This is a genomic window from Bradyrhizobium ferriligni, assembly GCF_056837965.1.
In genome coordinates this window covers 1-55,712 of sequence record NZ_JBXEJO010000048.1, presented here as the reverse complement: position 1 = coordinate 55,712, position 55,712 = coordinate 1, and the positions used below count along the sequence as shown (strand labels likewise).

The following is a 55,712-nucleotide window of genomic DNA, read 5'->3' as shown; positions in this document are numbered from 1 at the left end:
AAGGGCGGCGGGCTCACGCGCGTCGGCGATCACGGCTTCTTCATGAACAACAGCCACGTCGGCCACGACTGCATGGTCGGCAATGGCGTGATCTTCGCGACGTCGGCGACACTCGGCGGCCACTGCGAGATCGGCGACTTCGTCTATATCGGCGGCCTGTCGGCCGTGCACCAGTTCACCCGCGTCGGCTCGCAGGTGATGATCGGTGGCGTCTGCGGCGTACGCGGCGACATCATCCCGTTCGGCCTCGCCAACGGTCAGTACGCGGTGCTCGAAGGACTCAACATCATCGGCATGCGGCGCCGCCAGTTCACCAAGGCGCGACTGGCGACGGTGCGCGCGTTCTATCAAAAGCTGTTCCACGGCCCCGGCATCTTCGCCGAGCGGCTGGCCTCGGTGCAGCCGCTCGCCGGCGAGGATCCCGCGATTGCGGAAATCCTGGCCTTCATCGAGGGCGGCAAGCTGCGGCCGCTCTGCCTTCCCGCCGATACCGATTGAGCAGGGGATGGCCGCCAGCATGACGTCCGCGGCTCCCTCGCTTTCCTCGCCGGTCGGCGTCATCGCCGGCGGCGGCGCCATGCCGTTCGCGGTCGCCGAGTCCCTGGTTGCGCGCGGCATCACACCGGTGCTGTTCGCGCTGCGCGGCGCCTGCGATCCGGCGCGCGCGCAGCGATTTCGTCACCGCTGGATCTCGGTCGGCCAGCTCGGGCGGGCGACCCGGCTGTTCCGCGACGAAGGCTGCCGCGATCTGATCTTCATCGGCACCCTGGTGCGCCCCGCGCTGTCGGAGATCCGGCTCGACTGGGGCACGCTGCGCCTGCTCGGCCACGTCGTGCGCGCATTTCGCGGCGGCGACGATCATTTGCTGTCGAGCGTTGGCCGCATTCTCGAGCAGCAGGGATTCCGCATGGTCGGGATCAAGGATGTCGCGCCCGATCTGCTGATGCCGGAGGGTGCCGTGACGCGCGCGGCGCCCGACAGCACGGCGCTCGCCGATATCGCGCGCGGACGCGGCGTGCTCGACGCGCTCGGCCCGTTCGACATCGGTCAGGCGGCCGTGGTGATCGACGGTCATGTGGTGGCGGTCGAGGATATCGAGGGCACCGACGGGCTGCTCGCGCGCGTCGCGCGGCTGCGCGCCGAGGGCCGCATTCGCGCCAAGGCCGGCCGCGGCGTGCTGGTGAAGGCGCCGAAGAGCAGGCAGGATCTGCGCTTCGATCTGCCGACCATCGGCCCGCGGACGGTAGAGGGCGCGGCAGCAGCCGGTATCGCCGGCATCGCCGTGATCGCCGGCAATACGCTGGCCGCCGAGCCGCAGGCTTTGGTCGAGGCCGCCGACGCCAGGGGCCTGTTTGTCATCGGACTGGCGGGCTGATGCAGGTGCGCGGTCCCAGCAGCGCTCGCAAGATCTTCCTCATCGCGACCGAGGAATCCGGCGACCGCCTCGGCGCGGCGCTGATGCAGGTGCTGCGCCAGCGCCTCGGCGATGCCGCGCAGTTTTCCGGCGTCGGTGGCCAGGCGATGGCTGCTCAGGGCATCGCCCCGCTGTTTCCGATCGAGGAACTCTCGATCATCGGCTTTGCCGCCGTCGTGAAGCAATTGCCGAAAATCCTGCGATTGATCCGGCGCACAGCCGATGCCGTGCTCGCCGACGCGCCTGACATGCTCGTCATCATCGACAGCCCCGATTTCACCCACCGCGTCGCCCGTCGTGTCCGCGCCCGCAACCCGAACATTCCGATCGTCGATTACGTGTCGCCGTCGGTCTGGGCCTGGCGGCCGGGCAGGGCGCGCGCGATGCGACGCTATGTCGATCATGTGCTCGCGCTGCTGCCGTTCGAGCCGGAGGAATATCGCAAGCTGCAGGGACCGCCATGCAGCTATGTCGGCCATCCCCTGACCGAGCAGCTCGTCTCGCTGCGGCCGAACGAGGACGAGCAGAAGCGGCGCGATGCGCAGCCACCGGTGCTGCTGGTGTTGCCCGGAAGCCGGCGCAGCGAGATCAGGCATCATCTGGCGCTGTTCGGCACGGCGCTCGGCCAGCTCAGCAAGCAAATGCCGTTCGAGCTCGTGCTCCCCACCATGCCGCATCTCGAGGCGATGGTGCGCGAAGGCGTCGCGTCGTGGCCGGTGGTGCCGCGGCTCGCGATCGGCGAGACCGAGAAGCGCGCCGCGTTCCGCGTCGCCCGCGCTGCGCTCGCGAAGTCGGGCACGGTGACACTGGAGCTCGCGCTGTCGGGCATTCCCATGGTGACGGCCTATCGCGTCGGCGCCGCCGAGGCGTTCATCCTGCGCCGCGCGATCCGAGTGTCCTCGGTGATCCTCGCCAATCTCGTGATCGGCAGCGATATCATTCCCGAGTTCCTGCAGGAGGACTGCACACCGGACAAGCTCGCGGCGGCGCTGGGCGACGTGCTTGCGGATTCGCCCGATCGTCTGCGGCAGCTCGTGGGGTTCGCGACGATGGACGGGAAGATGTCGACCGGCGACCAGCCGCCGAGCGTCCGCGCCGCCGACATCGTGCTGGCGGAGATGGGCCGCCGTTCGGCCTAGCCAATCGATCGTGTCCGAGTTCAGTGGCGACATACCGCCGCAACGATCCAGCTTGCGCCGAATATTTAGATCGTACTAATATTAGCAATAGCTAATATTGATACGGAGCTCGCCATGAAGATCGACCCTGTCGCCTATGTCGGAGCCGTCATTCGCGAAGTCGCCTTCCGGGAACGCGACGGCAAGCCGGCGCGGGCGGTGATCGCGACCCGCAGCTACGACACCGACATCGCCGATCTCTGGGATGTGCTGACCAACCCCGAACGCATTCCACGCTGGTTCCTGCCGATCTCGGGCGACCTGAGGCTTGGCGGGCGCTATCAGTTCCAGGGCCATGCGGGCGGCGAGATCACGACGTGTGAGCCGCCGCGCCGGCTTGCCGTGACGTGGGAGTCCATGGGCACCGTCAGCTGGGTTACCGTCACGCTGGCCGAGAATGGCCCTGACGCCACGCGCCTGGAATTGGAACACCTCTCGGTGATCGAGGGCGACTTCTGGGACCGCTACGGAGCCGGTGCGGTCGGCGTCGGCTGGGATCTCGCGCTGCTCGGGCTCGCGCTCTATCTGGCCATGCCGCCCGGCGAGGAATTCGACCGCGCCGCCGCGTCGGCGTGGCCAGCCACCGACGACGGCAAGGAATTCATCCGCCGCTCCAGCGAGGACTGGTGCCGGGCCTCGATCGCGGCGGGCACCGAGGAGGCTGCGGCGCGCAGATCAGCCGCAAATACCACGGCGGCCTATTGCGGCGAGCCGGAGCCGGGGAGCGGAGGCTAGAGCATGATCCGGAAAAGTGTGAAGCGGTTTTTCCTCGCGACAAACGCGAAGCGTTTGCGCGGAGATCATGCTCAAACAAAGAGCTAAAGCGGGATGACGATGCAATCTCATCGCGCTCTAGCGACCTTGCACGCCTTCGACATCCTCGGCGATCCCGTCCGCCGGCGCATCCTGGAACTATTGGCGACCGGGGAGCACAGTTCGGGTGACGTCGTTGCGGTCGTGCAGCGCGAGTTCGGCATCACCCAGTCGGCGGTCTCGCAGCAATTGCGGATCTTGCGCGACGCCGGTTTCGCGTCGGTGCGCGCCGACCGCACGCGCCGCATCTACGCGGTCGAGCCGGCGCGGCTGCGCGAGGTCGACGACTGGCTCGACCGGTTCCGGGCGTTCTGGCTGCCGCGCCTTGACGCGATCGCGACCGAAGTCGCGCGGGGCAAACGAAAACGGCGCCATCAGGAATGATGGCGCCGTTCCGGATTCCCTTCAGTGATGCAGCTTACTTGCGCTTGTCGATCTGCACATAGTCGCGGCGCGCGACGCCGGTGTAGAGCTGGCGCGGACGGCCGATCTTCTGCTGCGGATCCTCGATCATCTCGCTCCACTGGCTGATCCAGCCGACGGTGCGGGCGACCGCGAACAGCACGGTGAACATCGAGACCGGGAAGCCCATCGCCTTCAGCGTGATGCCCGAATAGAAGTCGACGTTCGGGTAGAGCTTGCGATCGATGAAGTAGGGATCGCTGAGCGCGATCTTCTCGAGCTCCATCGCGACCTTGAGCATCGGATCGTCGCCGTGGCCGGTCTCCTTCAGCACCGCGTGACACATCTTCTGCATGATCTTGGCGCGCGGATCGTAGTTCTTGTAGACGCGGTGGCCGAAGCCCATCAGGCGAACTTCGCTGTTCTTGTCCTTCACCTTGGCGATGAAGTCCGGAATGTTTTCGACCTTGCCGATGCCGTAGAGCATGTTGAGCGCGGCCTCGTTGGCGCCGCCATGCGCCGGGCCCCACAGGCAGGCGATACCGGCCGCGATGCAGGCGAACGGATTGGCGCCCGAGGAGCCGGCAATGCGCACCGTCGAGGTCGAGGCGTTCTGCTCGTGGTCGGCGTGCAGGATGAAGATCTTGTCGAGCGCGTCGGCGAGCACCGGATTGATCTTGTAGTCCTCGCAGGGCACCGCGAAGCACATGTTGAGGAAGTTCTCGGCAAACGAGAGCGAGTTCTTCGGATACACGAAGGGCTGGCCGACGGTGTACTTGTAGGCCATCGCCGCCAGCGTCGGCACCTTCGCGATCATGCGCATCGAGGCGATCATGCGCTGACGCGGATCGTTGATGTCGGTGGAGTCGTGATAGAACGCGGCCAGCGCGCCGACGGCGGCGACCATGATCGCCATCGGATGAGCGTCGCGTCGGAAGCCCTGGAAGAACCGCGCCATCTGCTCATGCACCATCGTGTGATGGATCACGCGATGGTCGAAGTCCTTCTTCTGCGCCGGGGTCGGAAGATCCCCGTACAGCAGCAGGTAGCAGGTCTCGAGGAAGTCGCCGTGCTCGGCGAGCTGCTCGATCGGATAGCCGCGGTATTCGAGCACGCCGGCGTCGCCGTCGATGTAGGTGATCTTCGACTGGCAGCTGCCGGTCGAGGTGAAGCCGGGGTCGTAGGTGAACACCCCTGCCTGGCCGTAGAGCTTGGCGATGTCGATGACATCAGGCCCAACCGTGCCGCTCAGGATCGGGAAATCGTAGTTCTTGTTGCCGATGGTGAGTGTGGCTGTCTTGCTGGATTTTGCGTCCATCGTGATATCCCCGATGAATTCGTTGCGAAAACCGACCTTGCCCAGTCGCTAAATTGCGGCCCATGGCGGGGCGGAACGGCTTGTGGAGAAAGCGTCCGGGATTGGGTAGCTCATTGCCATGTGCGCTGCAAGATGGACCCTGGAGGGGGTCCATGCAGGATCACGCCGCCTGGTCGGCGAGGCGGGCAAGGCACTCCTGGCGTCCCAGCACGGCCAGCACGTCGAATATGCCCGGCGACGTTGTACGTCCGGTCAGCGCCACCCGCAGCGGCTGGGCGACGGCGCCGAGTTTCAGGTTGTTCTGCTCGGCGAAATTCCGCATCGCGGTCTCGGTGGTTTCCGCCGTCCAGTCGTTGACGGCTTCCAGCGCGGTGCGCAGGCGGCCGATCAACGCGCGCGTTTCCGGCGTCAGCAGCGCCGCCGCTTTCGGATCGAGCGCGAGCGGACGATCGGCGAAGATGAAGTAGGCGCCCGCGATCAGCTCGATCAGCGTCTTGGCGCGCTCCTTAAGGCTCGGCATCGCCCGCAGCAATTGCGCGCGGGTGGTGTCGTTGAGCTTGGCCTTCAGCGCGGCGCCCTCGGGAGCATAATCCAGCACGCTCTCGAACTGGGTCACGAGGGATTGATCGTCGCTCTGCCGGATATAGTGACCGTTGAGGTTCTCCAGCTTGGCGAAATCGAACCGCGCCGCAGAACGGCCGATGCCCGAGAGGTCGAACGCGTCGATCATCTCCTGGGTCGAGAAGATCTCCTGGTCGCCATGGCTCCAGCCGAGCCGGACGAGGTAGTTGCGCAAGGCGGCCGGCAGGTAGCCGAGCGCGCGGTAGGCATCGACGCCGAGCGCGCCATGGCGCTTCGACAGTTTCGAGCCGTCGGGACCGTGGATCAGCGGAATGTGGGACATGCTCGGCAGTTCCCACTCCAGCGCGTCGTAGATCTGCTTCTGACGCGCGGCGTTGATCAGGTGGTCGTCGCCACGGATGATGTGAGTGACGCCCATGTCGTGGTCGTCGACCACGACCGCGAGCATGTAGGTCGGAGTGCCGTCGCCGCGGAGCAGGACGAGGTCGTCGAGGTTCTCGTTCTGCCAGACCACGCGGCCCTGCACCTGGTCCTCGATCACGGTTTCGCCGGTCTGCGGCGCCTTGAGCCGGATGGTCGGCTTGATGCCACCGGGCGCGGAGGCCGGATCGCGGTCACGCCACAGGCCGTCATAGAGGCGGGTGCGGCCCTCGGCGCGCGCCTTCTCGCGCATCGCGGTGAGCTCTTCCGGCGAGGCATAGCAGTAATAGGCGCGCCCGGCGGCGAGCAGGCTTTCGGCGACCTCGCGATGGCGGGCGGCGCGGCTGAACTGGTAGATGACCTCGCCGTCCCAATCGAGCTCGAGCCATTTCAGGCCGTCCAGGATGGCGTCGATCGCCTCCTTGGTCGAGCGTTCACGGTCGGTGTCCTCGATCCGGAGCAGCATCTTGCCGCCGAGCTTCCTGGCATAGAGCCAGTTGAACAGCGCGGTACGGGCACCTCCGATATGGAGGAAGCCGGTCGGTGAGGGGGCGAAGCGGGTAACGACGGGTTTGGTCATGATCGAGCGAGACGTATGCGGGAACGGCCGTGGTGTATAACAGGAACCGGACATAACTAAAGCCCCGGTTGACCTTTTGCCCGCCAAACCAGACTTGAAACCGGGGCTTGAAACCAGGCTTGGCCGAACGGCGCGAATTTGGCAGAAGGTTGAGCTGACTCCTCCAGGGAACCCTTTGATGACGACTGACACGACGGCAGAGGCAGGGCGCGACTTCATCCGCGACATCGTCCAGGCCGATCTCTCCTCCCACAAGCACAACCGGATCGTGACCCGTTTCCCGCCGGAGCCGAACGGCTACCTGCATATCGGCCACGCCAAGTCGATCGCCCTGAATTTCGGCATCGCGCAGGAGTTCGGCGGCCAGTGCAATTTGCGCTTCGACGACACCAATCCGACCAAGGAGGAGCAGGAGTACATCGACTCCATCCAGGCCGACGTCCATTGGCTCGGCTACGACTGGGGAGCCAACCTGTTCTTTGCGTCGGACTATTTCGAGCGCCTGTACGATTGGGCCGAGGGCCTGATCAAGGCCGGCTATGCCTATGTCGACGATCAGTCGCAGGAGGAGATCCGCACGTCCCGTGGCACGCTGACCGAGCCCGGCAAGAACTCGCCGTTCCGCGACCGCTCGGTCGAGGAGAACCTCGACCTGTTCCGCCGCATGAAGGCCGGAGAGTTCTCGAACGGCGCCCGCGTGCTGCGCGCCAAGATCGACATGGCCGCCGGCAACATCAACCTGCGCGACCCCGTGCTCTACCGCATCCTGCACGCCCACCATCCGCGCACCGGCGACAAATGGTCGATCTATCCGAGCTACGACTACGCGCACGGCCAGTCGGACGCGATCGAGGGCATCACCCATTCGATCTGTACGCTGGAGTTCGAGGATCACCGCCCGCTCTATGAGTGGCTGCTCGACAAGCTGCCGGTGCCCTCGAAGCCGCGCCAGTACGAAATGGCACGGCTGAACCTGACCTATACGCTGCTGTCCAAGCGCGTGCTGACCCAGCTCGTCCGCGACGGCCACGTCTCGGGCTGGGACGATCCGCGCATGCCGACCATTGCCGGCTTGAAGCGGCGCGGCGTGCCGCCGGCGGCGGTGCGCGAATTCATCAAGCGCATCGGCGTCGCCAAGGCCAACAGTGTGGTCGATGTCGGCATGCTCGAATTCTGCATCCGCGAGGAGCTGAACCGCACGGCGCTGCGCCGGATGGCGGTGCTGCGGCCGCTCAAGGTGGTGATCGAGAATTATCCGGAAGGGCAGGTCGAGGAGATCGAGGCGATCAACCATCCCGACAATCCGGAAGCCGGCACCCGCAAGATCGCGTTCGGCCGCGAGCTCTATATCGAGCGCGACGACTTCATGGAGAATCCGCCGAAGAAGTTCTACCGCCTCTCGCCCGGCAATGAGGTGCGGCTGCGCTATGCCTACTTCATCAAGTGCACGGGCGTGGTGAAGAACGACGCCGGCGAGATCGTCGAACTCCGCGCCACCTACGATCCCTTAACCAAGGGCGGCAACGCGCCCGACGGCCGCAAGGTCAAGGCGACGATGCACTGGTTGCCGGCGGCGCAGTCGAAGCCGGCGGAGATTCGCATCTACAACCAGCTGTTCGCCAATCCGAGCCCGAACGCGGCCGATTTCGCCGCCGACCTCAATCCGCAGTCGCTCGAAGTCCTGAAGGATGCGCGCGTCGAGCCGGCGATCGCCGCGAGCAATTCGTCCGACCCGATGCAGTTCGAGCGGCAGGGCTATTTCGTGCGCGATGCGGATTCGACGCCGGACCGGCTGGTGTTCAACCGCACCATCGGCCTGCGCGACACCTTCGCCAAGGAAGTCGGCGGCAAGGGCTAGCGCAGTTCCGCGCGGACAAGCAGACGGGGGGATCGATGCCTGATGAATCCGACGAGATCGCCTCCGCCATCATCGCCAGATGGTCGGCGGGTTTCAGCAGGCTCGATGCGAATGCGTTAAGCGCGCTCTATTCGAAGAGCGCGTTCTTCTTCGGCTCGAACCCGACGCTGTATCGTGGCCGCGACGGCGTCAAAGCCTATTTTGACGGTCTGCCGCGCTGGCGCGCGCCGCGCGTTCAGTTCAGCGATGTCAGGGCAGAACGGGTCAATGCCGAACTCGTCAACATGGCGGGCATCGCGTCATTCTTCCTTGACGGCGATGCGCCCTCGCTCGCCGTCAAGATCACCTGGGTGATCGCGCGCGAGGACGGCGACTGGAAGATCGTCTGCCACCACGTCTCGTCGCAGACGCCATTGATCTAGATGTCGTAGTACAAATGGAACTCGTAGGGATGAGGTCGCAATCTGATGGGATCGACCTCCTTCTTCCGCTTGTAGTCGAGCCATGTTTCGATCACGTCGGCGGTGAAGACATCGTTGCGCAGCAGGAATGCGTGATCGCGTTCGAGCGCGTCCAGCGCCTGATCCAGCGACCCCGGCGTCGACTTCACCTCCTTCGCCTCGGCGGGCGGCAGGTCGTAGAGGTTCTTGTCGATCGGGCTGCCCGGGTCGATCTTGTTGCGAATTCCGTCGAGGCCGGCCATCAGCATCGCGGCGAAAGCCAGATAGGGATTGCAGGAGGGATCCGGCGAACGAAATTCGACACGCTTGGCCTTCGGGTTCGGCGAATACATCGGAATGCGGCAGCAGGCTGAACGGTTGCGCTGGGAATAGACCAGGTTGATCGGAGCCTCATAGCCCGGCACCAGACGCCGATAGGAGTTCGTGGTCGGGGCGCAAAGCCCGCACAATGCCCAAGCATGGGTCAACAGGCCGCCGATATAGTGGCGGGCGAGCTGGCTCAGTTCGGCATAGTCGCCCCTGTCGTAGAACAGATTGGTCTCGCCCTTCCACAACGACTGATGAACGTGCATTCCGGAAGCGTTGTCCTCGAACAGCGGTTTCGGCATGAACGTTGCGGTCATGCCGTTCTGGCGGGCGGTGTTCTTCACCACGTATTTGTAGATCATCAGATTGTCCGCCATGCGCGTGAGCGTGGTGAAGCGCATGTCGATTTCGTTCTGCCCACCGGTCGCGACTTCATGGTGATGGGCTTCGATCTGGATGCCCAGCTGTTCCATGGTCAACACCATTTCGGTACGGAGCGCCTGCATGCTGTCCGTCGGGGGCACTGGAAAGTATCCCTCTTTCGGGCGTGGCTTGTGTCCCAGGTTGGGCGCTTCGTTTGTGCCCGTGTTCCAGCTGCCTTCACCGGAATCGATGTCGTGGAAAGCGTAGTTGATGCCCTGTCCGTAGCGCACGCTGTCGAACACGAAGAACTCGGCCTCTGGACCGAAGTAGCTGGTATCGGCGTGGCCCGTGGCCTTCAGGTGGGTTTCAGCTTTTTGGGCGATGTAGCGGGCATCGCGGCTATAGGATTGACCGGTCACGGGGTCGCGGATGTTGCAGATCAATACCAGGGTGGATGAAGGGGAATATGGGTCGAGGAAAGCCGTGGTCGGGTCCGGGACGACCAGCATGTCGCTTTCCTGGATTTCCTGAAAGCCGCGGATCGATGAGCCGTCGAATCCAATCCCTTCGCTGAGGGCGTCTGCGCTCGCCGCGCTCGGCGGGACGGAAAAATGTTGCCATACCCCCGGCAGGTCGGTGAAGCGCAGATCGATCATCTGCACTTTCTCGTCCTTGATTGCCCTCACGAGATCTTCGGCTGTTGCGCATGTCGGTAACATGGCTTCACTCCTGTTATTGGAGAGCCGCGTCGTTGAGATTGTGCTGCCGTTCAGCCGCTGCGAGGCGGCTTGAGGCAGATCCTGCTCCACGTTCTGCGCTGCGAGCTGGCAGCCTCAGCTTTGGTGCGGACCGCGCATCAGCTTCATGGCGTCTTCGATATGCCGCCAGGTTCTGGCCAGCTCGGCTTCGCCTTTTGCTTCAAGCTCGATGGCGTTTTGGGCAGCTTCCGCAATGGCCTTGGCGCCATGTGCCTCGAGCAACTGCCGCGCATAGTTGTGGATTTCGATTTCTCGCATGGCGTCATACTCCTCTCGTCCTCAGCGCAACCGCAAATACCGGTCGGGCCGCGAACCGCAGACGTTGACACCTGGTCAAGCGCCCGCAGTGTGCATCTTGCTGCGGCGCGATTGCAAGAGCGCTTTCCGGGCGGCCGGACGGCAGCATGGTCGTCGGCTCGCGGATCGGCAGCGGCAACACATCGCAGGTCGGACTGATGCTTTTTTGACCGCGCCGCACCATGTCTTCGGAAGAAGGAGGTGAGGATCATGCGCATTCAACACTGGCAGGATGCTGCCAGCCTGTTGGTTGGCGTCTGGCTGGTTGCATCGCCGTTTGCACTGGGCTTCTCCGGGGCAGCTCTCTGGATCTCCATCGCGCTCGGATTGGGCGTCGTGCTGTTCGCCCTCGAGGCATTCATCATTCCGTCCTATCTGGAGGAATGGGGCGAGATGCTGATGGGGTTGGCTCTGGTGGTGGCACCCTGGACGTTCAGCTACCAGCCGGGATCGGTCACGACGAGCAGCGTGCTCGCGGGCATCGTGGTGATCGTACTCGCTTGCTGGGAGCTGACGATGGATCGTGATTTCGCCACCTGGTGGCACGATCGCTGGCATCACCGAGCTGGCTGAGAGGCGGCTGATTGAGACGTTGGCCTGACCGCCAACCCAAGGCGGCCGGGGAGGTTGGAACTGCGTAGTGCCGGATCCCCTCCGTGTCGCTTCGGCGTAACGCGGATGCAGGTTCTACAGAGACATCACGCCAGAGACGGCGAATACCGGACGATCCAGAAGCATCGTCCCGCACGCGCTGGACGGCGGCCACGGCTCCTGCTGCAGCGGTAGAGCGTTTTCGAGCGGAGTGGATGCCGGTTCGCGTAAAGAAAGCGCGTCAAAGCAAGATTCTGGAGCCCCGTTCCGATCCCATCGGACGGGGCTCTAGTCTAGTCGCCCGTCAGCAAGGTGACTCCGTCACGATGCGGCTTTCGCCTCGATCTGCTCCCAGATTCTGGTCTTGCGTGTCTCGGGCATGATGAAAACCGCGATCACGAAGCACACCGCGGGAACGACGATCGGGTAGATCAGCGCGTAGCCGATGCTGCCGGTCGCTGCGAAGGCGGCTGATGTGATGAAGGGTACCAATCCGCCGCCCCAACCATTGCCGATATGATACGGCACCGAGACCGATGTGTACCTGATCCTGGCCGGGAAAAACTCCGCCAGAAACGCGCCGACCGGCCCGTACACCATCCCGACGTAGCAGACGAGGATGAAGATGATGAAGACGGCGACCGGATAGTTGATGTGTCCCGGCTGCGTGACCATGCCGAGCCACAGATACAGCGGATAGTAGGTGATCGCCGCAAGCAGCATGCCTCCGAGGATCACGGATTTGCGGCCGATCTGATCCGACAGCCAACCAAAGAAGATCAGGCTCGGCGTTGCGATCAACAGTGCGGTTCCCACGATGTAGGCCGAGGTCACCGCATCGACCTTGGAGACCTGCTGCAGGAAGTACAGTGCCCAGAATTGACCACTGTACCAGACCACGCCCTGTCCAATCAGGACGACGATCGCGATCATGATGTACTTGATGTTGGAGCTGAGGAATGCTTCCCGCCAGGGATTCCTGGTCATCTGTCCGCGTGCCTTGATCTCCTGGAAAATCGGCGTCTCCTGGAGCTGGAGGCGGATGTAGATGGCGATGGCCACCAGCAGGAACGAGACCAGGAACGGTACGCGCCACGCCCATGCGTCAAAGGCCTGATTGCCGGCCCAGGTTCGGGTCAGAACGATTACGGCCAGCGACACCACGATCCCGAGCGTCGGCGAGGTTTGTAGCCAGCCTGTGTAGTAGCCGCGGTGGTCATCCGGAACATGCTCGGCGACATAGGTGATGGCGCCGCCATATTCGCCGCCCAGGCAGAGACCCTGGATCATCCGCAAGCCGAACAGAACGAATGCGGCCGTCAGGCCGATCGATTCATAGGTTGGGATGAGTCCGATCGCGCCCGTTCCCAGGCCCATTCCGCTCAAGGTAACAAGGAATGTATATTTGCGGCCGACCCGATCGCCCATCCATCCGAACAGGAAGGCCCCCAGCGGGCGGATCAGGAATCCCGCAGTGAACAGCGCGATCGTGCTCAGCAGGGCTGCGACGGGGTGGGATTGCTCAAAGAACTTGACCGACAGAACCGCGGCCAGGCTGCCAAAAATATAAAAGTCGTACCATTCAATGATGTTTCCCACTGATGCAGCAACAATCACGCGACGAAAATCACTCGGTACTTGAATTGCCATGTGCTGCTCCTCTCAAATGCAAACGCTACGCCTCGCGTTTTTTCAGCGATCTGTCCGCTCGCGGAGTGCGCATGGTGCACGGCGTTACAGGCGAGATTTTGCGAGTTCGTCCGCAACGCCTGATCTCAGGGGAGTTGTGGCCACCTGAGAGGAGCTCCAGCGGCCTTCAAGTGCCGCGAGCCGTCACTGCCTCATCCCTGTCTCTTTGGGAGTGGAGGCATCAGGACAGTCTAATCCCAACGGGATCGGTATCTTATGAGACTTTCGGCTCGATCGATTTGACGCAGGCGGCAGCTGTGGTCAGGCGCGAGGTCGGCAAGGCGCTGGACGATCCAGCTACCCGGGGCGCTGCCGGTCCGTATTCTGCATCCGTTCCGCTAGTCGGGTGACGGGGCCATCCGCTAGCCTGCCGCCCGGCAGGGATCGCAAGCGGAATGGCGGAGCAGGGCACGACGCCGGGCGGCAAACGCGGCTACGCGGGGACATGGCCGCCGCGCGCGGCTGCGCCGGTCGGCGGCTTTCTCCCGGCGCGCGTCGGCATCTGGAAGCCTTTCGTCGAGACATTGCGGCAATGGGCGCGCGCGGAAGCGGGGGCGGGCCGGTTGTTGCCGTGGGTGCCGGTGGCGTTCGGCACCGGCATCGCCTTCTATTTCGCGGCCGAGCACGAGCCGGTGCTGTCGGTCGCGGCCACCGTCGCAATCCTGCTCTGCCTGCTGGCGCTGCTGCTGCGGCGGCGCAGCGTGTTTCCCGTCATCGCGATGCTGGCCGCGGTGGCCGCGGGCTTTGCGACGGCGACCTGGAAGACGGCGCGCGTTGCTCACACGGTGCTGGCGCGGCCGATGTTCTCGGTGGCGCTGACCGGCTTCGTCGAGACGCGCGACATCCGCGAGAAGACCGATCGTTTCGTGCTGCGCGTGGTTTCGATGGAGAGCCCGCGCGACATGACGAAGCTCGATCGGGTCCGGCTCTCGGTCAAGAAGGGCACCGCGCCCGATGTCGGCAGCTTCGTCGAGTTGAAGGCGCGGCTGTTGCCGCCGCTCGGGCCGCAGCGCCCGGGCTCCTACGATTTCGGACGAGACCTGTATTTCCAGGGCATCGGCGCCTCCGGCTTCGTGATGGGCGCGGTCAGGACCAGGGAGCCGCCTGCGACCGGCGGCTTTGCGCTGCGCTACGCCGCCTTCATGCAAGGCCTGCGCGACGCCATCGACGCGCGTATTCGCACCACGCTCGACGGCGACCAGCGCGCGATCGCAACCGCGCTGCTCACCGGCCGGCGCGACGCGATCTCGACGCCGGTCAACGATGCGATGTTCATCTCGGGGCTCGGCCATGTGCTGTCGATCTCCGGCTACCACATGGCCGTGGTCGCCGGCGTCGTGTTCTTCGCGGTGCGCGCGCTGCTCGCGCTGTTTCCGGCGCTGACGGCAGGGCATCCGATCAAGAAATGGGCCGCGGTGGCCGCGCTGCTCGCCGCGGCGTTCTATCTGTTGCTGTCGGGCGCGGAGGTCGCGACGCAACGGTCGTTCTTCATGACCGCCGTGGTGCTGCTCGCCGTGATCGTCGACCGCCGCGCGATCACCTTCCGTACGCTGGCGGTGGCAGCGCTGATCGTGCTCGCGATCGCGCCGGAGGCGCTGGTGCATCCCAGCTTCCAGATGTCGTTTGCCGCGACGCTCGGGCTGGTGGCGCTGGTGCAGATCGGGCTGCCGAACCTATTCGCGTCGCCCGACCATTCGGCGACCGCTCGGGTTGCACTGTGGGGCGGGCGTGAGCTCACGATGCTGATGCTGGCCTCGCTGGTGGCAGGGCTTGCGACGACGCCCTACGCCGCGTTCCATTTCCACCGCGTGACGCCCTACGGGCTGCTCGCCAACCTCGCGGCGATGCCTGTCGTGTCGGCGGTCGTGATGCCGGCCGGCCTGCTGGGGCTCCTCGCCATGCCGTTCGGCTTCGACGGCGTGTTCTGGGCGATCATGGGTCTTGGCATCGACTGGATGATTTTGGTGACGCAATGGGTCGCCGCACTCCCGGGCGCGGTCGGCCGCATGGCCGCGTTCGGCATCGGGCCGCTGGTCGCAGCGAGTGCCGGCATCATCCTGCTCGGGCTGCTGCGCACGCCGCTACGCTGGTCTGGCGCCGTGCTGCTCGTGATGGCGTCGGTCTGGGCGCTCAGGGTGCCGCAGCCGGACGTGTTGATCTCCGGCGACGGCCGCAACGTCGCGGTGCGTGGCGGTGATGGGCGGCTGCATTTGATGCACAGCGCCAAGGATGCGTTCCTGGTCAGGGAGTGGTTGGCGGCGGACGCCGACGCGCGGACCGCCACCGATGCGTCGCTCGGCGAGGGCGTGTCCTGTGATGCCGGCGGCTGCGTGACCCAGGGACCTAGCGGCGCCTTCGTCACGCTCGCAACCCGGCCGGAGGCGCTGGCGGACGACTGCGAGCGCGCAGGCCTGATCGTCACGGCGCGGCCGGCGCCGCAGGGCTGCGCGGCCTCGGTGATCGATGCCGAGCGGCTGCGCCGTCACGGCGCGCTGGTGCTGCGACGGATCAGGGACGGCTACGCCGTCGATGCGGTGAAGCCTGGCGGGATCGACCGGCCGTGGTCGCCCGCGGTTCCGGGCGACGGCGAGAGCGAGACGACGCTGCGTGCGCCGGCCGCCGCGCCGCGGCCCGCCGTGGACGCGACGCCGGCCGAGACCGATCTGCAGGGCGATGATTAGCGGTGGTCCGGTGAGGGGCCGCTCGGCAGCTCGAACAGGCCGAGATGGTATTCGTCGGAATCGGGGCCGGCGTCGGGCTTCTTGACGAGGGTGAAGGAAGCCTCGGGAAATTGCTCCCAGACTTTCAGGTCGTCGGCCGTCACCGTCAGCCAACCGAACCGGAACATGTAGCGGCCCGGTTCCGTGACGCGTCCAGCCTTTTGCCATGTGACCTTATCGACCACCGCGCACGTCCTCCGTGCCCGATGATGCGCCAAGGCGCCGGCCGACGCAAACCTCCTCCTGCGCCCCGGAAGCGGGAGTCCGGGGTCGCCCGAAATTGCTTAGGTCATCCGCCGCCGAACAGCTCATTCCGCGGCGACGATGCGCTCAACCCAAAAACAGCGTTGCGAATGCGGAGGGCCGACGCTCCACAACCTTTGGCTTCTGCTCGACCGGCGGATGCAGCGCCGGCAATTGCAGCACGCTGACGCGCTGTCCCTCGACCAGCTGGGTCACCAGGACATGGCTGCCGTCGGGGAATTCGACCGCGTCATGATGCCGATCAGGCACGTCGGGCTCGACTTCGTTGAACACGCCGACGCGATAGTTCAGCGTCTTGGTCCAGATCCAGCGGCTGTCGTAGCGAACGTTCTCGGCGAAAGCGAGCTCGGTGCCCGGCAGCATGCAGACCGCGACAGTGGGATCGTTCTCCGAAGCAAAGCCGCGGGTCGACGTGCCGCGGAACGTCGTCGTGATCAGCGTCTCTCCGACAATGGCGGGGCGCGATGCCACGGCGTGCAGACTATAGTCACACATCGGATGGCTCCTCATTTCGAGGTAGCGACCCGTGCCTCTCCTTGAGGCATTAGGGCCTCTACCAGAGTGGACGATAGCGAACGAGCTTCTGCTCGTTTCTGGGCGATTGTACGACTGGTCCGAGACCGCCTCCGATCACAAACACGCGACGCTGCGCGAGAGGTATCGGAGCGCATCGGGCAGGCCGTACGCTACACTATCATGCAAGGAACGATCCGACGTGTTGCTCGTTCCCGGCCGCCGCAAGTATTTGCAATTCAGTATTTGCGATAAAGGCCGATCAGCTTGCCCTGGATGCGGACCCGGTTCGGCGGCAGGATGCGCACTTCATAGGCGGTGTTGGCCGGCTCGAGCGCGATCGATGCGCCGCGGCGGCGGAAGCGCTTCAGGGTGGCTTCCTCCTCGTCGATCAGCGCCACCACGATGTCGCCGGTGTTGGCGACGTCGTTGCGCTGGATCAGCGCCATGTCGCCGTCGAGGATGCCGGCATCGACCATCGAGTCGCCGCGCACCTCGAGCGCATAGTGCTCGCCGGCGCCGAGCATGTCGGGCGGCACGCTGATGGTGTGGCTGCGGGTCTGCAGCGCCTCGATCGGCGTACCGGCGGCGATCCGGCCCATCACGGGGACCGCGACCGGACGGTTGCCGTCGTCCTCGGCGATCGGCGGCGTGCTGGCGCGCCGGCCGAGGGTGCCTTCGATGACGCTGGGCGTGAAGCCGCGGCGGCCGTTGCCGCCGCCGGCCGAGAGTTCGGGCAGCTTGATGACCTCGATGGCGCGGGCGCGGTTCGGCAGGCGGCGGATGAAGCCGCGCTCCTCCAGCGCAGTGATCAGGCGGTGGATACCGGACTTCGAGCGCAGGTCGAGCGCATCCTTCATCTCGTCGAAGGAGGGCGGTACGCCGGCCTCTTTCAGACGTTCATTGATGAAACGCAGAAGTTCGTACTGTTTGCGCGTGAGCATCTCGAGTATTCCCCCGGTTGGTAGCGTCGTTCGATTCCGAGACTCTTCTGGTGGGGCCTGCATGCGGGCCTGACCTCAGGAGCATGTGCTCGTTGCACCTGCTTCCACGCGGCTTCCCGATTGTAGACACCAGTACTCGAAACAAATCATGAACGGACACTATATGTTCGATATGTGTTCCGCAACCACTTAATTTCCGGTGAACGGATCAGGCAACGCACAATCGGCGGGGCGCGAAAACCTTATTCGGGCAGTGTCAGGATCTCGCATTCGCTGCCTTTGACGGCCGCAGCCGCGAACGGCGGACGCACGAGAAGTGCCCGTGCCGCAGCAAGATTCCCGAGCAGCGACGAGTCCTGCTGCGTCACTGGCGTTGCGACCAACGTGCCGTCCTCGCGCGCTTCGAGCCGTGCACGCAGATAGTCCTCGCGCTGGTCGTTGGCGGCGAGGTCGCGGCCGAGCAGGGCGCTCGTGCGGCGATGATGAATCACTTTCCGGCCGCTCAGCGCCCGAATCAACGGCACCAGGAACAGGAAGGCGCAGACGTAGGACGACACCGGATTGCCGGGCAGGCCGATCACCCGCATCGCCCCTAACCGGCCATGCATCATCGGCTTGCCGGGCCGCATCGCAATCCGCCAGAACGTCATGTCGACGCCCTCGGCTTCCAGCGACCGCTTGACGAGATCGTGGTCGCCGACCGAGGCGCCGCCTGTCGTGATCAGGACATCGGCGCCGGCCTCGCGCGCCCGGCGGATGCCGGCCGTGGTCGCCTCCACCGTGTCGGCGGCAACGCCGAGGTCGACGGTCTCGGCGCCCTCGGCGCGCGCCAGCGCCCGCAGCGCGTAGCCGTTGGAATAGACGATCTGGCCGGGGCCGGGCTGCGAGCCCGGCATCACCAGCTCGTCGCCGGTCGCGAGCACCGCGACCTTCGGGCGGCGGCGCACCGCAAGTTCCGGATAGTTCATGGCGGCCGCCAGCGACAGCGCGCGGTCGGACAGGCGGCTGCCGCCGCTGAGCAGCACCTCGCCCGCACGGAAGTCGACCCCGGCCGGGCGGATGTGCCGCCCGACGCTGGCGGCCTCCGTGATCGTGATGTGGTCGCCGTCGACCGCGGTGTCTTCCTGGATGATCACCGCGTCGGCGCCATTGGGGATCACGCCGCCGGTGAAGATCCGCACCGCCTCGCCGGCGCCGACCGTCCGCTCGAACGGCCGGCCGGCGGCGACTTCGCCGATCACCTTGAGCCGGGCCTTTAGATCAGCCGCATCGGCGGCGCGCACCGCATAGCCGTCCATCGCCGACATCGGCTGCGGCGGCTGGGTGCGCAGCGCCGCGAGGTCGTGCGCAAGGGTGCGGTGGTAGGCGGCATCGAGCGCGACCATCTCCTCCGGCAGCGGTTCGGCGCCGGCGAGGACGGCGGACAGGGCATCGGCAACCGGCATCAGGGCCACGCTCAGAGCTCCTCAATTCCCAATGTTCAAATACCAAGTGCGGTCAAAGCCCTTGCCACGTCATCCGTCGATGTCACGTGGATAGCATGAAGGCCGCGCGCCCGCGCACCTTCGATATTGGCGGCCAGGTCGTCGAAAAACAGGATCCGCGACGCCGGCACGCCGATGGCTTTTACCACATGATCGTAGGCCTCGGCGTCGGGTTTGCGGAAGCCGATGCTAGAGGACAGGAAGACGTTGCGGAAATGGCTGAGCAGCTCGGCATGGGTGACCGAGAAATGCGCGACATGGGCCGGATTGGTGTTGGAGAAGGCGTAGAGCGGCATCCGCTCGGCGGCCGCCGCGAGCAGCGGCGCGATGCCCGGCATCTCGCCGGTGAAGATCGCATTCCAGCCCTCGAGAAACTGGGCGTCCGTGATGTCGATGCCGAGGGTCCGGCGCAGGCTTTCGAAGAACGCCGCGTCGTCGATCCGGCCGATCTCGTGATGCTTGAAACTGTCGTCGACGACAAAGCGGGTGGCGAGCTCGGCGGGCGCACAGCCGGCGTGCTGCGCCCAGTGCGCGATCACCTTGTCAAAGTTGATGTCGAGCACGACGCGGCCGATATCGAACAGCAGCGCGTCGACGGAGTTGGGAGAGAATTGCGAGGTCATTGCATGAAACCGTGTACGAGAATTGCTGGCAGGCGGCAATGTCCTCGATTTCGGTGACGGGTGTGTGGATTGCACGTGGCGTTGCATTCATTGCGAGACCGCTCCCGCGCGCACCACCGTCGTCCCGGCGAAGGCCGGGACCCATAACCACCGCATTTGATCAGGAACGGGATCGTGGCCCCAGCGTCGCGCAACAATTGAAATTTGGGATAATGGGTCCCGGCCTTCGCCGGGACGACGGCGGGTGTTGTCGCTTGTGCGTCAAACATCCGCATTCTCGCGACATGATCTGTCCGAGCCTTGCTCTTTTCACCCTATATTTTTGCTGCGGGGCTTGGCTTGCCGCGTCGGGCAACTCAGTGGCACGCGCGCGCGAGTTTTCGGCGCACCAAGCGGCTTGTTGATGCGCCCGGCGGCTTGGTGCCCGCCGGGCGTAGCTCTCACAGCCTGGACAGCGCCAAGCCGAGGTAACCGATCAGCGCACCGGTGCTGAGAATGATGACGACGAGCGCCTGTTCCGAGCGTGCTTGCAAGGTTTTCCGGGTCACGGCGTTGGACGCTCCGTCTTCGAGATCATGCGGTCCAACGAACAGCATCGATTTCCGTTCCGGTCCTTCCCGGGGAACCTTCACGACGTGCCCATGCAGGCCGCACGCCCGGCCGGGTGACGCGACGGAACAGGAATGCGGCCGCCTATGAGGGCGGCGCGATCCCCGGAACGGGGAAAGCGCGGCACATCTCGACGCTGTTCGACCTCAGTCGCTTGACGACGGCTGCATCTCCCTTCGATCGGAGCGACACCGCAATGAGTTCGGCGATGAGGCGCATTTCGGGTTCGCCCATGCCACGCGTGGTCGCCGCCGGCGTCCCGAGGCGAATGCCGCTCGGCCTGAGCGGCGGACGTGGATCGTCGGGAATGATCTGCTTGTTTGCGGTGATCCCGACGGCGTCGAGGATGTTCTCGGCCGCGCCGCCGTCCAGGCCGACGCTGGCCACCGTATCCACGACCATCATGTGATTGTCGGTTCCGCCAGTGATCAACGTCATGCCGCGTTCCATCAACGCTTCGGCCAGGACCTTCGCGTTGCGCATGACCAGTCCTGAATAGGCCTGAAAATCGGACGTCGATGCCTTCTTCAGCGTGACCGCGGTTCCGGCCACAACGTTCATGTGCGGACCGCCCTGCAATCCCGGGAACACCGACGAGTCGATCTTGCCGGCGAACTCCCGGCGACAAAGAACGATGCCGCCACGCGGCCCGCGAAGCGTCTTGTGCGATGTCGTCGTCATCACGTCGAAACCCTCATCGAGCGGATTGCGCAAGGCGTTGCCGGCGATCAGGCCGCCGTAATGGCTGACGTCGGCCATGGTCAGTGCACCCACCTCGTCGGCGATGCTCTTGAAGGACGCATAATCCAGATCGCGCGGATAGGAGCTGTAGCCGCACAGCACCAGCTTCGGACGGACGTGCCGGGCCATGGCGCGGAGCTCATCGAAATCGATGGCGCCGCCGTTTGACGGCTGCGTCTTGTAACGGGCGAAGTTGAAGAGCCGCCCCATGTGCGACACGGGCGCGCCATGGGTGAGATGGCCGCCGTGTGACAGGTCCATCGCCAATATCGTATCGCCGGGCTGCAGCAGGCCGAGATACACGGCCTGGTTCATTGGCGACCCGGACAGAGGCTGAACGTTGGCATGTTCGGCGCGGAACAGCGCGCACGCTCGCTGTCGGGCAAGGTTCTCTATCTGGTCGGTAAATTCCTGGCCGCCGTAATAGCGGCGTCCCGGATAGCCCTCGGAATACTTGTTGGTGAACACCGATCCAAGCAGCTCGAGAACCTCGGGATAGGTGTAGTTCTCCGACGGAATCAGCTCGACGCCGTCTTGCTGGCGGCGCTCTTCGCCCTCGAGCGCAAGGGCAACTTCCGAATCGTTGAGGTGGAGTTCATTGCGGAATGACGGCATGGTCCGGGCTCCCTAAGACGCTGGATCATCAGCTGAACGGGTTGCCCAGGCGAACGGCGTTAGAACCCTTCGCGCTTCACCGTGGTCAATTCCACGTAAGCTCGCCAGTCGCGCGAGGGGCGAATGAGCCTGCGAAGCTCATCGCGAGCAGAAGGCTATCCAATCCCAGGCGGGCTCGCAAGGGTTGGTCGCTGCCGCCGCCGCGGGCTCAGCGTTCGCCGAGATCGAGCTGCGTCAGGATGCCTTGCCGCAGCGCGAGGCGGACCAACTCGATATCGGTGCCGACCCCGAGCTTGTCCTTGATCAGGGAATGCAGGTTCGCGACCGTCTTGGGGCTGAGGTGCAGCGCCTCGGCGATCTCCTCGGTGGTGTTTTCCGCGAGCAGCATGCGCAGCACCTCGAATTCCCGCGCGGTCAGGAGGTCGGCAGCCTTGGTCTCGCCGGCAAGGTGGCTGAGCGCAAGCTCGTGGCCGATATCCGGGCTGATCGCGATCTTGCCCGACAGCGCATCCATCACGGCGTGCACCAGGGTCTCCGGCGGGCTGGTCTTGGTGACATAGCCGCTCGCGCCGGCGCGGATCGCCTGCACGGCAAAGGCCGCGTTCTGGTGCATGGTGAACACCAGGATTTTTGCGCGCCTGTCCCACTGCCGGAGGCGGCGGATGGCCTCGATGCCGCCGATGCCGGGCATCGACAGGTCCATGATGACGAGGTCGGGCGCGGTCTCCTTGTAGAGGCGGTAGGCCTCGACGCCGTCGGAGGCTTCGGCGACGACGCAGAGGCCCGGCTGCTTCTGCAGCATCGCCCGGTAGCCCTCCCGGACGACGGCGTGGTCGTCGACCAGCATGATCGTTCGCGCGGCTTGGCTCATGCCGCGCGCTCCACCGGTGCGGCCTCTTGGCTGGCTGCGACGGGAACGATGACGCGGAGCGAGGAGCCGCTCGGCTGTCCGGTCTCGAAACTGAGCCGCCCGCCCAGCGCGGCGACCCGTTCGCGCATGCCGAGCAGGCCGAGGCCGGACTTGAGCTGGGGATCGCCTTGCGGATCGCCGGGCTGGCCGTCATCGTCGATCGCGAGCACGATCGCGCTGTCGCCGCCGCCAGGCGGCGCCTCGCGCATCTCAAGCCGCAGCATCACGCGCGTGGCGCCGGCGTGCTTGGCGGCGTTGGTGAGCGCCTCCTGCACGATGCGGTAGAGATTGGCGCCGACGGAGGCGGCAAGGCGCTCGAACGATCCCGATATGGTGGTCTCGAACCGCGGCTGTCCCCGGCTGCGGCCGTTCCAGCCGGCGACCAGGCCCTCGAGGCTGGCCGCAAGTCCGAGTTCGTCGACATCGGGCGGGCGGAGCCGGAAGAGGGCGCCGCGCAACGTCTCCATCATGTCGGTCGCGGTCCGCGCGATGCCGTCGCATTCGGCGAGCAAAGGCGGGCATTCCGCCGCCGCGGTCTGGCGCGCCGAGGCGGCGAGCGCACGGATGGCGGCCAGCGACTGCCCGAACTCGTCATGCAGCTCGCGCGCGAGGTGCCGGCGCTCCTCGTCCTGCACCAGGATCAGTTTTTGCGTTAGCGCGTTGCGGTCGGAGAGCGCGGCGGCGAGGCGCTCGGCGAGCTGGTTGAAGACGTTGCCGATCGCCGACAGTTCGGCGAGGTCGAACGGCGGCAGGCGCGCGGCGAGGTCGCCTGCGGCGATCCGCTCGAGCCCGTCGCGGATCTGCCGCGTCGGACGCAGCGCGCGCGCCAGCGCCGCATAGACCAGGGCGCAGAGCAGCGGCAGCGCGATCATGAACACCGCCATCAGCCGGCCGGCATCGTGCCAGGCCTCGGCGGTCGGCACCGCCGGATCGATCCAGGCCACCGCCTCGCCGATGGCGTTGCCGCGCGAAACCACCTGCCGCACCGCCTCGCGGCCGGGATCGAACAGGCGGCGATAGAGCGCCGCGAAGGCCAGCGGCGGCGCGGCCGTGTCAGTCTGCGCGCCGCCGCAGAAGCGTTGGCTGATCTCGCCGCTATTGCTGCGAAAGGCAATGCACAATCCCGGCGTCATGACCGTAGCGGCAACGCTGTCGAGATCGGGAAAGTCGGAACGCGCATTGTTCAGCCACTGGATCTTGCTCTGCTGCAGCTCCAGCGTCTTGGCGGCGACATCGGCAACCGCCGCGATCCGCCCGCGCACCGAACGGTCGGCCTCGATCAGGAAATAGCCGGAGATGACGGCAAAGCAGAGCGTCGAGACGATCGCCACGCGCAACGTCAGCCGCAGTTTCAGATCGCTTCCGGACCAATTCCACATTGGCGTATCCTCAAGATCGCAGACGAGCCTCGGTGCGCGATCGCGGGCAGGGCCGTCAGGCACATTAAACGGCAGAACGGAGGCGCCGAGAAGCGCCGCTATGGGCGCGGACCATCGTCGTGAAATTTTCCCGGCACCGGGCGGGAGGCACTCCGCTGCGGCGCGGAGGCCCGCCGGCCTAGGCTGCGACCGACCCGCCCGCACCAGCAGCTGAAAGGCCCCAATCATGCGTCAGCCCCGTCTCGTTCTGCTCTCTGTTGCCTTGATCGGCCTGCTGGCCGGAATCTGTCCTCTGCGCGCCGAAGCCGGCACGGCGGTGGCATCCCCGCTTGGCGTCAGCATCGACGATTTCGGCTATGTCGATACGTCAGGCGAGGTGATCGATCAGACCGCTGCGCACCAGAGGCGGCTGGATGCGTTGATGCGGACGCTGCGCGCCGATGTCGCCGCGGAGCCGCACTATCGCCTGGTGCCATCGACGGCGCCCGCGGGCGAGGCCCGGATCAAGGTCATCGGCGGCGTGCAGAAGATGAGCACGCTGATCCAGTGGGCCAAGGTGGCGGTCATCGATGTCAGCGCGAGCCAGGTGCTCTACGAGAAGCTCTACACGTTTCGTGGCGACACTGACGAGGCATGGGACCACGCGGCGATGTTCGTGTCGCGCGAGGTGCGCCGTGCCCTTGCGGCCGCGCTGCCGCCGGCGCAGACCGCCGCCGCGGCGCCGATCGGGCTTGCGGTGTTCGAATTCGAGCTTGAGGACACCTCCGCGGCAACCGCGTCGGGCCTTGCCGGCTCCGATGCAGCCTATCTCGCCGATGTCACGAAGGGCGTGCGTGACCGGCTTGTGCAGTCGGGCCGCTACCGCCTGGTCGATACCGGCGGCGCGACCGCGGAGCCCGTCAAGGCACATGCGCTGCGCGACTGCGACGGCTGCGAGGCCGCGATCGCGCAGCAGCTCGGCGCCGATCAATCGCTGATCGGCGTGATCAGGCGGGTCAGCCGGACCGAATACACGGTCGGCTTCCAGCTGCGCGACGCCCGCAGCGGCGCGGTCGTCTCACGCGGCGACAGCGGCCTGCGGATGGGCGCCGATTATTCCTGGACCCGTGGCGCGGTCCGCCTGGTCGGCGACCGCCTGCTCGAGGGCGGGGCGCAGCGCTAGGGATGCGTCGCGGCCGCGGCTGCAACTCTGGCAAGCGGACCATAGCAAAGTGCGATAGCTGCTAGACACACCGTCATCTGGCTCCGGGCTCATGCGTGCGCTATCACCGCCGTCTGTTCACCGCACAGGAGCCGCCGATGCGTTTGCCCGCCATCCTCTTCGCTCTCACGCTCGCCGCAAGCCCCGCGGCAGCCGAGGAGCTGTCGGGCACGCTGCAGAAGATCAAGGAAACGAAGAAGGTCACGCTCGGCTTTCAGGAGGCTTCCGTTCCCTTCAGCTATCTCGACGACAATCAGCGGCCGATCGGCTTTGCGCTGGATATCTGCCTGAAGATCGTCGATGCCGTGAAGAAGGAGCTAGGCACATCTGACATCGCCGTCGACTACCTCCCGGTGACCTCGTCGAACCGCATTCCGCTGATGGTCAACGGCACGATCGATCTGCATTGCTCGGCGACCACCAACAGCGCCGACCGCCAGAAGCAGGTGACCTTCACCAACACGCACTTCCTCAGCGCGACACGCTTTGCCGCCAAGAAATCCGCAGGCATCAACACGATCGACGATCTCAAGGGGAAGTCGGTCACCGCTGTTGCGGGCTCGGTGAACCTCACGCAGCTCATCAAGGTCAACACCGAACGCAAGCTCGGCATCAACGTTCTGCCGGCCAAGGACCAGGCCGAGGCGTTTTTGATGCTGGAGACCGATCGCGCCCAGGCCTACGCGCTCGACGACGTCCAGCTTGCCGTTGCGATCGCGCGGTCGAAGCAGCCTTCGCTCTACATGATCAGCGAGGAGGCGTTCTCGAAGGCAGAGCCGTTCGGAATCATGCTGCGCAAGGAGGACACCCCGTTCAAGACGCTCGCCGACCGCGCCACGGCGGAGCTCTACAAGAGCCCAGAGATCGAGGTCATGTACAGGAAGTGGCTGGAAGCGCCGACCCCGCCGAAAGGTATCAATTACAACGTGCCGATGTCGCCGGCGCTGCGCCATGCCTTCGCCAATCCGAGCTCGAGCTTCGATCCCGATGTGTACGAGGTCGGCAAGTAGCAGAAAGTAGCCCGCATGAGCAAAGCGACATGCGGGTAAGGTCAGCTTGAATCGATGGCGGGACCCCGGCTGTCGCGCTCGCTCATCCGGGCTACAATTGGCCGACAGGGCGGCGGAAAACAGATCGCCGCGTCCAGCCATCAATCCATGGAACGGCTTTTCGCGCGCATGGCGAAAAACGAAATAGCGTCTCATATACATCGGGCGGTTTTCTCTTAAGCTCGCAGCAGTTGTGACTGTTGTTCAGGAGCTCAAGCCGGTGACTACGCCATTTTCGCTTTCGCGACGTTCTGCGCTCGGCGTGCTTGCCGGAAGTCTGATCACCGGCGGTGCGCGCGCGGAAACCGGGGCGGGAGGCGGCACCGATCTCAGCGGCGTTACATTGCGCGTTGCCTACTACAAGGGCGGCTGGCGCCAGCTGTTGCAGGCTGCGGGCGAGGACAAGACGCCGTACAGGATCGAGTGGAAGGAGCTCAACAACGGTGTGCTCCACATCGAGGCCTTGAACGGGGACGCGCTCGACATCGGTTCGGGCAGCGAGATTCCGGCGATGTTCGCGGCGCGCCAGAATGCCAAGGTGCGCTTCGTCGCCGTCACCCATGAGGATCTCAACATTCAGGTCACGGTGGCGGCGAAAGACGCGCCGATCCATTCGATCGCTGATCTCAAGGGAAAGCGCGTCGGCTATGTGCGCGCGACCACGGCGCATTATTTCCTCGCCAAGCAACTCGAGGAAGCCGGCCTTGCGTTTGGCGATATCGAGGCCATCAATCTGACGCCGTCCGACGGCTATTCGGCGTTCGCCTCCGGCAAGCTCGATGCCTGGGCGATCTACGGTTATAACGGGCAACTCGCGATCGCCAAGCAGGGCGCGCGGCTGCTCAAGACCGGCGCCGGCTATCTCTCGGGGAATTTCCCGATCTACGCCAATCCGAAGGCCCTCGACGATCCGCTGCGTCACGCGGCCGTGAGCGATCTGCTGCTGCGGATCCAGCGCGCTTATGCGTTCGCCAACAAGAATTTTCCGGTGTATGCGGCCGCGCAGGTGGCGGAGACGCATCTGCCGTTGCAGGACATCCTCGACCAGTTCGCCCGTCGCAGCGACGACTTCGCGCTCGCCGGGGTGACGCCTGACGTGCCGGAGTCGCACCAGAAGGTCGCCGACACCTTCCTCAAGCTCGGCGTGCTCGACGCGCGCGCGGAGGTTGGAAAATTCTGGGACACCAGCTTCAACGAAGCAATCGCGGCGGGCGCGGCGAGGCTCGCGAAGCTCTGACCGCGATCTGGCCTGTATAGGCTACGTCATTTGCGGGCGCGCCCGCGCAAATCGATTGTGGTTCTCGGAGATCGTCCGCTCATCCCGCGACCAACAGCAGTCCGCGTGCACCTCCAATGATTTACGGCCCCAGCGTGACGGCTGGGGCCGCAGGAGGTGGTGTGTGCCTCTGGGGCAATGAATCAGAGGACAGGCACTGAACCGCACACCGATGACAATGTTCCAACAGGCTGCGGCCCGCCGTGCCATGCTGCCATGCAGACTGAGAAGCTTGCGGACCGCGCCAGGACCGTACCATCATGACAGTGGCCGGCCCGAATCGAATGCGGGCCCGGTGGACGCCCCCAGCGTCGGCTCTCGCCCCCAAAGGGTGCCGGGGTCACATTTCCGCTTGCAGCTGATTTTTTCCGTTATGCCGATTGTTCTGCGGAGCCGACATTGAACCACGACGCATTGGCCAAGCTCACCGTCACCATCATTGTCCTGGTCGCGTTGCTGGTATGGCGCGTCGCCGACCAGAAGAAGTCGATTGAATGTGGAGCAAATTGCCCGACCGACCTCTCCGCGAGCCGCAAGGCCGCTCAATAGGATCGGACCACCTTCGCTCGACCGCTCGTGTCGAACCTGCGCCGATCAGGCTCAGCGAACTTTCCGGCGCCATCCGAGTTATGGTGCGCCGCCTAGCGCTTTGCGGGCGGGCCGCTCTTGTTGCCGGGCTGTCCCTTGATGTTCGACGAATCCTGTTCCTGGACATGCAGGTTCTGCGAGTTCGAACCGACCGTGCCCTGCTTGGCGGGCGGCCCGCTCTTGTTGCCCGGCGCGCCGGCGATCCCGGTTCCGGAACTCTGAGCGCTCGGAGACGTCGTCGCATCTGGGGAACCGGCGGCGGTATCGGGGCGTCCCGGAGGCGTTGCGGCGGCGCCGGGCCTGTCCTGATCGCCGACATAACCGGATTCACCGGAGTTGCGGGTCTTGGCGCCCTTGTCGGCCTCGTTTTGCAGGTTCTGGGCAGCCGCGTGTTGCGCCAGGATCGGGCCGGTTGCCATGGCACCGGCGATGAGCAGTGCGATCGTGCGGGTCCTCATGAGTGTCCCTCCTCTGGGTTGCCGGGGACAACACGTGTCGCGATCATCATTTCCTATGCGCGCGAAAAATCGCCGCGAGGGAACAGGCATGGCGAACCTGTCGCGGCCAGCTTCGGCGCAGCCATGCCGCGATCGGTTTGAGCTGCTAGACCGCCGGCGTGCCTCTATCGGCCATCGCGCGGTGCGTATATCGTCCGCGCCAAACACAAGATCGGTCCCGCCCGCCGGGTAACGACGCATGATGAGGAAGCGATGTCCGACAAGCTGCTGTTTTCGCCAATGGCCATCCGCGGCGTCACGTTGAAGAACCGCATCGTGGTGCCGCCGATGCACCAGTATTCCGCCGAGAAGGGCTTTCCGACCGACTGGCATCTGATGAACGCCGGCAAGTTCGCCGCCGGCGGCGCCGGTCTCGTGATCGTCGAATCGACCAAGGTCGAGCGGCGCGGCTGCGGCACGATCGGCGATCTCGGCATCTGGGACGACAAGTTCATCGCGCCGCTCAGCCGCCTGGTGGGCTTCATCAAGCAGCAGAACGCGGTCGCCGGCATCCAGCTCGGCCATTCCGGCCGCAAGGCGCGTGCGAGCCGGCCCTGGGAAGGCGATCGTCCGCTCGAACGCACCGCCGAGATCGAGGATTGGGATGCCTGGACGCCGGTGGCGCCGAGCGCGATCGCCCATAGCGAGCGCTGGCCGGTGCCGCGCGCGCTGGACACGCATGAGGTGAAGGACCTCGTCGCGGCCTGGGGGCAGGCGGCACGGCGCGCGCATCAGGCAGGGTTCGAGGTGCTGGAACTGCACGGCGCCCACGGCTATCTCGTGCACGAATTCCTCTCCGGCCGCTCCAACCAGCGCAACGACCAATATGGCGGCTCGGAAGCCAACCGGATGCGCTTCCTGATCGAGGTCACCGAGGCGGTGCGGGCGCACTGGCCGGATCACAAGCCGCTGTTCGTGCGGCTGTCGGTCGAGGACAATGCCGGCTGGGGCCCGGAGCAGAGCGCCCGGCTCGCCAGGATCCTGAAAGCGAAGGGCGTCGATGTGATCGACTGCTCATCGGGCGGAATCAGCGAGATGGCGCCGATCCTGGGCAAGGAGATCAAATACAACTATCAGGTGCCCCTCGCGGAATATGTTCGCGCCCATGCCGATATCATGACCATGGCGGTCGGCCTGATCATCCACGGGGACCAGGCCGAACAAATCCTGCGTGATAAACAAGCAGATTTGATCGCCGTCGGCCGGGAAATCCTCAATAACCCGAACTGGCCGATGGACGCCGCGCTCAAGCTCGGCGTCGAGGGGCCGTTCCGCAATGTTCCTCCGCAGTTCGGCTATTGGCTGGGCACGCGGGCCAAGCGCGGATTCGGCACCCAGCCGTCGACCTGGCAGAACGGGTTGCGGGAGACTGGGCCAAAGGCCGACGAAAGGCTGACAGGGGGCTGACAAGAGGCCGATCCGGCCACCGTGACAGGACCGTAATGGTCCGGTGACAGGGCGGCCTTGATCCGACCAAAAAGCCGTTGTGTGGTGCCCCGCGTCGGGGTGGGGCCGAATGTTGCGAAACGTTGCCGGCCGTTAGCGAAGGGATCACGGATAATGCGCAAACATGTTGGCTTCTTGCTCGGGACGGTCGCGGGCGCGTGTCTCACCCTGCTCGTGGCCTCGCCGCAGGGCGCACATCTGTTCGCCGTCGCCAACGCCGCCGCGCATTCCGACAACAGCAACACCTATTCGCAGCTCAACCTGTTCGGCGAGGTGTTCGAGAAGGTCAAGACCGACTACGTCGAGAAGCCCGAGGACTCCAAGCTCGTCGAGGGCGCGATCAACGGCATGATCTCCTCGCTCGATCCGCACTCCCGCTACATGAACGAGAAGGGCTGGGCGGAGATGCAGGAGACCACACATGGCGAGTTCGGCGGGCTCGGCATCGAGGTCACGATGGAGGACGGCTTCGTCAAGGTGGTGGCGCCGATCGACGACACGCCGGCCTCGCGCGCCGGCATCATGTCGGGCGACGTGATCACCTCGATCGACGACGACCAGATCCAGGGCATGACGCTCGATCAGGCCGTCAACAAGATGAAGGGCGCGCCCAACAGCTCGATCCGGCTGAAGATCATCCGCAAGGACGCCGACAAGCCGATCGAGGTCTCGATTACGCGCGAGGTCATCCGCGTGCGTCCGGTGAAGTATCACGTCGAGGGCGGCGACATCGGCTATATCAGGATCACCTCGTTCAACGAGCAGACCACCGAAGGGCTGCGCAAGGCGATCGGCGATATCCAGAAGCAGGTCCCGCAGGACAAGCTCGCCGGCTACGTCGTCGACCTCCGCAACAATCCCGGCGGCCTGCTCGACCAGGCGGTCTCGGTGACCTCGACCCTGATGCAGCGCGGCGAGGTGGTCTCGACCCGCGGCCGCAATCCCGAGGAAACCCAGCGCTTCACCGCGCATGGCGGCGACATGACCAAGGGCAAGCCGCTCGTCGTCTTGATCAACGGCGGCTCGGCATCGGCCTCCGAGATCGTCGCCGGCGCGCTGCACGACCACAAGCGCGCGACCCTGATCGGCACCCGCTCGTTCGGCAAGGGCTCGGTCCAGACCATCATTCCGCTCGGCACCGGCAACGGCGCGCTGGCGCTGACCACGGCGCGCTATTTCACCCCGTCGGGCCATTCGATCCAGGCACTCGGCATCAAGCCCGACATCGAGGTGCTGCAGGACGTGCCGGACGAGTTCAAGACCCGCTCGGAAATCAAGGGCGAGGCCTCGATGCGCGGCCATCTCTCCGCCGAGGGCGCCGAGCAGACCGGCTCGCAGTCCTACGTCCCGCCGGACGAGAAGAATGACAAGGCGCTGGCTGCCGCGTTCAACCAGCTGCGCGGCGTCACCGTCAATGCCGATGCCAAGAACGCCGACACCAAGGCCGCGCAGAAGCGGCCGGTGCCGAACTAGAACCTGACACAGGTAGTCCGGATGGAGCGAAGCGAAATCCGGGCTACGCAGCTGCCAAAATATCGAAAACAACCCCATGCAAAGTAGCCGGTGGTGGTTGGCGCTCGACCAGGCAATTGACACGTCGGGCAATTTCAGGGTATTCTTCTAATATTCCGAAATCGTGCAGACGCGCCCTCGGGTTCCCGACTTCCGAGCAGCCTTACGCCGCGCCGGCGACCGGTTTGCGCCGGCGCGTGGTGCTCGCGCCCGCGGCGGGGCCGCGGCGATGCCCGGCCAGCAGCTCGCGGATCTGGGCGGCGGGCTTTGGCGGGCTGAACAGATAGCCCTGCATTTCCGAGCAGCCGAGCTCGCGCAGCAATTGCTGCTGCTGCGCGGTCTCGACGCCTTCCGCCGTCGTCGTCATGCTGCGCTCGGCGGCGATGTTGACGACGGCCTCGACGATGCCGGCCGAGCCTTGCGGATCGGCGATGTCAGTGACGAAGCAGCGGTCGATCTTGATCTTGTCGAACGGGAACCGCTTCAGGTAGCTCAGCGACGAATAGCCGGTGCCGAAATCGTCGAGCGCGATCCTGATGCCGATGGCGCGCAGCTGGTGCAGCGCGGCCAGCGCCGTCTCGTCGTCGCGGATCAGCACCGCCTCGGTGATCTCGAGCTCGAGCCGGCTCGCTGACAGCCCCGACGATGCAAGCGCCGCGATCACCTTGAGCGCCAGCGTGCCGCTGCGGAACTGCACCGGCGAGACGTTAACGGCGAGCCTGACGTGGTCGGGCCAGTTCACGGCTTCCTTGCAGGCCGTCATCAGCACCCATTCGCCGAGCTGGTTGATCAGGCCGGTCTCTTCCGCAATCGGCACGAATTCGGCCGGCGAGATCATGCCGCGCTGTGGATGGCGCCAGCGCACCAGCGCCTCGCAGCCGGTGATCTCGTTGCTGCGCAGGTCGACGCAGGGCTGGTAATGCACTTCGAGCCCGCTGCCGGCGGCGATCGTCTGCCGCAACTCCATCTCGAGCTCGCGGCGGGCGCGGGCGTCGGCATCCATCGCCGGCTCGAAGAAGCGGAAGACGCGCCGGCCGGCCGACTTCGCCGCATACATCGCAAGATCGGCGTTTTTCATGATCTGGTCGAGATCGGTGCCGTCCTTCGGCGCCAGCGCGATGCCGATGCTGGCGTCGGTCGTGACCTGGTGGCCGAGGCATTGATAGGGCGCGCGGATCACCTCGTAGATGCGCGCGACGAGGTCGGCGACCTCAGCCTCGCTCTTCACCCCGGTCTGCACGATCGCGAACTCGTCGCCGCCGAGACGGGCGACGAAATCGCCGTCGCCGATCACGCCGCTCAGCGTCCGCGCCACGGACTTGAGAAGCTCGTCGCCGACCATATGGCCGAGCGAGTCGTTGACGCCCTTGAATTCGTCGATGTCGATATAGAGCACGGCAAGCTGGCTGTCGGGCGTGACATGCGGCAGCTCGCGTCTGATCTCCTCGTGGAACAGCGCGCGGTTCGGCAGGTCGGTGAGAGCATCGTAGTGGGCGAGATGCGTGATGCGCTCCTCGGCACGGCGGCGCTCGGTGACGTCCTCGTGGGTCGCAAGCCAGCCGCCGTCGGCCAGCGGCTCGTTGACGACCTGGACCGAGCGCCCGTCGGGCGTCGTGATCACCATGGTGTTGCGGATGCCGACGTCGCGCAGCACGAGATTGACGTAGCGCTCGACGTCGCCCTGGAACGATCCGGTCCGGTGACGATGTACGATAACGTCGCGGAAGCTGCAGCCGGGCTTGATGATGTCGGCCGACAAGCCGTACATCTCGATATAGCGCCTGTTGCAGATCACGAGGCGCTGCGCGGCATCGAACAGCAACAGCCCCTGCGTCATGTTGTTGACGGCGGTGTCGAGCCGCAGCTTCTCCAGCGTCAGGCGCTGCTGCTGGGCGCGATGCTGCTGCACCAGCTTGCGCACCACCAGCGTCAGCAGGATCGCGATCGCCAGCACCGAGATGCTGGTCACCGCGATCAGGATGCCGATCTGCTCGCGCCAGTTGGCGAGCGCCGCCTCCGTGGTGCTCGTCGCAACGACGACGATCGGGAATTTGGTCAGCGCCCGCGACGACACCAGGCGGTCCTTGCCGTCGACAGGGCTGGCGAGCCGCGTCGTGCTCTGCGGCAGCTCGAACACCTGCTGCTGATTGACCGGACCGTTGCGGAAGTTCCTCCCGATCAGCTCCTCGACATGGGGATAGCGCGCCAGCAGCGTGCCGTCGCGATGATGCATCGAGATCGCGGCGCCGTCGCCGAGCGCCACCGTGGAGAAGAACTTCTCGAAGGTCGCCGGCTCGATGCCGCGGCCGACCACGCCGAGGAACTCACCATGCGGACCGGTGACCTTGCGGACGATGACGGTGGTCCAGTTTCCGGTGACGCGGCTCACCACCGGCGCGACCTGCATGTCGGGCGAATAGGGGCTCGACTTGAAGATCTGGAAGTAGGGGCGGTCGGCAATGCTGGCCTGCGGCAGCGGCCAGGCGCCCGAGCTGTTGATCAGAACGCCGTCGGCGTCGAACACGTTGAGGCTGCCGACATTGGACAGCGCGTCCATCTTGGATTTGAGCATCGCATGAATGTCGGCGGCCGACATCCGGCGCTTGTAATTCTCCGGTGTCGCGATTGCGTTGTCGCGCATGAACGCGATCAGGTCGCGCTGGACGACCTCGAGATCGTCGAGCTGCTGGTCGAAATGCCGCGCCAGCAGCAGCACGGTGTTCTCGAGCTCGCGCTCACTGTTGTGCAGGGCGCGATCGCGGAAATTCTCCGCCATCAAGGTCGCGCCGATCGCGATCGCGGCCATCAGCACGGCGCCGCCGAGGATCAGCCAGCGGATCGGACCGCTGCCGATCACCGACTTGATATTGAACGAGGCGCCGCCGTTTGGAGTCATTTGCCGCAATCGCTTCCAGGTGTTTCACCCGGAAGTAGGTCTCGTGCACCCCCGGCCCGCGAAAGTCGTATCCAATCGAAATGGAGCGCGGGTTAGCGAGATTGGTTAACGAATGGTTGCGGCAAGCAACGCGAGGCCGTGACAGGAAAGAAGCCGTTAGGGCGGCTCGGATGGGCGACTAAAGCCAGCTCTCGCATTTCAGATATCTAGGCCGGTTGCGGCCTTCAGCTTCGCCTTGATAATTGCCTTGGCGAGGCCCGACAAAATATCGAGCGTCCACCCTCCGACTGCTTCCACGCTGGATTTCGTTTTGCCCCACACCTCGTCATTGCGAACAGAATCTAGAAAGTCGTGGCCTTCCCAAGTCAATCCGCGGAACGTCGTACCACCCGAAAGTGGCTGTGAACCTGGGCTATCCAGAAATCCTTGTTCTCTGATCAATCGCAGATGATAGGCGATTTCGTCTACGGTACTCCCAGGGACAGCTAGTCGTTCATCGTGGGGGTCGATGATCGCGATGCTCTGACCGCGCTGAGGCCAAGCTTCCAATTTGAGAAGCAGGGCTCGCACCAGATTCATGTCTCGTTTCATTTTCCCCAATCGAGGCTAATAGAACTTGCTAGCCGACAGTACACAAACATCTCGGAACGTATTCGCAAACGGTGCCTTCTGCCCTTTGATCTGCTTCTCCACCTCAGTTCCCAACCGGCCACGAGCTGCGATTGCCTGATCGGCAGCCGTCTCCAGCCGCTCCACGTCCGATTGTGGGTGGGCGAGTACATCCTTAGACATTGAGTTCCGTGGTAGTCGGATGATGTTCTTATTATGTTCCGCTTGTGTCAATGGAAGGTGCTGAAAAGGTCCCGCGATGGCTAACCAAACTGCCGAGGAAGCGAAGAGCACAAACGTTGCAAAGATGGGCGAGGAGCTCGGTGAGATCTATTCAGCTCTCTGGCAAGACGTGGCGGTCCTCCACTTCGATTGGCACGAATACGTTGAGCTTTTCGGAACCAAGCCCGAGCGGATTGATCAGATGAATGCGACGGCTCCGCATTTCTTTAGGCTAGTTCAAGACCGGCTATGGGAAACGACCCTGTTACATCTGGCCAGATTGACCGATCCGGCCGAGTCCCCGGGGAAGGGTGGGGGGCGTACTAATCTAACTATCAAGGCGGTCCCAGAGTATATTAGCGACGCTGCGCTGAAGGTGCGTTTGGCAACGTTTATCGATGATGCTGTCAAACTCACCGAGTTCGCCCGCGACTGGCGCAATCGACACATCGCGCACCGAGACCTAAAGTTGGTCCTTGAGCAGGCAACCGCCCCGTTGGCTGAAGCCAGCCGCGCGGACGTGAAAAAGGCACTGTCCGCAATTGCCGCTGTACTAAACGCCGTTTCAGCGCACTATACTAACTCGCAGACGGCGTTCGATTTCGGCGGTCCACTCGGCGGGGCTGTATCGCTTCTGTATATCCTTGGCATCGGCTCGCGAGCCAAGGAGGAGCGCGCCAAGCGGCTCATGGCTGGGACGCAAACGGCTGACGACCTAGTCATTCATAACGTGTGATCCATGCCAGCACAGCGCCAGTTTGGCAGTAACAAGAGCGGCGGCTTCAACACTGTCACCAAAGCCTACAAGAACGATCCGTCGATTGAAAATTATATCGCTCTGCGCAGGAAACATCCAAACGCTGAGATTGAAGTCGCAGTTACAGGTGGCATGGATCAGGCGTTTTATATCCAAGATATCGTAGAGCAATTCGGCATAGACATAGATTTGGTTCTTGGTGCTCTCGATGCAGACGCTGAAAAGGTAAGCCAACTATCTCTTTTGCTTATGGAGAAGATGGTTGAAGCTAAGCGTTTGTCTCGTAGAGGCCAAACGCAACTGATTAGGCGCGGTGTCGCGTTGCCCGACAAGCTCATAGATTGGCTCATCAGCATTTCGCTAGATGGCATGAGCTGGAACGACAACCTGCACATACCCCGAGACCTCATTGTGCTCATTCGCGAGAGAATTGGCGGAGCAAATTTTGAGTATGAGCGTGCATCGAAGGTGCACCAGCAGAAGCAATATGCGGCGATAATCGCCGGTCAGCTTAAGGCACAGGGGGTCCGGCCAACGTTCAAGGTCGTTGGCGATGCGTTCGGCGTGTCACCAAGCACGGTGAAGCGCTGGTTCAAACCAGGAGAGTTTGAGCGCGAAGCAAGCGTGTGGGCAAACTTGTGCGATAGCAATGGCCAGCTCCGTCCAATTGCCGAATTGCGGAAAGGCGTTGCAAGCAAAAGATAGTGCGCAACGGCGTGCCGTCGTTCATTGTTGACTTCGGGTAGAGGATTGCCACGGATGTCGAAAATGCGAAGGCGAGACAGGCTAAAAATTCGAGGGCCTTGGTTGTTTGAAGCGGAGGCCGAAGGGCCTCTCGGGCTCGCGGCTCTGCTACTATTATTGTTGGCCCTTATTGTCGCTAAGGGCTGGGGAGTGTTTTGAGGGGACCGCAAGCCGTATGCGTTACGGTGGATTCATGGCGCGTATGGGCTGAGCAAAGCTTGCCCTGATCGTTAGGCTGAGCATCGGTCGCGATCACGCGCCGGCGCGATAGTGCCCGGACTTGCCGCCGATCTTCTCGACGAGGTGGATGCCCTCGATGCGGATGCCGCGATCGACCGCCTTGACCATGTCGTAGATCGTCAGGCATGCGACCGAGACCGCGGTCAGCGCCTCCATTTCGACGCCGGTCGGCCCCGTCACCTTGACGCTGGCGCGGACGATGCAGCCGGGCAGCTTGCGGTCGGGTGTGATGTCGATCGTGACCTTGGTCAGCGCCAGCGGATGGCAGAGCGGGATCAATTCCGAGGTCCGCTTCGCCGCCATGATGCCGGCGATGCGCGCCGTCGCAAGCACGTCGCCCTTCTTGGCCTGGCCGGTCTCGATCAGCGCCAGCGTCGCCTTGCTCATCACGACGCGGCCTTCGGCGACCGCGGTCCGCTCGGTCGCGGGCTTGGCCGAGACGTCGACCATCCGCGCCTCGCCCTTGGCGTCGATATGGGTGAGGGCGGAGCCGGAGCCGGACGGCTCGGCCTTGGTCTTGCCCTTGCTCTTCCGCGCCATTGGGTCAGCGCGTTGCGGTGGCGCGCGGGGCGGCCTGCCGCGTCAGCAAGGCGCGGGTCGCCGCGGTGACGTCCTGCTGCCGCATCAGGCTTTCACCGACCAGGAAGGTCGACATCCCGACCCGTTCGAGCCGGGCGAGATCGTCGGGCGTGAAGATGCCGCTCTCGCCGACCATCAGGCGGTCGCGCGGGATCAGCGGCGCCAGCGCCTCGCTGGTCGCGAGCGTGGTCTCGAAGGTGCGCAGATTGCGGTTGTTGACGCCGATCATCGGCGAGCGAAGCTTCAAGGCACGGTCAAGCTCGGCGCGGTCGTGGATCTCGATCAGCACGTCCATGCCATAGCCGAGCGCGGCGTCCTCGATCTCACCGGCCGCCGCGTCGTCAAGCGCGGCCATGATGATCAGGATGCAGTCGGCGCCATGGGCGCGCGCTTCCGCCACCTGATAGGTATCGAACATGAAATCCTTGCGCAGCACCGGCAGGCTGGTCGCGGCGCGGGCCGCAACCATGAAGTCGAGATGGCCCTGGAACGAGGGCGCATCGGTCAGCACCGACAGGCAGGCCGCGCCGCCGGCCTCATAGGCTTTCGCGAGCACGGGCGGATCGAAATCGGCCCGGATCAAGCCCTTCGAGGGCGAGGCCTTCTTTACTTCCGCGATCAGCGCGTAGTCGCCGCGCGCATGCTTGTCCTTGAGGGCGCGGACGAAGCCGCGCGGGGCCGAAGCCGATTTGGCCTGCGCCTCGACCTCGGCGAGCGGATGGGCGCGCTTCGCGGCCGCGATCTCCTCGCGCTTGTAGGCCTCGATCTTGGTCAGGATGTCGGACATCGCTTAATGCCTTGCTTGCGCATGATCTGATTCGAAAAACCGGTTCCCACTTTTTCGGATCATGCTCAACCGTTCGAAACCGCGACCAGATGCTTCAGCCGCGCAGCGGCGGCGCCGCTGTCGAGCGACTGTACGCCGATCGCGACGCCTTCCTTGAGGTCCTTGGCGCGGCCGGCCACGATCAGCGCGGCGGCAGCATTGAGCAGGGCGACGTCGCGATAGGCGCTCGGCTTGCCCTGCAGCACGCTGGAGAGCGCGATCGCATTGGCATCGGCGTCACCGCCCTTCAGCGCCTCGCCGCCGACGCGGCCAAGGCCGGCGTCCTCGGGCGTCACCTCTGATGTCCTGATCTCGCCGTTCTCCAGCGTCGCAACGAAGGTCGGGCCGGTGAGGGTGATCTCGTCGAGGCCATCGGAGCCATGCACGACCCAGACCTTGTCCGAGCCGAGGTTCTTCAGCACCTGCGCCAGCGGCTGCACCCATTGCCGCGAGAACACGCCGACCATCTGCCGCTTGACGCCGGCCGGGTTCGACAGCGGCCCGAGCAGGTTGAAGATGGTGCGGGTGGCGAGCTCGACCCGGGTCGGACCGACATTCTTCATCGCCGGATGATGCGCGGGCGCGAACATGAAGCCGATGCCGGCTTCCTTGACGCAGCGCCCGACTTGTTGGGGCGTCAAATCGAGCTTGACGCCGAGCGAGGCCAGCACGTCGGCGGCGCCCGAGCGCGACGACAATGCGCGGTTGCCGTGCTTCGCCACGGGCACGCCGGCGCCGGCCACGATGAAGGCCGCGCAGGTCGAGACATTGACCGAGCCGGAGCCGTCGCCGCCGGTGCCGACGATATCGACGGCCTCTGCCGGCGCCGTGACCGGCAGCATCTTGCCGCGCATCGCGGTGACGGCGCCGGTGATCTCCTCGACGGTCTCGCCGCGCACCCGCAGCGCCATTAGCAGTCCGCCCATCTGCGAGGGCGTGGCTTCGCCCGACATCATGCTGTCGAAGGCGGACGCCGCCTCTTCACGCGTCAGCGTGGCGCCGGTGGCGACTTTTCCGATGATCGATTTCAGGTCGTCCATTCGCTGGCTCAGGGTCTGTTGTTGGAGCTTGATCGCCGCGCAGCGCGCCGTCGCGCTGTCCCGATCATGCTCAATTATTTGCGCCTGTCACCTGTGCGAAGGCTGCCTGGTTGATGGTCACGCCGATATCGGACTCGATCTTCGTGACATATTGCGCGACCTGCTCGTCGCTGAGCGACCGCCGCAGCGCCTCGGTGAGCTGCTTGGCCGCATCCGACGCGAAGTCGACCGGTGGCACCGTCACGTTGGTGACGCGGAAGACCACCCACTGGCTGCCGCCGGCGACGGAGGTCTGTCCGTCGCCATCCTTGGCGGCCCGGAATGCGGCCGCAATCACGCCTGCCGGCACGGCAGGCAGCGAGGCCTCGCGGTTGAAATTCGCCGCGGTTTCGACCTTGACGCCGACAGCGGCGGCTTCGTCGGCGAGCTTGGCGCCGCTGTCGAGCTTCTGGACGATCTCGGTCGCCTTGGCGCGCAGCTTGGTGGAGATCTGGTCCTCGCGCCACTTGGCCTCGACCTGGTCGCGAACCTCGTCGAGGCTGCGCTCGCGCGACGGCGTGATGCCGAGCACGTCGTACCAGACATAGCCGCCGTTGAACTGGATCGGGTCGTTGTCGACGCCGACGTCGCTGTTGAAGGCCTGCGACACCACGTCGAGACCGCGCGGGATGTTGGTCGCGACCTGGCCGTTCGGCAGCCGCCCGGAGCGATCGACCGCGTCGATGGTGACGGGGGTCAGCTTCAGCTTCTGTGCGGCTTCGACGACGCTGGCGCCGCCGCCGCGCTCGTCCTCCATCTTGTCGCGCAGCTCGGCGACTTTGGTGCGGGCGCGCTCGGAGGCGATCTCGTTCTTCACCTGCTGGGCGAGGCTCTCATAGCTCGGGGTCACGCCGGGCTCGACCTTGCCGACCTTGACCAGCGCGACGCCGAAGCGGCCCTGCACCGGCTGGCTGACTTCGCCTGCGGGCAGGGAGAAGGCGGCATCGGCGACGGCCGGATCGAGGATCGCCGACTTTGCGACCAGGCCGAGATTGACGTCGGCCAGATTGAGGTTGCGCTCCTTGGCGATGTCGTCGAACGACGCGCCCGACGCAATCCGCCCGCGCGCGGCCTGCGCCTCGCCGGCGTCCGGAAACACGATCTGCGAGACCTCGCGCTTCTCCGGCGTGCTGAGCCGGTCCTTGCGCTCCTCGAAGATCTTCCTGGCGTCCTCGTCCGACACCGTTTCCCACTTGCCGATCTCCTCGGGCGTGATCGCGACGAAGGAGATCTTGCGGTATTCGGGCGCGCGGAACTGGACCTTGTGGTCCTCGAAATAAGCGGCGAGCGCCTCGGGCGAGGGCGGATCGATGGTGCCGGCCTGGGCGGCGCCGAGCGTGATGTAGTCGATCGAACGCTGCTCGTTCTGGAACCGGGTCAGCGCCTCGACCAGCGATTTCGGCGGCTCGATCCCGGACGAGATGGTGCCGGCGATCTGGCGCCTGAGGCCAACGCGGCGCTGCTCGGCGATGTAGCGGCCTTCGGTATAGCCATAGTTGCGGATCACGGCCTGGAAGCGCTGCGGGTCGAACTGGTTGTTGAGGCCCTTGAAGTTCGGATCGTTGTAGATCGCGCGCAGCACCTCGGCGTCGGACACATTGAGACCCATGCGGCGCGCTTCCTCGTCCAGCGCGGCTTCCGCAAGCGTCTGCTGCAGCACCTGGCGGTCAATGCCGAAGGCGCGCGCCTGGTCCGGCGTCAGCGGACGGCCGAACTGGCGGCCAAGCTGCTGCAGGCGGTCGGTATAGATCTGGCGGAACTGCTCGGCCGAAATCTCGGTCCCGCCCACCTTGGCGAAGGTCGACTGGCCAAACCCCTTGAAAATGTCGGCAATGCCCCAAATTCCGAAACTGACGATCAAAACGCCCATCACCACGGCCATAATCGTCTTGCCGAGCCAGTTTGATGAGGCTTTCCGCATTCCTCGAAGCATGGGTCCAACTTGTTTTACAGGAGGGGAACCGGGTCGTGCCCAATGGGGAGCCGAAAGTCGAGGCTTTTGTCCCGCAGCAGGGCGTCACCGGATTGAAAACCCATCATAAAGTGGCCGAAGCGCCCCCGCAACCTTGGCCGCGCGGGTGGAAGCGTCGCACGGTGTGCGCGAAGCCGCGCTCTGGAAGTCGCCGCCCGGCTCTGATAGCGCAGGGACACGCTTGAACGATGGGAAATCCGACATGACCGACGCCATCCGGCCGCTGATCGCCGGCAACTGGAAAATGAACGGCCTGAAATCCTCTTTTGTCGAGTTCGACGCGATGCTGGCGGGCGCCGGCGATGTCGCCGGAAAGGCCGATCTCCTGGTCTGTCCGCCGGCGACGCTGGTCGGGGCCTTTGCCGACAAGGCGCGCGGCTCGAAGGTCGCGGTCGGCGCCCAGGATTGCCATCCCAAGGCATCGGGTGCCCACACCGGCGATCTCTCGGCGGAGATGTTCAAGGATCTCGGCGCGGTCGCGATCATCGTCGGCCATTCCGAGCGGCGCGCCGACCACGGCGAGACCGATGCCTTGATTCGGCAGAAGGCGGAGGCCGTCTGGCGCGCCGCTCTGACCGCGATCGTCTGCATCGGCGAGACGCGCGAGCAGCGCGACGCCGGCAAGACGCTCGATGTCTGCGGCACCCAGCTTGCGGGCTCGCTGCCCGACGGCTCGACCGCGGCCAACCTGGTCGTGGCCTATGAGCCGGTCTGGGCGATCGGCACCGGCCTGACCCCGACGGCCAAGGATGTCGAGGAAGTTCACAGGTTTATCCGGGGTCAGCTCACCGATCGCTTCAAGGGCGAGGGAAACAGGATCAGGATCCTCTATGGCGGCTCGGTCAAGCCGTCGAACGCGGCCGAACTGATGGCGGTGGCCAATGTCAACGGCGCGCTGGTCGGCGGCGCCAGCCTGAAGGCGTCGGACTTTTTGGCGATCGCTGCGGGGTGTTAGGCGGCGGCCGCGCCTCGAATTGGGCTCGCTTGCCGTCACCCTGAGGTGCGAGCCTTGCGGCGCAATTGCGCCGCTGGGCGAGCCTCGAAGGGTCGACGGCCCGCGGCTGGTGGCCGTGCACCCTTCGAGACGCGCTACGCGCTCCTCCAGCGACAAAGGCTTCGCCTTTGCGCGGGGGTGACGGGATTGGCAGTTGGCCGTGCGCACCTTTATCGAGCGGCGGGCTAGGCAGCTGCCGCCGCGCCGATCCGCTTCCAGTAGATCATCGTCCCGGTGAGGCCGCCATGCGGCTTCAGCGCGTAGTCCGGGATGATGCCGGTGAGCTGAAATCCCAGTCTTTCATAGAGTGGCGCGGCGCCATCCTCTTCGGCGGTGTCGAGCACCAGCAGTGTGCGCCCGTGCATGATCGCAAGCTGCTCGGCCGCGCGCATCAACTCCGTCGCCACGCCGCGATGGCGATGGGCGAGGCGTGTCATCATCTTTGCAATTTCCGCCCGATGCGGCTGGTTCGGCGGCAGTTTGAGCAGAAGCGTCACGGTGCCGATCAGTTCATTGCCGGTGAATGCGCCGAGCACGATGCGTTCGCCGCGCGCGGCGGCGCCGAGCGCGTCCTGCCAGAATGCATCGGCGTCATCCGGCGACAGCGGATGCATGAAGCTCACCGAGCCGCCGCCGGCGACGGTCTCGATCAACAGCTCGCGAAGGGCGCCGCGAATCGCAGGCGCATCCTCGAGCGGCTTGATGGCAAAGTGCGACATGCATCAGCTCCGGGCCAGGGTGACCACATAGGTGCAGGAGGCGTTGGTCTCGTTGGCGAAGGTCGTCTCGGCCGGCGGGCCAAAACCAAGGCAATCGCCGGCGGCGAGCACGTGGCGTGCGCCGCCTTCGGTGATGACGAGGCTGCCGCTCAACACCCAGACCAGCTGGCGGATATGCGCGTAGGACGAGGCGGGCAGGGTCACGGTCTGCTTCGGCGGCAGTTCGACCCGCACCAGCTCGACCGGATGGTCGGGACGGCTGAACACCTGGCGGCGCAGATAGCCGGTTTCCGGATCGCGCCAGACCGGTTGCGCGGCGGCGCGCGACAGCCGTTCGCCCTGGCCTTCGGCGCGCAACATCAGGCCGGCCAAAGTGAGATCGAAAGCCGAGGCGAGGCGCACCAGCACGACCGCGGTGGGGCTGACCTCGGCGCGCTCGATCTTGCTGATCGTGGCCTTCGAGACGCCGGCGCGTTCGGCGAGATCGGCCAGCGACCAGCCGCGGCCATCGCGTTCGAGCCTGATCCGCTGTGCGAGGCGTTGGCCGAGATCGTCTACCAAAGTATCCATATGTATATTATAATAGAAATCGCCGGTTCCGGGCAAGGCCTGGCCGGGCCGTGATCGGCGCGGCTTGTGATCATCGACAGTGCGACTATCTCGGGGGTGACAATGCCCGGTGCAATCGTGTAACAGGGCGCGACTTCACGAAAACCCGTAAAGCCGATAGCGCCGTTTGTCTGGCTGCTTGGCGGCTTGTGACGGAAGGCTTGCGATGCAGACTGTCGTTATCATTGTCCACCTCATGATTGTCGCCGTCATGATCGGCGCCGTGCTGTTGCAGAAATCCGAAGGCGGCGGCCTTGGCATGGGTGGCGGCGCCGGCTTCATGTCGAGCCGCGGCACCGCCAATTTGCTGACGCGCACCACGGCGATCCTCGCGGTGGGCTTCTTCCTGACCAGCCTGTTCCTGTCCTGGTACGCAGGCTACGACCGCAAGCCGAGCTCGATCATCGGCGCCGGCGCACCGGCGCAGACGCAGCCGGCCGGCGGCACGCCGATGAACGCGCCGACCTCGGGCGGCATCCTCGATTCGCTGAAGAAAGCCGACGAGCAGCAGGGGCAGCAGGCCCCGAGCGGTCCGCAGGCGCCACGGTCGCAATAAAGCAGGGTGGCCATGCAGGATGCACCGCTGGCATCCTGCATCAGAAACCCCCATCAATGCTCTGAAATCGCTTCCAGTTTGATGTCACCCACAGCCCGGCGAATTGTTTGCCGGGAACAGCCGATTCGTTTTGCGAATCGCCGGAGTCGGATTAAAGGTAAAGTCCCATGGCGCGGTACATATTCATCACCGGCGGCGTGGTCTCCTCGCTCGGCAAGGGTCTGGCTTCAGCGGCGCTCGGCGCCTTGCTGCAGGCCAGGGGCTACAAAGTCCGCCTTCGCAAGCTCGATCCCTATCTCAACCTCGATCCCGGAACGATGTCGCCGTATCAGCACGGCGAAGTGTTTGTGACCGACGACGGCGCCGAGACCGATCTCGATCTTGGCCATTACGAGCGCTTCACCGGTCGTCCGGCCACCAAGGCCGACAACATCACGACCGGGCGAATCTACCAGGACATCATCACCAAGGAGCGCCGCGGCGACTATCTCGGCGCCACCATCCAGGTGGTCCCGCACGTCACCAACGCGATCAAGGAATTCGTGCTGTCGGGTAACGACGAGTTCGATTTCGTGCTGGTCGAGATCGGCGGCACCGTCGGCGACATCGAGGGCCTGCCGTTCTTCGAGGCGATCCGCCAGCTCAAGAACGAGCTGCCGCGCGATCATGCCGTCTACATTCACCTGACGCTTCTGCCCTACATTCCAAGTGCCGGCGAACTCAAGACAAAGCCGACGCAGCATTCGGTGAAGGAGCTGCGCTCGATCGGCATCCAGCCGGACATCCTGCTATGCCGCACCGACCGCGAAATCCCGAAGGAAGAGCGGCGCAAGCTCGGCCTTTTCTGCAACGTGCGCGAGAGCGCCGTGATCGAGGCGCGCGACGTCGACAACATCTACGCCGTGCCCGAGGCCTATCACGCCGCCGGCCTCGACGACGAGGTGCTGGCCGCGTTCGGCATCACCGCGAAGATTCCGCCGGCGCTGCAGAGCTGGAACGTCATCAACGAGCGCGTCCGCAATCCGGAAGGTGCGGTGACGATCGCCATCGTCGGCAAATACACCGGCATGAAGGACGCCTACAAATCGCTGATCGAGGCGCTGTCGCACGGCGGCATCGCCAACAAGGTGAAGGTCAATCTCGATTGGATCGAGAGCGAGGTGTTCGAGAACGAGGACCCGGCGCCGTTCCTCGAGCACGTCAACGGCATCCTGGTGCCCGGCGGCTTCGGCCAGCGCGGCGCCGAGGGCAAGATCCGCGCGGCGCAGTTCGCGCGCGAGCGTGACGTGCCGTATTTCGGCATCTGCTTCGGCATGCAGATGGCGGTGATCGAGGCGGCGCGCAACCTGGTCGGCATCGAGGACGCCAACTCGACCGAGTTCGGCCCGACCAAGGAGCCGCTGGTCGGCCTGATGACGGAATGGCTGCGCGGCAACGAGCTCGAGAAGCGCTCGCAGAGCGGCGATCTCGGCGGCACGATGCGGCTCGGCGCCTATCCCGCGGCGCTCAACCGCGGCAGCCGCGTCTCGCAGGTCTATGGCGGCGCGACCGAGATCTCCGAGCGGCACCGCCATCGCTACGAGGTCAACACCGCCTACAAGGACCGCCTCGAGCAGCACGGCCTGCGCTTCTCCGGCATGTCGCCCGACGGCGTGCTGCCGGAGATCGTGGAGTACGAGGACCATCCCTGGTTCATCGGTGTCCAGTTCCATCCCGAGCTGAAGTCGCGGCCGTTCGAGCCGCATCCGCTGTTTGCCTCGTTCATCGAGGCCGCGGCGAAGCAGAGTCGGCTGGTCTAACCGAGCGGCCGTCAGCTGCGCCGTTACACGGCGCAGTCCTCGTTGGCCCGGCGTCCTTTCTTGATTGGTGAAATATCAGCGCCGGCCGCCGCTGCGACGTCGCGCGTCATCAGCTTGTATTGCGGACGGCGCGTCAGCCGGTAGACCGCGGCCGGCGGCACGTTGAGGATGGCGCGGTCGACCAGCGTGGCGCGCAGGCCGAGCCGGTCGAGGATCGGCCGCGGCACCGGGCAGCGCATGCCGTAGGTGAATTGATAGAACGCGCCGCCGGGACGCAGATAGCTGAACGCGCCGCCGACGATCGAGATGACCTTGCGCGGCGACATGTTGAGCAGCGGCAGTCCGCTGACGACGGCGCCGACCGGCGCGCCATCGTAGAGCTGCTCCGAGGCGAGGCGCGCCGCGTCCATCCACAGCACGCGCGAGCCGGGAAAGCGCAGCTGCAGCAGCCGCATGAAATCCGAGCCGTACTCGATCAGCGTAAGATCCTGCTGGCGCACGCCGCGCTTCAACAGCTGATAGGTGAACGCGCCGGTGCCCGGACCGAGCTCGAGCACCGGGCCGGTGCCGGCGCTGATGTCGCGCGTGATGAGTTCGGCGAGTGCGGTGCCCGACGGCGCAATGGCGCCGACGCGGCCGGGGGCCGCCATCCACGCCGTGAAGAAAGACAGCAGATCATGTGACATTGGGATTCCCAGCAAAGTGTCGCGGCGCTTCGACTCAAGATGCGAAGCGTGACGTCTTGTTTGCGCGAGCTGCATTGCGACAACATTGCGCGAGAGCCCCGTTCCGATTGAATCGGAACGGGGCTCTCGATTCTAGTTTTGACGCGTTTGCTTCACGCGAACCGGTGCCCATCCCGCATCGAGTGCGGGACAGGCTTCGCTCGAAAACGTTTCGGCATCACGACGCGAATGGCGCCGGCGGTAATGTAAGGCGGAAGCACGCGCCGCCCTTCGGACCGTCGAGCACGGAGACGTGACCGCCGTGCAACCTTGCGATCTCGCGTACCATGTTGAGGCCGAGGCCGGCGCCGCGGTCGAGCGGCGCGAGCCGATAGAACGGGTCGAAGATCCGCGTGCGCTCGCCCTGGGGAATGCCGTCGCCTTCATCCGATACGTCGATCGTCGCGGCGCTGCCGACATGGATGGTGATGGTGCCGCGGCGGCCGCCATGCTGGATGGCGTTCTGCACCAGATTGGTCAGCGCGCGCTCCAGCGCCGCGCGATCGCCGGATGTTTCCACGCGATCGACCGAAGTATCGAGCGACAGCTCGTAGCCGGCCGCGATCGCCAGCGGCGCAAGGTCGGCCGCGACATTGCGTGCGACCGCGACGAGATCGACGCGGACGAACGGATTGCGGCACTGGTCGAAGCGCTGGATGTCGAGCAGTTGCTCGGCCAATGTCGCAAGGCGCGCCGAATCCTCGAGCAGGCGGGTTTTCTCCGGGCCCGGCGGCAGCGACTCCAGCCGCGTGTTGAGGATCGCGATCGGCGTGCGCAATTCATGTGCCGCGTCGGCGACGAAGCGCTGGTGCCGGGAATAGCCGTCGTCGAGCCGCTTCAGCGCATCGTTGATGGCGGTCACCAGCGGCGCCACCTCGAGCGGCAGATGGTCCGCCGACAGCCGGCTGCCGCGCTGGCGGAAATCGATCCGGCGCGCCTCGTCGGCGGTGGTATCGAGACCGGCGAAGGCGCGCCTCACCACCATCGGCGTCGCGATGAAGGTGGCGCATGCCATCAGGAAAAGGCCGGGCAGGGCAATGGCGAGGAATGCCAGCGTCGTGGCGAGCGCGGTCTTGACGCTCGACATCGGCCCTTGCGTCGCGGTGAGCACCTGCACGGGGCCGGCATCGGAATTGACGCGCTTCAGCCGCGCCGGCGGCTTGCGCGGATCATCCTCGAACATCTGCCAGCCGAGCCGCGCCTGGCTGATCTGGTCGAGCGCGCCACCGATCCTGGCGAATTCCGGCGGCACCGCGCCTTCCGTCAGCGAACGGCCTTGCCGGTCGCGCACCAGGAACCAGAGGTCGGGCGTGTCGTCACGGAGCTTTTGCAGTTCGGCGGTCGGGCGCAAGATCAGCTCGCCCTTGCCATCGCGTGCGACCGCGCCCTGCACGATGGAAATCACATGATCCTCATCGCGCGGAACGATCAGGAAGCCGGTGGCACACAATGCGCTGATCAGGCAAACGATCAGCATGGCAAGCAGCAGCGCCTGCAGCGTCACCAGCCGCCAGCTCAGTTGCGAGCGCAGGCAATAGTGCTCGGCCTGTTCGCTCATGACGTTTGCTTCAAGAGATAGCCGACGCCGCGGATGCTGTGGATCTCGACGCCGGCGTTGGCGTCCGCGAGTTTGCGGCGCAGCCGCGAGACGTGGGCATCGAGCGCGTTGGACTGGATCTCGTCCTCGAAATTATAGACGGCTTCCTCCAGCGTCGCGCGCAGCACGGTGCGGCCCATGCGGCGCAGCAGCGTCTCCAGCACCAGCAGCTCGCGCCGCGGCAGCTCGAGCGGATGGCCGTCGACGCTGGCCTCGCGATGGCTGCAATCGAACGCCACGCGGCCGGCCCTGATGATCTCGAGCTGCAGTCCGGCGGGGCGGCGCAGCACGGCGCGCAGCCGCGCCAGCAGCTCCTCGACGGCGAACGGCTTGGCCAGATAGTCGTCGGCGCCACTGTCGAGGCCGGTGATGCGGTCGGTGAGATCGCCGCGCGCGGTCAGCACGATGATCGGAACGCCGTCGGCCTTGGCGCGCAGCTTCGGGATCAGGGTGAGACCGTCGCCGTCCGGAAGCTGGCGGTCGAGCAGGACCGCGCCATGCACGTCGGCGGAGATCGCTTCCTCGGCCTCGGCAAGGTTCGGCACATGGTCGACCACCATGTCGTAGCTCTTCAGCGCCTGCGACAGCGCCGCCGCCATTTCGGCCTCGTCCTCAACCAGCAGTATCCGCATGTCCTTGTGGGTCCAGCTCCTGAAGGCAGGTTTTAAGGCAAGTAACATTGCAACAACATTGCGGAAATGGCCGCCTGTCGCGAGCAGGGGTGCCATGTTGTCACCCCCTCAAGACAGCCCGGAAGGCGCTGGCTATAACCGCCCGCACACAAATCTGGGAGGACTGCCAATGATCTACGAGACCCGCGTCTATCGCTGCCTGCCGGGACGGCTGCCGGCGCTGCTCAAGCGCTTCGAGACCATCACGCTGAAGCTCTGGGACAAGCACGGCATCAGGCAGGCCGGCTTCTTCACGACGCTGGTCGGGGAATCCAACCAGGAGCTGACCTATCTGCTGGCCTGGGAATCGCTCGCCGAGCGCGAGAAGAAGTGGACCGCATTCCAGACCGATCCGGAGTGGATCACCGCGCGTGCCAAGACCGAGGAGGACGGCCAAATCGTTCTCAACATCGTCAACCAGCTTCTGGTGCCGACGGCGTTTTCGTCGGTCAAGTGACGCGGTGGCCGCAGGGGGCGCGATGACGAGACTTCGTCGCGCCCTATAACCGGCGCGGCTATTGCGGGCAGCCGGACGTCTGATCGCCCTGGGTCACCATCGGCTTGCCGTTGATGAAGACGCCGTGGCTGCCGGAGGTCGTCTTGCCGCCGCAATGCGTGCGATCGCCCATGACCACCGCCGGCTTGCCGTTGATAAGGACATTGGGCACGCCCTCGACGAGCGCGCCGCCATTGCTGGTGGTGTCGCCGCTGCGCGCCGCCGGCTTGCCATTGACGGTGACGCCGGTGGCGCCGCTGGTGACGACCCCGGGCTGGCTGCTGGACTGGCCATAGGCGAAGCCCGACATCGCCGACAGGGCGGCGACGGCTCTGATCATCAGCGGGATGCGCATGTCTTCCTCATGGGAATCTGTTCCGCGCCAGTTTATAGGCGCTGTTTGGGCGGGATTGTGTTAGCACGGCGCACCCACGGCGTCAGCGCAACCCCCTCATCGTGCGGGATGGCTTGATCCGTCCCGCCCGGGACTGCATGGTCGCCGGCAAAAGGATGCAGCATTTTGACCAATCAGGTTTCCGCGCCAGCCGCCGCGCCGATCGTTGCCGTCGGATCGGCCAAATTCGGCAATGCCCTGCCGATTTCGATCATCGCCGGTCCCTGCCAGCTCGAGAGCCGCGCGCATGCGCTTGAAGTAGCGTCCGCGCTGAAGGAGATCGCAGCGCGGCTCAAGATCGGTCTGGTGTACAAGACCTCGTTCGACAAGGCGAACCGCACCAGCGCGACGGCGGCGCGCGGCATCGGCTTGGCGCAGGCGCTGCCGATCTTCGCCGAGATCCGGTCTTCGCTCGGGCTGCCCGTGCTCACCGACGTGCATGAGGCGACCCAGTGCGCCGATGTGGCACAGGCGGTCGACGTGCTGCAGATCCCGGCCTTCCTGTGCCGGCAGACCGATCTCCTGCTGGCCGCGGCCGCGACCGGCAAGGTCGTCAATGTCAAGAAGGGCCAGTTCCTGGCGCCGTGGGACATGGCCAATGTGGTCAGCAAGATCACCGGCGCCGGCAACGCCAATGTGCTGGTCACCGAGCGCGGTGCGTCGTTCGGCTACAACACGCTGGTCTCGGACATGCGCGCGCTGCCGATTCTTTCGCGCACCACCGGCGCGCCTGTCATCTTCGACGCCACCCATTCGGTGCAGCAGCCTGGCGGCAAGGGTACGTCGTCGGGCGGCGAGCGTGAATTCGTGCCGGTGCTGGCGCGGGCCGCGGTCGCGGTCGGCGTTGCCGGCGTGTTCATCGAGACCCATCCAGATCCGGACCATGCGCCGTCCGATGGCCCCAACATGGTGCCGCTCCGTGACTTCGAATCCCTCGTCAAGCAGCTGATGCAGTTCGACGCGCTCGCCAAGACGGCCTGACCGGCGGACAACGACATGACCGCAACGAGCGGCATGCCGCCGGCCCTCAACGTCATCACGCTGGCGACCTTCGCGGCGAGCCTGTCGGTGCGCGCGCTCGATCCGGTGCTGCCGCATGTCGCCGAGGATTTCGGCGTCAGCATCGCGACCGCGGCGAGCTTTGCCGCAGTGTTCGCCTTCACCTTTGCCGCGGTGCAGCCGGCAATCGGCGCCGCCGCCGACCTGTTCGGCAAGGCGCGGCTGATGACGATCTGCCTCGGACTGCTCGGCGTCGCCAACATCCTCGGCGCGCTGTCGACCTCGTTTCCGATGCTGTTCGTGACCCGCATCCTCGCCGGCATCGGCTCGGGCGGCGTGTTTCCGGTGGCGCTGTCGCTGACCAGCGATCTGGTCGGCCCGGACAAGCGGCAGCTCGCGATCGGGCGAACCCTCGCGGGGTCGATGACCGGCAATCTGCTTGGTGCGACGGCATCCGGCCTGATCGGCGACTTCCTCGGCTGGCGCGGCGTGCTCGCGGTGCTCGGCGGCCTCGTGATCGTCGTCGCGCTGGCGGTTGCGGCCGGTTTCCGCGGCGCCGCGCTGAACCGTCCGCCGCGCACCAGCCTGAAGGCGCTGCGCCACGGCTATCGCACCATCTTCACCAACCCGAACGCGCGGATCTGCTATTCGGCGGTCTTCATCGAAGGATGCTGCGTGCTCGGGCTGTTTCCCTTCATCGCCTCGTTCCTGTTCGAGCTCGGCGAGACCTCGCTGTCGATCGCCGGCATCGTGATCGCGGGCTTTGCGATCGGCGGATTGCTCTACACGCTGACGGTGTCGCGCCTGCTGCCGTGGATCGGGGTGAGGGGCATGATGGTCGTCGGCGCGACGCTGGTCGCTATCCAACTGGTCGGCGTCGCCTTCGGACCGCACTGGAAGCTGCAGATGGCGAGCTTGCTTGTGATGGGCCTCGGCTTCTACATGATCCACGGCTGCCTGCAGGTGTTCGCCAGCGAGCTGTCGGTCGAGGCGCGCGCCACCGCGCTGTCGCTGCACTCGTTCTTCTTTTTCATGGGCCAGACCGTCGGCCCGATCGCCTACGGCTTCGGCCTGCAACACGTCGGCAAGACCGCGACGCTGGTGTCGGCCGCCGCCGTGATGGTGGTGCTCGGCTTTATCTGCGCGAGATTTCTGCGGCAGACCAGGCCCGCCGATGCGCAGACAACCTAGGCGCCCACGGGCCCACCGGCCGTGGCAGACACAACATGCAGGGAAGCGGGGTGCAGCGTCAGGGTGACGCATGTCGCAGCAGCGTTCGGACGACCGCGCATGGCATGAGGATTGCTTATTTCTCGCCATTTGAGGTGAGAGCGTGGACGTCCAGACCGGCTGGCCTATTCGAGGGAATGCGGACGTCAGGACAACGGGATATGGCACCGAGCCTCCACTTCAACGATTTCTGGCCTCCTGCCATCAAGAATTCAAATCGGACAATTCCGGCGCGCTCGCCGACTACATTCCGGAGCTGAAACGGGCCAACCCGGCGCATTTCGGCATCAGCCTCGTCACCATCGATGGCCATGTCTACGAAGTCGGCGACAGCGCCGCTCCTTTCACCATCCAGTCCGTTTCGAAGGCGTTCGTGTTTGCGCTGGCCCTCGATCTCGTCGGCGAAGCGCGCGTCGCGTCGGCGATCGGCGTCGAGCCGAGCGGTGAGGCATTCAACTCGATCCGGCTGACCAACGACAACAAGCCGTTCAATCCGATGGTCAACGCCGGCGCGATTGCCTGCTCCGGGCTGATCCACGAGGTCGATGGCCGCGCCGCATTCGAGCGCATCCGGGACAAGCTCGGCCAGTTTGCCGGCCGCGAACTCGACGTCGACGACGCGGTCCATGCGTCGGAGACGGCGACCGGCAACCGCAATCGCGCGATCGCCTGGCTGCTGCGCAATTACCTCGTGCTGCAGGACGACGTCGATGCCGTGCTCGACATCTATTTCCGGCAATGCGCCATTCTCGTCACCGCGCGCGACCTCGCGGTGATGGCCGCAACGCTCGCCAATCGCGGCGTCAATCCGGTCACCGGCGTCCAGGTGGTGACGCCGCACGTCGTCGCGCGCACGCTGTCGGTGATGACGAGCTCGGGCATGTACGACTATGCCGGCGAGTGGATCTATCGCGTCGGAATGCCCGCCAAGAGTGGGGTCGGCGGCGGCATCGTCGCAGCGCTCCCGTCGCAATTGGGGCTCGGCACCTTTTCGCCGCTGCTCGATGGGCACTTCAACAGCGTGCGAGGCCTGAAGGTTTGCGAGGCGCTGTCGGCACGATTTGATCTGCATATGCTCAACCGCAGCGGCGACGTCCGCACCTGCATCATCGCCGACTACGACATCTTCGGCATCACCTCCCGCCGCAGCCGCCAGCCGCACGAACAGCAGATCCTCGATGACCGCCACAGCGACACCCGCGTCATCGAGCTGGTGGGGGCGCTCAACTTCGCGTCGATCGACTACGTCACTCGCCGGCTGTCCAGCGAGCCGCCCGGCGCGCCGCTGCTGATCCTTGATTTCCACCGCGTGCCCGACATCACGGCAGCCGGCGCCCAGCTGCTGGCTGAGAAAATCGCCACGCTCGGAAATTCCGGTGTCACCACGATCATCTGCGGTGTCGAGACGACGTCGCCGGTCTGGGCCACGATCCGCGCGCAGATCGAAGAGCCGAAGCGGTTGCGGCATTTTCCGCTGCTCGACGACGCCGTTGAATGGGCCGAGGATCAACTGATCTACCGCTATGGAGGCTTCACCGAGACCAAGGAGACCGCCCATCTCGGCGAGCAGGCGCTGTTGGCCGATCTCGCGCCCGAGGAGATCGCTGCGCTCGCCGAACTCTCGACGCCGCGCCGCTACGACGCCGGCCAGCGCATCGTCGTGGCCGGCGAGCCGGCCAATTCGTTGTTCTTCCTGCAAAGCGGGATGGTGAGCGTGAAGCTGCCGAGCGGCGTGCGGCTTGCCTCGCTCGGGCCGGGGATGGAGTTCGGCGAGATGGCGATCATCGAGAGCCACCGCAGCGCCGACGTCTGGGCGGACACGCCGGTCAAATGCCTCGAGCTACCGATCGACAGCTTTGCCGACTATCGTCAGCTCCACCCGCAGATTTCGATGAAGGTCATGCGCAATCTTTCCGCACTGCTGGCGCGCCGCCTGATCCTCGCCAATGCCAAGGTCGATCTGCTGAGCGCCTATTGAGACGCCGGATCAGCCCCGGCCTCGATAGGGCGCGACGCCCTGATCGGGAACCCAGACGCCCTTCGGCAGCCGGCCGGTCTGGAAGAACACGTCGATCGGGATGCCGCCGCGCGGATACCAGTAACCGCCGATCCGCAGCCATTTCGGTTTGATTTCCCCGACGATGCGCTTCCCGATCATGACGGTGCAATCCTCGTGGAAGGCGCCGTGATTGCGGAAGCTCGCCGCATAGAGTTTCAGCGACTTAGATTCCAGGAGCCACCGGCCCGGCACATAGTCGAGCACCAGATGGGCGAAGTCCGGCTGGCCGGTGATCGGGCAGACCGAGGTGAATTCCGGGATAGCGAAGCGCACCAGATAATCCGTGCCGGCCTGCGGATTGGGGACGCGGTCGAGCACCGCCTTGTCCGGGCTATCCGGCCACGCGACGGCACGGCCGAGTTGCAGGGTTTTCTTCGCCATGGGCCTCATCCTTTTGGGAGCGGCCGAAATGAACGGAAGCGGGCGGTTCGTCAACCGTCCGCGTGCGGGGGCAGGGTGCTACGCGGGCGCGGCAGTCTGGATCAGGACCAAGCGGTCTTGGCCGGATTCACAGCCCCAGACCTCGCCGGGCCGGCCATCGAGTTGCCGGACATTCGCGCCGGCGCGGTCGCTCGGAAAGGCGTTGAAGGTCGCGCCCACCGGATCGAAGCGCATGATCGCGTTGGCCGAGAAATCGGTGAGCCAGACCTTGTCCTTGTCGTCGACATAGACGGCATAGGTCCGTGGATTGCTGCCGGGCAGCTTCCAGGCCCTCCACGTCCCGTCGGCGGGATCGTGCACTGACACGTTGCCGCTGTTCCACTCGCTGACCCAGATCCGCCCCCGCGAATCCGACCACACCCGTCGCGCGCCCTGTTTCGGCGTCGGCGGCTGGACCACGCTGGCGTTGCCGGTCGCAAGGTCAATCCGTGCGATATAGCTGCCGGCAAGCGAGGCGTACCAGATGTCGCCGTTTGGGGTCACGGTGATGCCGTAGGGGCCGACGCCGCGCGGTGCCTCGAACACCTTCATCTCACCGGATTTCGGATCGAGCCGGCCGTAGAAACCGGACTGGCCGGTGAACCAGTAGACGCCGCGCTTGTCGAACACGCCGGTATTGAGATTGGCGTCAGCGGCTTTCTCAGGCAGGCGGAACAGCGTCACCTTGTGGTCGCCGGGGTCGACGCGGGCGATCGCATTCTGCCCGCCCTCGGTTACCCACGGCGCGCCGTCGGGGCCGATCGTGACGCCGTGCGGGGCCGCACCCTTGCCGAGGCTGACCAGCTTGAACGCACTGTCGCGCGGATTGAGCCGGCCCAGCGCACCGCTGCGCTGGCCCGTGAACCAGACGGTGCCATCGGGCGCCGGAGTGACATCGTGCAGGCCGGTCCCGGCGTCGACGTTGAAATATTTCACCCGGAACGGCGTCTGGGCATCCTGCGCCTGCGCTCTCGTGGTCAAAATCGCGGCAGTGGTGGAGGCGAGAAACTGGCGACGGTTCATTGCGTTATCCCGGCTTCGTGAAACAATGGGCCAGCACGCGAAGGTAATCCCTGACAGCATAAACCCACCACATTGCACCGTCAGACGGGCCGGGCG

General features: G+C 65.2%; 53 protein-coding genes and 1 riboswitch (1 of these 54 running past the window's edge). Of the genes, 24 read left to right on the top strand and 29 right to left on the bottom strand.

What is annotated here, in order from left to right:
- From lpxA to AC1VNY_RS26655, 5 genes are all read left to right on the top strand, one after another.
- Window positions 1-498, top strand: the 3' portion of a protein-coding gene (gene lpxA, locus AC1VNY_RS26675; RefSeq protein WP_482407436.1) for an acyl-ACP--UDP-N-acetylglucosamine O-acyltransferase. It extends 297 nt beyond the left edge of the window; only the last 498 of its 795 coding nucleotides appear in the window; its start codon lies beyond the left edge, outside the window; its stop codon occupies window positions 496-498.
- Window positions 499-517: 19 nt separating this feature from the next.
- A complete protein-coding gene (locus tag AC1VNY_RS26670) occupies window positions 518-1,375 on the top strand; it encodes an LpxI family protein (RefSeq protein WP_482407435.1) in 858 nt (285 codons plus the stop codon).
- The gene (lpxB, locus tag AC1VNY_RS26665; protein ID WP_482407446.1) at window positions 1,372-2,553 is read left to right on the top strand and encodes a lipid-A-disaccharide synthase; all 1,182 of its coding nucleotides are present in this window, start codon (window positions 1,372-1,374) and stop codon (window positions 2,551-2,553) included. Before AC1VNY_RS26670 ends, lpxB begins: the two co-directional genes overlap by 4 nt.
- Before the next feature lie 114 nt (window positions 2,554-2,667).
- Entirely contained in the window at window positions 2,668-3,327 is a 660-nt protein-coding gene (locus tag AC1VNY_RS26660) for an SRPBCC family protein (protein ID WP_482407434.1), read from the top strand.
- A gap of 93 nt (window positions 3,328-3,420) precedes the next feature.
- Window positions 3,421-3,789, top strand: coding sequence for an ArsR/SmtB family transcription factor (locus AC1VNY_RS26655; protein WP_482407433.1), 369 nt, complete (start codon window positions 3,421-3,423; stop codon window positions 3,787-3,789).
- Window positions 3,790-3,823: 34 nt separating this feature from the next.
- Here the strand turns inward: AC1VNY_RS26655 and gltA are convergent, their stop codons facing one another.
- Both gltA and gltX read right to left on the bottom strand, forming a co-directional pair.
- Complete coding sequence (gltA, locus tag AC1VNY_RS26650) at window positions 3,824-5,125, bottom strand: citrate synthase (RefSeq protein ID WP_028339667.1); 1,302 nt, start codon at window positions 5,123-5,125, stop codon at window positions 3,824-3,826.
- Between the two features lie 160 nt (window positions 5,126-5,285).
- Complete coding sequence (gene gltX / locus AC1VNY_RS26645; protein ID WP_482407432.1) at window positions 5,286-6,707, bottom strand: glutamate--tRNA ligase; 1,422 nt, start codon at window positions 6,705-6,707, stop codon at window positions 5,286-5,288.
- A gap of 178 nt (window positions 6,708-6,885) precedes the next feature.
- Here gltX and AC1VNY_RS26640 point away from each other — a divergent pair, with 178 nt between their 5' ends.
- Both AC1VNY_RS26640 and AC1VNY_RS26635 read left to right on the top strand, forming a co-directional pair.
- Complete coding sequence (locus AC1VNY_RS26640; RefSeq protein WP_482407431.1) at window positions 6,886-8,565, top strand: glutamine--tRNA ligase/YqeY domain fusion protein; 1,680 nt, start codon at window positions 6,886-6,888, stop codon at window positions 8,563-8,565.
- A gap of 35 nt (window positions 8,566-8,600) precedes the next feature.
- Complete coding sequence (locus AC1VNY_RS26635) at window positions 8,601-8,987, top strand: YybH family protein (RefSeq protein WP_482407430.1); 387 nt, start codon at window positions 8,601-8,603, stop codon at window positions 8,985-8,987.
- Here AC1VNY_RS26635 and glnA read toward each other — a convergent pair.
- Window positions 8,984-10,414, bottom strand: coding sequence for a type I glutamate--ammonia ligase (glnA, locus tag AC1VNY_RS26630; RefSeq protein ID WP_482407445.1), 1,431 nt, complete (start codon window positions 10,412-10,414; stop codon window positions 8,984-8,986). The two genes, AC1VNY_RS26635 and glnA, sit on opposite strands and share 4 nt — an antisense overlap.
- Window positions 10,415-10,528: 114 nt before the next feature.
- On the bottom strand, window positions 10,529-10,711 hold the full coding sequence (locus tag AC1VNY_RS26625; protein WP_028339672.1) for a hypothetical protein: 183 nt from the start codon (window positions 10,709-10,711) through the stop codon (window positions 10,529-10,531).
- A 249-nt stretch (window positions 10,712-10,960) separates the two neighbouring features.
- Between AC1VNY_RS26625 and AC1VNY_RS26620 the strand changes: the two genes are divergently transcribed.
- Window positions 10,961-11,323: an SPW repeat protein gene (locus AC1VNY_RS26620; RefSeq protein WP_482407429.1), complete on the top strand. Its 363-nt coding sequence runs from the start codon at window positions 10,961-10,963 to the stop codon at window positions 11,321-11,323.
- A 339-nt stretch (window positions 11,324-11,662) separates the two neighbouring features.
- Here AC1VNY_RS26620 and AC1VNY_RS26615 read toward each other — a convergent pair whose 3' ends face one another.
- A complete protein-coding gene (locus AC1VNY_RS26615; protein ID WP_482407428.1) occupies window positions 11,663-12,991 on the bottom strand; it encodes an MFS transporter in 1,329 nt (442 codons plus the stop codon).
- A gap of 434 nt (window positions 12,992-13,425) precedes the next feature.
- Between AC1VNY_RS26615 and AC1VNY_RS26610 the strand changes: the two genes are divergently transcribed.
- Complete coding sequence (locus AC1VNY_RS26610; RefSeq protein WP_482407427.1) at window positions 13,426-15,711, top strand: ComEC/Rec2 family competence protein; 2,286 nt, start codon at window positions 13,426-13,428, stop codon at window positions 15,709-15,711.
- Here the strand turns inward: AC1VNY_RS26610 and AC1VNY_RS26605 are convergent.
- The 9 genes from AC1VNY_RS26605 to AC1VNY_RS26565 form a co-directional block, all read right to left on the bottom strand.
- Entirely contained in the window at window positions 15,708-15,935 is a 228-nt protein-coding gene (locus AC1VNY_RS26605) for a hypothetical protein (RefSeq protein WP_028339676.1), read from the bottom strand. The two genes, AC1VNY_RS26610 and AC1VNY_RS26605, sit on opposite strands and share 4 nt — an antisense overlap.
- 145 nt (window positions 15,936-16,080) lie before the next feature.
- Window positions 16,081-16,509, bottom strand: coding sequence for a hypothetical protein (locus AC1VNY_RS26600; RefSeq protein ID WP_026192810.1), 429 nt, complete (start codon window positions 16,507-16,509; stop codon window positions 16,081-16,083).
- Window positions 16,510-16,766: 257 nt separating this feature from the next.
- Window positions 16,767-17,471, bottom strand: a complete 705-nt coding sequence (gene lexA / locus AC1VNY_RS26595) for a transcriptional repressor LexA (RefSeq protein WP_016841600.1) — start codon at window positions 17,469-17,471, stop codon at window positions 16,767-16,769.
- Between the two features lie 242 nt (window positions 17,472-17,713).
- Complete coding sequence (locus AC1VNY_RS26590; protein WP_482407426.1) at window positions 17,714-18,925, bottom strand: molybdopterin molybdotransferase MoeA; 1,212 nt, start codon at window positions 18,923-18,925, stop codon at window positions 17,714-17,716.
- A 26-nt stretch (window positions 18,926-18,951) separates the two neighbouring features.
- A complete protein-coding gene (locus AC1VNY_RS26585) occupies window positions 18,952-19,578 on the bottom strand; it encodes an HAD family hydrolase (RefSeq protein WP_212061859.1) in 627 nt (208 codons plus the stop codon).
- 440 nt (window positions 19,579-20,018) lie between these two features.
- The gene (locus AC1VNY_RS26580; RefSeq protein ID WP_168855882.1) at window positions 20,019-20,174 is read right to left on the bottom strand and encodes a hypothetical protein; all 156 of its coding nucleotides are present in this window, start codon (window positions 20,172-20,174) and stop codon (window positions 20,019-20,021) included.
- 97 nt (window positions 20,175-20,271) lie between these two features.
- Window positions 20,272-21,543 (bottom strand): serine hydroxymethyltransferase, encoded by a 1,272-nt coding sequence (locus AC1VNY_RS26575; protein WP_212057668.1) that lies wholly within the window; start codon window positions 21,541-21,543, stop codon window positions 20,272-20,274.
- A 36-nt stretch (window positions 21,544-21,579) separates the two neighbouring features.
- Window positions 21,580-21,665: riboswitch (ZMP/ZTP riboswitch) on the bottom strand.
- Between the two features lie 86 nt (window positions 21,666-21,751).
- Complete coding sequence (locus AC1VNY_RS26570) at window positions 21,752-22,414, bottom strand: response regulator transcription factor (RefSeq protein ID WP_482407425.1); 663 nt, start codon at window positions 22,412-22,414, stop codon at window positions 21,752-21,754.
- Window positions 22,411-23,832, bottom strand: a complete 1,422-nt coding sequence (locus AC1VNY_RS26565) for a sensor histidine kinase (RefSeq protein ID WP_482407424.1) — start codon at window positions 23,830-23,832, stop codon at window positions 22,411-22,413. Before AC1VNY_RS26565 ends, AC1VNY_RS26570 begins: the two co-directional genes overlap by 4 nt.
- Before the next feature lie 226 nt (window positions 23,833-24,058).
- Here AC1VNY_RS26565 and AC1VNY_RS26560 point away from each other — a divergent pair, with 226 nt between their 5' ends.
- From AC1VNY_RS26560 to AC1VNY_RS26545, 4 genes are all read left to right on the top strand, one after another.
- Entirely contained in the window at window positions 24,059-24,994 is a 936-nt protein-coding gene (locus tag AC1VNY_RS26560; RefSeq protein WP_482407423.1) for a DUF3280 domain-containing protein, read from the top strand.
- A gap of 137 nt (window positions 24,995-25,131) precedes the next feature.
- Window positions 25,132-26,043 (top strand): amino acid ABC transporter substrate-binding protein, encoded by a 912-nt coding sequence (locus AC1VNY_RS26555; RefSeq protein ID WP_482407422.1) that lies wholly within the window; start codon window positions 25,132-25,134, stop codon window positions 26,041-26,043.
- A 259-nt stretch (window positions 26,044-26,302) separates the two neighbouring features.
- Window positions 26,303-27,319 (top strand): ABC transporter substrate-binding protein, encoded by a 1,017-nt coding sequence (locus AC1VNY_RS26550; protein WP_482407421.1) that lies wholly within the window; start codon window positions 26,303-26,305, stop codon window positions 27,317-27,319.
- A gap of 438 nt (window positions 27,320-27,757) precedes the next feature.
- Complete coding sequence (locus AC1VNY_RS26545) at window positions 27,758-27,907, top strand: hypothetical protein (RefSeq protein WP_018271828.1); 150 nt, start codon at window positions 27,758-27,760, stop codon at window positions 27,905-27,907.
- Between the two features lie 92 nt (window positions 27,908-27,999).
- Here the strand turns inward: AC1VNY_RS26545 and AC1VNY_RS26540 are convergent, their stop codons facing one another.
- A complete protein-coding gene (locus AC1VNY_RS26540; protein WP_482407420.1) occupies window positions 28,000-28,404 on the bottom strand; it encodes a hypothetical protein in 405 nt (134 codons plus the stop codon).
- A 252-nt stretch (window positions 28,405-28,656) separates the two neighbouring features.
- On the opposite strand from AC1VNY_RS26540, the gene AC1VNY_RS26535 reads away from it, so the two are divergent.
- Together AC1VNY_RS26535 and AC1VNY_RS26530 are read left to right on the top strand one after the other, a co-directional pair.
- A complete protein-coding gene (locus AC1VNY_RS26535) occupies window positions 28,657-29,850 on the top strand; it encodes an NADH:flavin oxidoreductase/NADH oxidase (protein ID WP_482407419.1) in 1,194 nt (397 codons plus the stop codon).
- Between the two features lie 153 nt (window positions 29,851-30,003).
- A complete protein-coding gene (locus AC1VNY_RS26530) occupies window positions 30,004-31,362 on the top strand; it encodes a S41 family peptidase (RefSeq protein WP_482407418.1) in 1,359 nt (452 codons plus the stop codon).
- Window positions 31,363-31,564: 202 nt separating this feature from the next.
- Here AC1VNY_RS26530 and AC1VNY_RS26525 read toward each other — a convergent pair whose 3' ends face one another.
- A complete protein-coding gene (locus AC1VNY_RS26525) occupies window positions 31,565-34,297 on the bottom strand; it encodes a bifunctional diguanylate cyclase/phosphodiesterase (RefSeq protein WP_482407417.1) in 2,733 nt (910 codons plus the stop codon).
- Window positions 34,298-34,495: 198 nt separating this feature from the next.
- On the bottom strand, window positions 34,496-34,876 hold the full coding sequence (locus AC1VNY_RS26520) for a DUF2513 domain-containing protein (protein WP_482407416.1): 381 nt from the start codon (window positions 34,874-34,876) through the stop codon (window positions 34,496-34,498).
- 289 nt (window positions 34,877-35,165) lie between these two features.
- Here AC1VNY_RS26520 and AC1VNY_RS26515 point away from each other — a divergent pair, with 289 nt between their 5' ends.
- The gene (locus AC1VNY_RS26515; RefSeq protein WP_482407415.1) at window positions 35,166-35,864 is read left to right on the top strand and encodes an AbiU2 domain-containing protein; all 699 of its coding nucleotides are present in this window, start codon (window positions 35,166-35,168) and stop codon (window positions 35,862-35,864) included.
- A 3-nt stretch (window positions 35,865-35,867) separates the two neighbouring features.
- Window positions 35,868-36,590, top strand: coding sequence for a hypothetical protein (locus AC1VNY_RS26510; RefSeq protein ID WP_482407414.1), 723 nt, complete (start codon window positions 35,868-35,870; stop codon window positions 36,588-36,590).
- Between the two features lie 291 nt (window positions 36,591-36,881).
- On the opposite strand, the gene moaC is transcribed toward AC1VNY_RS26510, so the two are convergent.
- From moaC to AC1VNY_RS26490, 4 genes are all read right to left on the bottom strand, one after another.
- Window positions 36,882-37,409 carry a cyclic pyranopterin monophosphate synthase MoaC gene (gene moaC, locus AC1VNY_RS26505; RefSeq protein WP_482407413.1) on the bottom strand — a complete coding sequence of 176 codons (528 nt, stop codon included), beginning with the start codon at window positions 37,407-37,409 and terminating at the stop codon, window positions 36,882-36,884.
- Window positions 37,410-37,413: 4 nt separating this feature from the next.
- A complete protein-coding gene (gene trpC / locus AC1VNY_RS26500; RefSeq protein ID WP_482407412.1) occupies window positions 37,414-38,235 on the bottom strand; it encodes an indole-3-glycerol phosphate synthase TrpC in 822 nt (273 codons plus the stop codon).
- A gap of 65 nt (window positions 38,236-38,300) precedes the next feature.
- Window positions 38,301-39,314 (bottom strand): anthranilate phosphoribosyltransferase, encoded by a 1,014-nt coding sequence (gene trpD / locus AC1VNY_RS26495; protein WP_482407411.1) that lies wholly within the window; start codon window positions 39,312-39,314, stop codon window positions 38,301-38,303.
- Between the two features lie 70 nt (window positions 39,315-39,384).
- Window positions 39,385-41,286, bottom strand: a complete 1,902-nt coding sequence (locus tag AC1VNY_RS26490; RefSeq protein WP_482407410.1) for a peptidylprolyl isomerase — start codon at window positions 41,284-41,286, stop codon at window positions 39,385-39,387.
- A gap of 241 nt (window positions 41,287-41,527) precedes the next feature.
- Between AC1VNY_RS26490 and tpiA the strand changes: the two genes are divergently transcribed.
- A complete protein-coding gene (tpiA, locus tag AC1VNY_RS26485) occupies window positions 41,528-42,280 on the top strand; it encodes a triose-phosphate isomerase (RefSeq protein ID WP_482407409.1) in 753 nt (250 codons plus the stop codon).
- Window positions 42,281-42,504: 224 nt separating this feature from the next.
- Here the strand turns inward: tpiA and AC1VNY_RS26480 are convergent, their stop codons facing one another.
- Together AC1VNY_RS26480 and AC1VNY_RS26475 are read right to left on the bottom strand one after the other, a co-directional pair.
- On the bottom strand, window positions 42,505-43,038 hold the full coding sequence (locus tag AC1VNY_RS26480; RefSeq protein ID WP_482407408.1) for a GNAT family N-acetyltransferase: 534 nt from the start codon (window positions 43,036-43,038) through the stop codon (window positions 42,505-42,507).
- Window positions 43,039-43,041: 3 nt separating this feature from the next.
- Entirely contained in the window at window positions 43,042-43,608 is a 567-nt protein-coding gene (locus tag AC1VNY_RS26475) for a helix-turn-helix domain-containing protein (RefSeq protein ID WP_482407407.1), read from the bottom strand.
- A 205-nt stretch (window positions 43,609-43,813) separates the two neighbouring features.
- On the opposite strand from AC1VNY_RS26475, the gene secG reads away from it, so the two are divergent.
- Together secG and AC1VNY_RS26465 are read left to right on the top strand one after the other, a co-directional pair.
- On the top strand, window positions 43,814-44,203 hold the full coding sequence (secG, locus tag AC1VNY_RS26470; RefSeq protein ID WP_411782622.1) for a preprotein translocase subunit SecG: 390 nt from the start codon (window positions 43,814-43,816) through the stop codon (window positions 44,201-44,203).
- Between the two features lie 167 nt (window positions 44,204-44,370).
- On the top strand, window positions 44,371-46,002 hold the full coding sequence (locus AC1VNY_RS26465; RefSeq protein ID WP_028334049.1) for a CTP synthase: 1,632 nt from the start codon (window positions 44,371-44,373) through the stop codon (window positions 46,000-46,002).
- Window positions 46,003-46,025: 23 nt separating this feature from the next.
- Here the strand turns inward: AC1VNY_RS26465 and AC1VNY_RS26460 are convergent, their stop codons facing one another.
- From AC1VNY_RS26460 to AC1VNY_RS26450, 3 genes are all read right to left on the bottom strand, one after another.
- The gene (locus AC1VNY_RS26460; RefSeq protein ID WP_482407406.1) at window positions 46,026-46,688 is read right to left on the bottom strand and encodes a class I SAM-dependent methyltransferase; all 663 of its coding nucleotides are present in this window, start codon (window positions 46,686-46,688) and stop codon (window positions 46,026-46,028) included.
- 217 nt (window positions 46,689-46,905) lie between these two features.
- Window positions 46,906-48,285 (bottom strand): sensor histidine kinase, encoded by a 1,380-nt coding sequence (locus tag AC1VNY_RS26455; protein WP_482407405.1) that lies wholly within the window; start codon window positions 48,283-48,285, stop codon window positions 46,906-46,908.
- Window positions 48,282-48,956, bottom strand: a complete 675-nt coding sequence (locus AC1VNY_RS26450; protein ID WP_482407404.1) for a response regulator — start codon at window positions 48,954-48,956, stop codon at window positions 48,282-48,284. Before AC1VNY_RS26450 ends, AC1VNY_RS26455 begins: the two co-directional genes overlap by 4 nt.
- A 169-nt stretch (window positions 48,957-49,125) precedes the next feature.
- Here AC1VNY_RS26450 and AC1VNY_RS26445 point away from each other — a divergent pair, with 169 nt between their 5' ends.
- Window positions 49,126-49,452, top strand: coding sequence for an NIPSNAP family protein (locus AC1VNY_RS26445; RefSeq protein WP_018271819.1), 327 nt, complete (start codon window positions 49,126-49,128; stop codon window positions 49,450-49,452).
- A 58-nt stretch (window positions 49,453-49,510) separates the two neighbouring features.
- On the opposite strand, the gene AC1VNY_RS26440 is transcribed toward AC1VNY_RS26445, so the two are convergent.
- Window positions 49,511-49,846 (bottom strand): PAAR domain-containing protein, encoded by a 336-nt coding sequence (locus AC1VNY_RS26440; RefSeq protein WP_482407403.1) that lies wholly within the window; start codon window positions 49,844-49,846, stop codon window positions 49,511-49,513.
- Between the two features lie 165 nt (window positions 49,847-50,011).
- On the opposite strand from AC1VNY_RS26440, the gene kdsA reads away from it, so the two are divergent.
- The 3 genes from kdsA to glsA all read left to right on the top strand — a co-directional run bounded on the left by kdsA (window position 50,012) and on the right by glsA (window position 54,092).
- Entirely contained in the window at window positions 50,012-50,866 is an 855-nt protein-coding gene (gene kdsA, locus AC1VNY_RS26435) for a 3-deoxy-8-phosphooctulonate synthase (protein WP_482407402.1), read from the top strand.
- Window positions 50,867-50,881: 15 nt separating this feature from the next.
- Entirely contained in the window at window positions 50,882-52,075 is a 1,194-nt protein-coding gene (locus AC1VNY_RS26430; RefSeq protein WP_482407401.1) for an MFS transporter, read from the top strand.
- Between the two features lie 166 nt (window positions 52,076-52,241).
- Complete coding sequence (gene glsA, locus AC1VNY_RS26425) at window positions 52,242-54,092, top strand: glutaminase A (RefSeq protein ID WP_482407444.1); 1,851 nt, start codon at window positions 52,242-52,244, stop codon at window positions 54,090-54,092.
- 9 nt (window positions 54,093-54,101) lie between these two features.
- Here glsA and queF read toward each other — a convergent pair whose 3' ends face one another.
- Entirely contained in the window at window positions 54,102-54,563 is a 462-nt protein-coding gene (queF, locus tag AC1VNY_RS26420) for a preQ(1) synthase (protein ID WP_155258392.1), read from the bottom strand.
- 69 nt (window positions 54,564-54,632) lie between these two features.
- Window positions 54,633-55,616: a Vgb family protein gene (locus tag AC1VNY_RS26415; protein WP_028339706.1), complete on the bottom strand. Its 984-nt coding sequence runs from the start codon at window positions 55,614-55,616 to the stop codon at window positions 54,633-54,635.
- Window positions 55,617-55,712 lie beyond the last annotated feature (96 nt).

Coding starts and splice junctions, on each gene's coding strand:
- AC1VNY_RS26540 (WP_482407420.1), bottom strand. CDS start 28,404: ATGAGGACCCGCACGATCGCACTGCTCATCGCCGGTGCCATGGCAACC.
- AC1VNY_RS26445 (WP_018271819.1), top strand. CDS start 49,126: ATGATCTACGAGACCCGCGTCTATCGCTGCCTGCCGGGACGGCTGCCG.
- AC1VNY_RS26415 (WP_028339706.1), bottom strand. CDS start 55,616: ATGAACCGTCGCCAGTTTCTCGCCTCCACCACTGCCGCGATTTTGACC.
- AC1VNY_RS26515 (WP_482407415.1), top strand. CDS start 35,166: ATGGCTAACCAAACTGCCGAGGAAGCGAAGAGCACAAACGTTGCAAAG.
- gltX (WP_482407432.1), bottom strand. CDS start 6,707: ATGACCAAACCCGTCGTTACCCGCTTCGCCCCCTCACCGACCGGCTTC.
- AC1VNY_RS26525 (WP_482407417.1), bottom strand. CDS start 34,297: ATGACTCCAAACGGCGGCGCCTCGTTCAATATCAAGTCGGTGATCGGC.
- AC1VNY_RS26610 (WP_482407427.1), top strand. CDS start 13,426: ATGGCGGAGCAGGGCACGACGCCGGGCGGCAAACGCGGCTACGCGGGG.
- queF (WP_155258392.1), bottom strand. CDS start 54,563: ATGAGGCCCATGGCGAAGAAAACCCTGCAACTCGGCCGTGCCGTCGCG.
- AC1VNY_RS26535 (WP_482407419.1), top strand. CDS start 28,657: ATGTCCGACAAGCTGCTGTTTTCGCCAATGGCCATCCGCGGCGTCACG.
- AC1VNY_RS26660 (WP_482407434.1), top strand. CDS start 2,668: ATGAAGATCGACCCTGTCGCCTATGTCGGAGCCGTCATTCGCGAAGTC.
- AC1VNY_RS26475 (WP_482407407.1), bottom strand. CDS start 43,608: ATGGATACTTTGGTAGACGATCTCGGCCAACGCCTCGCACAGCGGATC.
- AC1VNY_RS26620 (WP_482407429.1), top strand. CDS start 10,961: ATGCGCATTCAACACTGGCAGGATGCTGCCAGCCTGTTGGTTGGCGTC.
- lexA (WP_016841600.1), bottom strand. CDS start 17,471: ATGCTCACGCGCAAACAGTACGAACTTCTGCGTTTCATCAATGAACGT.
- AC1VNY_RS26580 (WP_168855882.1), bottom strand. CDS start 20,174: ATGCTGTTCGTTGGACCGCATGATCTCGAAGACGGAGCGTCCAACGCC.
- AC1VNY_RS26460 (WP_482407406.1), bottom strand. CDS start 46,688: ATGTCACATGATCTGCTGTCTTTCTTCACGGCGTGGATGGCGGCCCCC.
- trpC (WP_482407412.1), bottom strand. CDS start 38,235: ATGTCCGACATCCTGACCAAGATCGAGGCCTACAAGCGCGAGGAGATC.
- AC1VNY_RS26510 (WP_482407414.1), top strand. CDS start 35,868: ATGCCAGCACAGCGCCAGTTTGGCAGTAACAAGAGCGGCGGCTTCAAC.
- AC1VNY_RS26465 (WP_028334049.1), top strand. CDS start 44,371: ATGGCGCGGTACATATTCATCACCGGCGGCGTGGTCTCCTCGCTCGGC.
- tpiA (WP_482407409.1), top strand. CDS start 41,528: ATGACCGACGCCATCCGGCCGCTGATCGCCGGCAACTGGAAAATGAAC.
- AC1VNY_RS26430 (WP_482407401.1), top strand. CDS start 50,882: ATGACCGCAACGAGCGGCATGCCGCCGGCCCTCAACGTCATCACGCTG.
- secG (WP_411782622.1), top strand. CDS start 43,814: ATGCAGACTGTCGTTATCATTGTCCACCTCATGATTGTCGCCGTCATG.
- gltA (WP_028339667.1), bottom strand. CDS start 5,125: ATGGACGCAAAATCCAGCAAGACAGCCACACTCACCATCGGCAACAAG.
- AC1VNY_RS26655 (WP_482407433.1), top strand. CDS start 3,421: ATGACGATGCAATCTCATCGCGCTCTAGCGACCTTGCACGCCTTCGAC.
- AC1VNY_RS26520 (WP_482407416.1), bottom strand. CDS start 34,876: ATGAATCTGGTGCGAGCCCTGCTTCTCAAATTGGAAGCTTGGCCTCAG.
- AC1VNY_RS26560 (WP_482407423.1), top strand. CDS start 24,059: ATGCGTCAGCCCCGTCTCGTTCTGCTCTCTGTTGCCTTGATCGGCCTG.
- AC1VNY_RS26570 (WP_482407425.1), bottom strand. CDS start 22,414: ATGAGCCAAGCCGCGCGAACGATCATGCTGGTCGACGACCACGCCGTC.
- AC1VNY_RS26585 (WP_212061859.1), bottom strand. CDS start 19,578: ATGACCTCGCAATTCTCTCCCAACTCCGTCGACGCGCTGCTGTTCGAT.
- AC1VNY_RS26625 (WP_028339672.1), bottom strand. CDS start 10,711: ATGCGAGAAATCGAAATCCACAACTATGCGCGGCAGTTGCTCGAGGCA.
- AC1VNY_RS26450 (WP_482407404.1), bottom strand. CDS start 48,956: ATGCGGATACTGCTGGTTGAGGACGAGGCCGAAATGGCGGCGGCGCTG.
- AC1VNY_RS26440 (WP_482407403.1), bottom strand. CDS start 49,846: ATGCGCATCCCGCTGATGATCAGAGCCGTCGCCGCCCTGTCGGCGATG.
- moaC (WP_482407413.1), bottom strand. CDS start 37,409: ATGGCGCGGAAGAGCAAGGGCAAGACCAAGGCCGAGCCGTCCGGCTCC.
- AC1VNY_RS26615 (WP_482407428.1), bottom strand. CDS start 12,991: ATGGCAATTCAAGTACCGAGTGATTTTCGTCGCGTGATTGTTGCTGCA.
- AC1VNY_RS26565 (WP_482407424.1), bottom strand. CDS start 23,832: ATGTGGAATTGGTCCGGAAGCGATCTGAAACTGCGGCTGACGTTGCGC.
- AC1VNY_RS26670 (WP_482407435.1), top strand. CDS start 518: ATGACGTCCGCGGCTCCCTCGCTTTCCTCGCCGGTCGGCGTCATCGCC.
- AC1VNY_RS26600 (WP_026192810.1), bottom strand. CDS start 16,509: ATGTGTGACTATAGTCTGCACGCCGTGGCATCGCGCCCCGCCATTGTC.
- AC1VNY_RS26455 (WP_482407405.1), bottom strand. CDS start 48,285: ATGAGCGAACAGGCCGAGCACTATTGCCTGCGCTCGCAACTGAGCTGG.
- AC1VNY_RS26490 (WP_482407410.1), bottom strand. CDS start 41,286: ATGCTTCGAGGAATGCGGAAAGCCTCATCAAACTGGCTCGGCAAGACG.
- glnA (WP_482407445.1), bottom strand. CDS start 10,414: ATGTTACCGACATGCGCAACAGCCGAAGATCTCGTGAGGGCAATCAAG.
- AC1VNY_RS26530 (WP_482407418.1), top strand. CDS start 30,004: ATGCGCAAACATGTTGGCTTCTTGCTCGGGACGGTCGCGGGCGCGTGT.
- AC1VNY_RS26635 (WP_482407430.1), top strand. CDS start 8,601: ATGCCTGATGAATCCGACGAGATCGCCTCCGCCATCATCGCCAGATGG.
- trpD (WP_482407411.1), bottom strand. CDS start 39,314: ATGGACGACCTGAAATCGATCATCGGAAAAGTCGCCACCGGCGCCACG.
- AC1VNY_RS26480 (WP_482407408.1), bottom strand. CDS start 43,038: ATGTCGCACTTTGCCATCAAGCCGCTCGAGGATGCGCCTGCGATTCGC.
- AC1VNY_RS26575 (WP_212057668.1), bottom strand. CDS start 21,543: ATGCCGTCATTCCGCAATGAACTCCACCTCAACGATTCGGAAGTTGCC.
- AC1VNY_RS26555 (WP_482407422.1), top strand. CDS start 25,132: ATGCGTTTGCCCGCCATCCTCTTCGCTCTCACGCTCGCCGCAAGCCCC.
- AC1VNY_RS26640 (WP_482407431.1), top strand. CDS start 6,886: ATGACGACTGACACGACGGCAGAGGCAGGGCGCGACTTCATCCGCGAC.